Origin of the sequence: Nocardia sp. NPDC050412 (genome assembly GCF_044458825.1) — a bacterium.
Taxonomy (GTDB): domain Bacteria; phylum Actinomycetota; class Actinomycetes; order Mycobacteriales; family Mycobacteriaceae; genus Nocardia.
In genome coordinates this window covers 796,826-854,496 of the sequence record NZ_JBITIJ010000001.1, presented here as the reverse complement: position 1 = coordinate 854,496, position 57,671 = coordinate 796,826, and the positions used below count along the sequence as shown (strand labels likewise).

The following is a 57,671-nucleotide window of genomic DNA, read 5'->3' as shown; positions in this document are numbered from 1 at the left end:
CTCACCGAGCGGGCAGCGCTGTCCGATGAACTCACCTTCACCGGCCCCAACGGCAGCTTCTTCCTGCGCGAGAGCGAGCGCCCGGTGCTGTTGCTCGCCGGGGGCACTGGGCTCGCCCCGATCCTCGCGATCCTGCGCACCATGGAAGCCTCCGGGTCGACCCGGCCCGTGCATCTGATCTATGGCGTCTCCACCGACGACGATCTCGTCGAAATGGACACCATCGCCGAATTGAGTTCTCGAATACCGGGATTCACGTGGGGCTACTGTGTCGCCGACCCGGCCAGTACGGCTCCGGACAAGGGGTACGTCACCAGTCTGATCCGGGACGAGCACCTGTATGGCGGCGATGCCGTGGTCTATCTGTGTGGTCCTCCCGCGATGGTCGAATCGGTGCGGAAGGACTTCACCGCTCGCGGTATCGATCCGGCCGGATTCTATTTCGAGAAGTTCGCCCTGTCGGGCGCGGCGAGCCCGGCCGAGGTAACCGAACCGGCCACGGTCGCTCAGGTAGCACCCGCTGCGGCGACGGTTGTGCCACAGCCAATCCCGGTCACCGAGCCCGCGAGCGTGGTGACAGAGCCGACCGCCGTGGGGAGCGACGGTCGGGCGATCGCGGGTCAACGGATCTTCGAGGCCGGACTCCACGAGTCGCTCGGCGCGGATGTACGTTCGCCGGAGGACTCGACCGCCATCCGTGCGATCGCGGGTCAGATGATGTGGTCGGCGGGAAATGCCATGCGTGACATGGATTCCGGCGAGCCGTTGCTGCCGACCGGGTCCGCCCGCGAGATCGCGGGACAGCCGATCTGGCCGACCTTGGACTCCCGCATGCCGCGGGTGCGACGGCCGCGATTCCTCAGTCCTGGTCGATTCGACGGCAAGGTCGTCCTGGTGACCGGCGCCGCGCAGGGCATCGGTGAGCACACCGCGCGAAGGATCAGCGCCGAAGGCGGCACGGTGGTCCTGGTCGATCGATCGGACATGGTGCACCAGGTGGCCGACGACCTCACCCGGGACGGCCAGGAGGCGGTCGCGGTCATCGCCGACCTCGAGACGTGGGAAGGCGCGCAGCACATGGTGTCTCACGCGGTCGAGCGATACGGCCGCGTCGACGCACTCGTCAACAATGTCGGTGGCGCTATCTGGTTCAAACCGTTCACCGAATTCTCCGCGACCCAGATTCAGGCCGAGATCACCCGGTCGCTCATGACAACACTGTTCTCGTGCCGCGCGACGCTGCCCGCCATGGCAGCCCGTGGCAGTGGCGTCATCGTCAATGTCTCCTCCGCCGCCACGCGTGGCGTGCACCGCATCCCGTATTCGGCGGCGAAGGGCGGCATCAACGCGCTGACCGCATCGCTCGCCCTCGAGTACGCCGACACCGGTATTCGCGTGGTCGCGACCGCCCCGGGCGGGACCGAGGCGCCGCCGCGACGGATTTCGCGGGGCGGGTCGCCGCTGGAGACGGACCAGGAACGGACCTGGTTCCAGGCGCATATCGACCAGACCCTCGACTCCAGCCTGATGAAGCGCTACGGCACCCTCGACGAGCAAGCCGCCGCGATTACCTTCCTGGCCTCGGACGAGGCGTCCTACATCACCGGTACCGTCCTCCCGGTCGCCGGTGGGGACCTGGGCTGATTCGGCCCACCCGGACGTACCGCGCTCGCATGGCGCGGTACCGTCCGGTCGGTCGTGGCGGTGCGCGGGATGCGCGCCGAAGCCGCGCGCGAGGATTACGGTGACGGAGTGACTGGAACGGGCCCGTCGGTGGTGTACCAGGTCGCCCTGGCGACCCTGGTGGATCGCGTACGCCAGGTCGACTCCTTGGGTTCGGGCATCGTGCTGGTTACCGGACGGTCCGGGACCGGGAAGACCGTGCTGCTGCGGACGCTGGCCGATACACACGAGGGCCCGGTGCTGTGGTCGACCGCCGCGTCGTGGGAACGGGACTACTCCTATGGGGTGCTGCGGCAACTGATCCCGGGATCGGTGCCCGCAGGAGATCCGGTCGAGGTAGCCGCTGACATCGCGCGACAACTGGCCGCCACATCGAAGGACACCACCCTGGCGATCATCGATGACGCGCACTGGGCCGATGCGTCGACCCTCCAGGCGCTGTCCTCGGTCATCCGACACCATGCCGACGCACGCGTGCTCGTCGTCGCGGGGACGGTCGCCGGGGACCCGAGTGTTCCACCCTCCACTTTCGATCTCCTGCAACGGGTTGCGGCGAGCGTTGTCCCACTGAAGCCACTCACCGCGGCGGAGGTGATTCGTCTCGCCGCGCGGCGCGGCATCGCCCTGCATCCGTCGATGGCGGAGCGCTTGTGCCGCCATACCGGTGGGGTCACCCGCGAGATCGACCAGTTGCTGTCCGAGGTGCCGCCGAAGGTGTGGTCGGACTTCGATCCCGATCTCCCGGCCCCGGCCGCGATGGCCGCCCGGGTCCGCGAATCGCTCGGTCGTTGTTCGTCGACAACCCGCCGAATCGTCGAATCGACGGCCGTTCTCGGACCCCAGACGCCCTTGCGGGATGTCGCGGCGCTTGCCGTGGTCGACGACGGCCTGCTCGACGCGGTCGACGAAGCGGTCTCCGCGGACCTGGTGGAGCTCGGATCCCATGGCCTGACAGCGATCGGCCCGGTGAATCCTATGGTCAGGGCAGCCGTCCTCGCCGATATGGGCCCGGCCGCGACGGCGGCCCTGCGGCGTCGCGCGGCCGACTTGACCGAGGATCCGGTGCGGCGGCTTCGCCTACTGGTGGCCGCCGCGCCGATCCCGGACTCCGGACTCGCCGACCGCCTCGACGCCTTGGCGGCCTCGGCCGCGTCCGAAGGCGCGTGGGGAACCGCCGCGTCACTGTTGCGGGACGCGGGCCGACTCACCGACGACCGGCTGCTCCGCGAAACACGCCTCACCCGAGCCGTCGACGCGCTGGTCGGCGCGGGCGATGTCTTCGATGCCACCGCGCTGATTCCCGAGGTGGAGAGTCTGCGCGAAACTCCACTTCGCAATGCCGTTCTGGGGTACCTGGCGATTGTCCGAGGGCGTCCCGCGGAGGCGGAGATACGGCTCGCCCGCGCCTGGGAGCTGGTCAACGCCGAACGCGACCCGGACGCCGCGGCATCGATCTGTCAGAGGTACGTCCTGCACGCGCTGTGCCGCTGTCGACCGAGCGAACTCGTGGCGTGGGCGGACAGAACGGCGGGGTTGGTCGCGGCGGGCAGCCCAGCAGCCCTCGAGGCGGCGGCGATCCGGGGACTCGGCCTGGCATACGGCCACACCGAGGAGGCGCGGCGGTCCTATGCCGAACTGTCCGAACGGGTTCGGACGGGCGCGCAGGCGCAGCGCATCGTCATGGGGCGCGGCTGGCACCATCTGCTTGCCGACGAGTTCGACGATGCCCGGTCCGATCTCGAAAGTTCGGTTCCGACAACCTTTCTCGGCGGATCGACACGAATATCGCTGTGGGCCGGTGCCTGGCTGGCCCGAGTCCAGTTCCTCACCGGCGATTGGGACGACGCGCTGCGCACCGTCCACGAGACCGTACAACTGGTCGATCGCACCGGAATCGTCTTACCGGACCCGCTCCTGCACTGGACCACCGCGGCCATACATTGCTCGCGCGGCGACTGGGCCGAAGCCCGAACCGCCCTGCGGCGCGCAGATTCCGGCCCACAAGACTACGAAATCATGCGTGTAGCTTCCTATCTCGCACACGCGCACTGGGCAGAGGCCAGCGTGGACCCCGCGGGTGTCTTGCGCGCACTGCGGCCGATGACCCAGGCATGGGCAGCGGGAGAGGTCGACGACCCAGGCCAGTGGCCGTGGGCCGATATGTATTCGAACGCGCTTGTCGCGGTCGGCAGATACGACGACGCCGACAACTTCCTGACCCGGCACGAACGCCGCGCCGCCGATCTCGGACGCCGCGCGGCGCAAGCCCGATTGGGCGCAGCACGAGGCTATCTCCTTGGTATCCGAGGCGAACTCGATCGCGCCCGTCACGCCTTCAACGGTGCCCTCGACCAGCTCGAGGGGCTGCCCCTTCGCTACGACCGAGCCCGGGTGAGCTTCACCTACGGCCAAATTCTGCGTCGCGCAGGAAAGCGCCGAGAAGCCGATGCGGAACTCTCGGTCGCCCGCGATCTCTTCGCCGCCCTGGACGCACGCACCTACGTAACCCGTTGCGACCGTGAAATGAAAGCGGGCGGTGTCAATATCCGCCGTGCCGACCGAATGGACAGCCAACTGACCCCACAGGAGAAGGCCGTCGCCCAATTGGTGGCCCGAGGCCTGCCCAACCGGGAAGTCGCGGCCGAACTCTTCATCTCCGCCAAGACCGTGCAGTACCACCTGACCAATATCTACGCAAAGCTGGGCATCCGCTCACGGGGAGAGCTGGCGGCAGTGCACGGCGACGCCTGACCGCGGGCGCGGATATGAGTCTTCCCCTGGCGATATCTCGCATCACTACCTGCACAGCTACGACACTTCCCAGGCGAGGGGGAAGACTGCGAGGGGGAAGGCTTCAGGCCCTGGACCGTTCGGCGGGGCTGAGCCGCAATAATGCCTCGGGCAACGCGTCAGGTAGGCGTGCGGAGCCTGCCGCTTGCTCTTTGGTGAGTCGATTGGCCGGCACCTGCTGGATGGCGGTCTGCGCATCCCTCCTCGATATCGCCGGAATCCAGTGCCGGAGCAGCAGCGGGCGAGCTGACCGCGCGTTCGATTGGGTGCTGGGTCGAATCGATATCCTGGCGGGTGATCGGGCACGGTCTCGAGATCGATGCCGGGTGCACCGGTGATCTTGCGGGCCAGGGGCGAGTCGTCGCTGCCACCTGTTCAGCCACGACGTATCGTATCGTGCACATATGACGGCGGAGCTCGAAACAGCACCTGGTGGCGGCGGTCGCGACGCGCGCCTTGCGCAGCAGATCATCACGATCTTCGGCCTGTGCGCGAGGGAGGAAGGCAACTGGCTGTCGGTCGCGTCGGTAGTCGCGCTCATGGCGGATCTCGGAGCTGACGGACAGGCCGTGCGCTCCTCCATTTCCCGGCTGAAACGACGCGGGGTACTGCTCAGCGCGCGCCATGCCGGCGCGGCGGGGTACAGTCTCGCTCCTGCCACCCTGGAGGTACTGGCCGAGGGAGATGTGCGGATCTTTCATCGTTCCCGGGCTACCGAAGAAGACGGCTGGGTCGTGGTCGTGTTCTCGGTCCCGGAATCCGAGCGCGACAAGCGGCACGCGCTGCGATCGAGCCTCACCCGCCTCGGTTTCGGCACCGCCGCTCCGGGAGTATGGGTGGCACCGGGAAATCTGGATCGCGAGACACGCTCGACCCTCGAGCGGCGCGAGCTGTCCACCTACGTGGACATATTCACCGGACGCCATGTCGGCTTCGGCGACCTCCGCACGAAGATCCGAACCTGGTGGGACCTCGACGAACTCACCACGCTGTACGCGGAATTCCTGAAGAGCTACCGACCGGCGCTGTACCAGGCGACGCACGCAGAGGTCACCCCGCTGGAAGCATTCCAGACCTACGCTCCCATGCTCACTCAGTGGCGGCGACTCCCCTACCGCGATCCAGGAATCCCACTCTCGCTCCTGCCTCCGGCCTGGAACGGCGAGGCGGCCGGCGCACTGTTCGATCAATTGAACGGATTGTTGAATCCATTGGCTCAGAAGCACGCTCTGGCGGTGATCCACGGCAGGCGACAGAGTTAGCGGTCGCTTTCGGACTGGCATTACGCTTCCGACAGACCGGAGTCACGTGAGTAGAGGCCAAAACTACCGAGGCCCTCAACAAACCAGACATCTCGACATGGAACAGATCGGTACCGCAACTACGTGACGATCGCCACTTCGACGATATGCGCTGGAGGATATCGTTGGAATTCAACCGGCGCCCCCTGACCCGCCGCATGGCCTCAGCGCTGACCGGCGAACCGCGCGGCCAGGCGTTGCTCGAGGAGATGGCACGCCGGGATCTCTTCCTCCACCGCATCGATGAGAACGGCGGTTGGTACCTCTACCACCATATGTTCGCCGAGTTCCTGCGCCAACGCCTCGAGCGCGTCATCCGGAGCGGGTCGCCGAGCTGCATCACCTCGCATCGGACTGGCTCGGCCGCCACCAAATGCTCAGCGAGGCAGTCGATCACGCCATGGCCGCCGGAGATCCTGGGCGCGCGGTCGAACTCGTCGAGGAGAACGCACGAGACCTGGTACGTGGTATTTGCCCAGGCGTTTCACCACCTACCGCCGGCCACCGCAGTGCGCGCCATCGCCGAAGCCACCCGGGTCGGCAACCGGTTCCTCGTCATCGACCTCGAACGCCAGCCTCCGATGCGTCTGCTCGTCATGTCATTGCTGATGGCGCCTGTGGCCGTGGCGATGCTGGCAGTACGGTCGTCGTTCAGGCATATGGCCCACGATGGGTTCATCAGCGCGCTACGGTCCTGTAGCCGATCGGGGTTCACAGCGCTCGGTAAGGCCGCCCACCCGGCAATGCGCATCGAATTCCTTTCGACGACAACGTCGTCCGGGTACGGCCCCAAATCGGTCGCCATCGTGTTCTCCCGACCCGCCGCTACCGCCGAACCGACCAACGCCACCGAGCACGAAACCCGTCAGAGCGGCGATCGAGGGCTCTTCGAAGTTGGGCGGGGTTGAGGCATCCGCGTCCTCGTCGAGTGGTCGCACAGCGAGTGCGGAGCCGTTGGTTGACCGGGTTGTGGAAGCCGTATGCGTGCAGGCGTCGAGCTTGACGACCCGGTTGATGCCCTCGCTGGCGGCGTTGGTGATCCCGGTATGGATGAACGCCTGGATCTGTGGCCACCAGGTCTGCCAACTCGGCGACCATCGCACGGACCCTGTCCCCGTCACGGTTCTCCACATTGGCGTCGAGCTTGTTACGCAGTTCCCGTTCCCGATCCCCAGCCCGACCGCGGCGGCATCGCACCTCGGCGGTGCGCCGATACCGCACCTCGTCGATGACGCCCTCGACCTGCCCCAGTGGGCGCGACGTACGCCCGATAGGACGGGCCGCCCGTGGGCCAGCGCACGACCGCGGTCTCGAGCCGTGCGTAGAAGCGACACCCTCAGGGTCATCCGTCCTACTGGCGGGCCCGGTCGAGCGCCATGTGCGACGAGTCCACCCTGAACTAGAAAGTTGCTCTAGAAAACATCTCCAATTAGGCTCTGCTGCATGCAAACGGCTGTGGTGACGGGCGGCAATCGGGGTATCGGCTACGCGGTCTGCGAAGCATTGGCGGCCAAGGATTATCGTGTCGTTGCGGTGTCCCGTGACCCGGCGGCGTCGGCGCCGCCGGATGTCGAGGTGGTCCAAGGCGATCTCGCCTCGCGGCGAACAGTGAACGCGCTGGCTGTGGCTCTGTCGGAGAGGTGCCCCACGATCGACGTGCTCGTGCACAACGCGGCCGTGTGGCCGACCCAATTGCGGCACAACGAAGACGGCATCGAGGAATCGTTCGCGGTCAATCACCTGGCGCCGTTCCAGCTGAACTTGGCGCTGGAACCGCGACTGCGGCGCGTGGTCCAGGTCAGTGCCGGCCTGTACGCGAGGGGCCGCATCGATCCGGAGCGGACGCCGTGGGGCAAGGACTTCGACCCGATGCGCACCTACTGCGACACGAAACGGGCGAACCTGCTGATGGTGCCAATGTTCGCGCGACGTTGGCAGGATGCCGGGACGACCATCGACGCGGTGCATCCCGGCGTGATCCGTACCAACCTGGGTGATCGGGGTGGCGTGCAGGGCACGCTCCTGCGCCTGTTCAAACGGCTGTGGCCTGCGGCCGCGACCGGCGCGGCACCGGTGGTGCGCCTGGCCGCGGAGAAGCAGACGCAGACCGGCACGGGCCGGTACTTCAACATCGACAAGGAACAACCGCTTCCGCAGGAGCCTGAGCTGGTGCGCCGAGTGTGGGACCAGGCATGGGAACTGACCGGTGCCCGTTAGGCAACGCCGAGGCGAGCAGACCAGGCAGCGCCTGCTGGACGCCGCGCTGACCACCCATGAGGCGGGTCAGTTCACGGTGCAGGCGGTACTTGCCGAAAGCGGGGTGAGCCTGGGCAGCCTGTACCACCACTTCGGCAGCTTCGACGGCCTGGCCGCGGCCCTGCACGCCCAGTGCTTGACGGAACTGCTCGACGGCGTCGTGGCCACGCTGGAGCGCGCGAGAACTGCCCGCATCGGAGTGACCGCGATCGTGACGGCCTACCTGTCGTTCGTCATGCACCAGCCGGCCAAGGCCCGGTTTCTCTACTCGTCGGCGCCCATCGCCTACCTGCCTGCCTACGCTGACGTGATCGCGGAGGCGAAACTTCCGCGCATGGCCCGCATCGAGGAATGGCTGGCACCCCACATCGCGGCCGGGGCGATCATGGACCTGACGGACTCGCTGACCGAGATGCTGCTGATCGGCCCGGTGTCGGAACTGTCCCGGAGATGGCTCAGCGGCGCGGACATCGACCTCGCAAGAGCAGCCAAGGTCCTTCCGCCGCGGATCTGGGCCGCCCTTCGTGGCAGTGACTAGATTGAGAGTTTCAGGTGGTTTCGAGCTTGACCGGGGTCTACGGACCGCCAGACACACCTGATAGGGCGCGGAGGAGGAGCCCGTGGCCCTCGGTGATCATTCCTGTTGTCTACGCAGGATGATCACAACAGAAGAGCCACGAGCACGCTCAACGATGAGACCCGGCTGCTGGGCCTGGTCGTCACCGCGGTCGACAACGACAACGACAACCGACCGGTCGTGCACCTGGCCCGGGTCACCCTCCGGCTGCGCCGTGCGGCCGGGGCCGCGGTGCGCGGTCGGGACCCTGCTGACCGAAATCATCGGGACGGGTGTGCGCGAGGGGACCTTCACCGCCGCCGATCCAACGGAGAGAGACGGCACTGCACTGCTGGGCATGTGCCAGTCCATCGCACGCTGGTACCAGCCCGCTGGACCGCTCGCACCGCAGGAGCTGGCAGCACGCTATATCGATATTGCGCTCGCCATCGTGTGTGCCCAGCGCCCAGCTCGCGGCCGTACCACACGAAAGCCCGGTGAAGGCCGCCGCCATATGAACGACGACATTTGTTCCACGATTTCGGCCGCGCCGATATGTCCGAGAAATCCGACTCGCTGGCTGATTGCGGCTGCCGAAAACTCACTGGCGCGTCACCGTGCGACATGGCTAAAGCCATCAATCGATGCACCGAGTTGCGGTCTTCGTACGGGAGACGGCGACCGTGCCGATGCCGAATTCGTACGCGGCGCGAATGGCGATCGTGCCGCGGTTGGCGACCATACTTTGGAGAACAAGTAAGTGCTGTGATTCCTCGCGAAGTGGATGGCGAAATACCTTCCGGGTGCTACCGCGCGGTGGGTGCGTCGACCCGCAGTAGTCGTGTCCGGAGAATCTCCGCGATCCGCGCCGGCTCTTCGACAGCCGAGAAATGTCCGCAGCCTTCGATGGTGATCAACTCCGCGTCAGGAATCGCCTCCGCGAGTTCGACACTGTGCTCGAGCGGCGTCACGCCATCGGCCGTACCGCAGACCACCACCGTCGGAGTATCGATCCACGACAGCTCTGGCCGACGGTCGTGCCGGTCCAGAGCAGCGCGCTGTTGGTCGCGGAACGCAGCGGCCCCGAGATCACCAGCCATGGCGGCGGCGAGCGCGACCACATCGTCTCGCCCCGGCGGCGCCACAGCGCCCGCCAATCGTTCGATCGCGATGTCGTAACGACCGGCCTCCGCCAACTCGATCATGTCCTCCCCGCTGGCCCGCCGTTCGGGCGAGGCCGCGCGTGCCGAGGTGTTGACCAGCGCCAGCCCCGCGAGCCGACCGGTCCGCCGCAGCGCGATGTCGACGGCGACATAGCCGCCCATGGACAGTCCCGCCAGATAGAACCGATCCGGTGCCTGCGCGAGCACATTGTCGGCGATCGACTCGACGGAGTCTCCGGCATGCGCCACCACGGTCGACTCGACAATATCCCCGAGCCGCTCGACGACCGGTTCCCACAACCGGGAATCCGCGCCGAGCGCGGGCAGCAGGACCAACGGGTACGGGAGCATTCTTAAATCCCTTCTCGCGACGTCGCTCGCCTCGCGGCGGCAACTGGTGAAATCAGGACGCGGCGCCGTCGACGCTCAGCACGGAACCCGAAGTGAACCCGGCATCCTCGGAAACCAAATACCCGACAGCTGCGGCGATTTCGTCCGTCGTGCCGGTGCGCCCGACCGGAATCGCCGCCTCGGTAGCGGCTCGGGCCTCGGCGGGCAACGCGTCGAACGTCGCCCGGACCCGGCCCTCCTCCGGCAGGATCAGCCCCGGGGAAATCGCGTTCACGGTGATGCCGCTACCGCCGAGGTCTTTGGCGAGCTGCTTGGTGAAGCCATTGACGGCGGCCTTCGAGGCGGCGTACGGCAGGAGCGCACCCACCGTCCCCGATGGACCCGCGAGGCCATTCGCCACGGCCGAGGAGAAGTTGACGATGCGGCCGAAGCCCTTGCGCCGCATGATTGGAACGGCGTACTTAGCGCACAGGAACGCGCTCGTCAGATTATTGCCGATGACGGTGTTCCAGACATCCGGCGGCAAGTCCTCGATCTCGCGCACCGCGACGGTTCCGCTGCCTCCCGCAGTATTCACCAGCACATCGATCCTGCCGAACTCGGAGTCGATCTCCTGGAACACTCGCTCGACGTCCTCCGGCCGGGACAGATCGACGGCGGCGGCGAAAACGTGGGCGTCACGGAACCGGGTCTCGATACTCTTCTTCGCGCGCTGTAGGGCATCCTCCTGCATGTCCAGAAGCGCGACCGCGAACCGGTCCCGGGCGAGGTGCGATGCGATGGCTGCGCCCAAACCCTGGGCTCCCCCGGTGACGACCGCGGTTCTTTCGTTCACAATACTGTCGGTCATCCCAGTGGCCCCCAGAAGGTTTCGCCCGAATAGGTATCGGGCAACGCGGGCAGGGTCTCGGGCCAGACACCGGGCTCAACCCGGCGGCGCTGGTCCGCCGGCCGGGGCTTGCCGTCCCAGCCGATCTGCTCCATGTAGTAGTACAGCTGCATCACATGTCCCTCGGGGTCGACGGCGTGAATGACGTAATCGATACCGGGGTGGATCTCGGGCGGCAGGTCCAGCAGCGTGACGCCGCGCTCGAGCAGGTGGGTCCGAGCCGCGCGCAACTGCTCGTAGGAGCCGACCTGCACACCGAAGGAGAGCAGCGTGGTGTTTTCGCTGAGCCCAAGGGCCGCACGAAGTTCCAGCGGGAACAGGCCGATGCTGTGATGTTCGGTGTTCGCCCGCAAGAAGACGACGCGATGTCCGAGGACGGTGACCTCCTCGCTCGGCGCGAGGCCGAGTGTTTCGATGTAGTAGCGCTCGCTCGAAGCGACGTCCTCGACGAAGATGCTGACAGGTCCGATCCGAACGGCCTTGAACGGCCGCGACAGCAGCACCCCTCCCACATCATGAGTTTTCGGCAATTCGTCGACCCACCGGTGACCGGAGTTCAAGTCGATGCCCTTGACCGCGGCCACTGCCATTTCGGTGCTCTCGGAACTGGTCGGCAGCGGTGGGTGCCCAATCCCCCAGGGCCACATCGCTTCCGGTTTGCTCAACCCGTCCCAGCCCACCTGCTCGATGCCGTACTCGAGTTCGTTGATGTGCCCGGTGGGCTCGGGAAAGTAGGTGTGCCAATTGGATCCGGGATCGCGGCCGTACCGGCTGATCTTGGTTCCGGTCGACTCGAGCCACACCCGGGCTTCGACGACCTCCCGCAGACTGCCGACCTGCCAGGTGATCTGGTTGATGGTGATATCGGAACGCGGCGCGGAGGCGGTCTGGTCGATCCACGGACGCGGCATCAACACGAAGGTGTGATGGTCGCTGTTGTGGCGCAGGAAATAGATGTGTGTGTCCGGAACACCGTCCATCCACTCCCCTGGCTCGACGATCTTCAGATCGATCTTGTCGGAGACGGAGAATCCGAGCACATCTCGATAGAAGGCGAGCGCGCGGCCGGTGTCATCCACGCTGATGCCGAAATGATTGAGTCGGCGGATCTTGAACGGGCGATCGTAGAGAACCCCGCCGACCGGGAATTGCCCTGTTGCCATGACTTCCTTCATTCGGTGGGCGCGACGATCTTGTTGCGGATGGATCCGATGAGGCTGGAGGAGATCTCCACAACGTCACCCGGCTTCACGAAGAGCGTGTCCGGGAGCGTTCCATCGGGCAGTTGCTTGCTGGAATCGACGGCCGTGCCCTTCGGAGTACCGCTACTGATCAGATCGCCGGGCCACAAAGTCGTGTCGGCGGACAGGTATTCGCCCAATGCGGCGAAGCTGTGCACCATGGAGCTGGTGTTGCCGTACTGTCTGACCTCGCCGTTGACACGGCATTCGAGCGGGATGTGCTGCGGGTCGATGTCCTCGTCCACGACGATCCAGGGCCCGACGGTCGCCGAGGTGTCGAAGTTCTTCGAATACAGGAAGTCCGGGCCGAAGGAGACGTTGTCGCGCACGGACCAGTCGTTGTGCAAGGTGTAACCCCAGATGTATGAACGGAATTCACCGCCGGGGATGTCACGGCCACGTTTGCCGATCACGGCCGCTACTTCGGCCTCGTAGTCCAGCCGCTGGGTTCGCCTCGGATAGCGTAGGGGCTGCCCGTCGGCGGACACCGCCCGCGAGTCCTTCAGGAAGAACTTCGGACCGCCCGACGTGAGCCGCTGGAGCGTCTCAGCCTGATCCTCGGAGCTGGAATTCTGTGCGGCGCTGTCCATGTGGTCGGCGAAGTTGGCCAGCGCGGCGAAGATCCGCGACCTGCCCTCCACTGGTGCGTGCAGGATGACTTCATCCGTCTCGTAGCGAAGTCGCTCTCCCGCCACCCCGCGATCGTCGTACGCCTTGGAGAACAGATGCTCCAGAGCGTTTCTCGCGCCGTCGAGAGCCCGGTCGCCTTCCTCGATGAAGTCGTTCAGCGAAGCCGGGACCTCCGCCGCGGCACGGGCATGTGGCCGCGCGGTATCGGACGACTCGGCCAAATACTTTGCGTACGCACCGTTGATATCGACGATGGATCCTTCATGGACGACACCGATCCTGCGAGCAGGTCCAAAGACTGCAATCTTCATTATTCTCCTCACGAATTCTCTTCAGCAGCGTCGAAGAACTTCGGGTTTACCGGATTGAGGCTGTAGATCGCGAGGCGATGAATTTTTCCCTCGCGAACCGTGAAGAAGTCCCCGAGCTTCATAAGCTTCCCGTCGGCGTTCAGATCGATCTCGACGGCGACCCGTTCGCCGTCGACCACCAGGGGTCCGGGGCTGGGCTTCATGGCGCCCGGCCGGAGACCGCCCTCGTACATACTCGTAATCGCTTCCGCGCCCCGAAGCGTGCCCGCCGCATTGTGCAATTCCGCGTCCGGCGCGAAAAGCGCTCCGACGGCACTCGGGTCACCGGCCGCGACGGCGTCGAAATAGGCACGCACCACGGCAACGGGATCACTCATATTCATATCCTTTCCGGCATTCACACTGATCAGGCCGACAGGTATTTCTTCGATGCGTATACAGCCTTGTATTCGAGGTACGCGTCGATTCCCTCCGGCCCGAGCTCACGGCCGACGCCCGAGGACTTCATGCCGCCGAACGGCGCGCCCAGGTCGAGCTCGTAATAGTTGAGGCCGATCGTGCCGGTGCGCACCCGCCCGGCGATTTCGAGCGCGCGATCCTCGTCCGCGCTCCACACCGAACCCGCGAGCCCATAGTCGCTGTCGTTGGCGACCCGCACCGCCTCCTCATCGGTGTCGAACGGCAGCAGTGCGATCACAGGACCGAAAACCTCTTCACGAGCGAGTAAATCGTTGTTGTCCACATCGGCGAATACGGTCGGCTCGACGAACCAGCCCCGATCGAGACCGGTCGGACGGCCACCCCCTGTGACCAGCCGGGCATCCGATTTCTTCGCGATGTCGATGTAGCCCAGAACCCGGTCCAACTGTGCGCTGGTCGCCATCGGCCCCAAGGTCACAGCCGGATCGAGCGGATTTCCGATATTCATGGCGGACACATAACCGGCCACCGCGTCGATGACCTCGTCGTACCTCGAACGGGCCACGAGAATCCGCGACTGCGACGTGCACGTCTGGCTGTTGTTGAGGAACGAAGCGCCACCAAGACCCGCGAGCAAGGTGTCGATGTCCCCATCGTCGAGGAAGATCGCCGCGGACTTCCCGCCCAGTTCCAGGGTGTGGCGCCGGAGCAACCGCCCGCACTCGGCACCGATGATCCTTCCGGCCGCGGTGGAGCCCGTGAACGCGATCTTGTCGACCAGAGGATGGGAGACGAGCGCCGCTCCCGAATCACGGTCACCAGCAACGATATTCAGCACCCCCGCGGGCAGCCCGGCCTCGAGCCCCGCTTCCGCCAGTACATACGCATCCAGCGCCGTCTCCGGCGACGGCTTCAACACCACCGTGCACCCCGCGGCAAGCGCGGGCGCCACCTTGAACATCGCCAACGCCTGCGGAAAATTCCACGGCGTAATCGCCCCCACCACACCAACCGGCTCCCGCCGCAGGATCGTCGACCCCTTCGGACTCGGCCGCACCTCCTCCAGTGGAAGCTTCTCGACCACCTCCGCATAGATCCGCAGCAGCACGGCCGGCAGGCCACCGTTCACCTGCTGCGAGAACTGAATGGGCATACCGTTCTCACGCGTCACCAAGGTGGAGGTGTGATCGGCGCGTCGCTCCAGCGCAGCGGCGAACCGCCGCATCGCCGTCGCACGCTCGGCCGCCGACGTGCGGCCCCAGGGCCCGTGATCGAGAGCGGTGCGAGCAGCCCGGACCGCGGCGTCGATATCGTCCTCGCCACCCAGCGCGGCGATACCGAGCCCCTCCCCGGTCGCCGCCTCGACCACGCGGTAGGTGCGGCTGCTCCGAGGCTCGGCCCACTCCCCGTCGATGAAGAACCGCGTGCGGTCGAGGTCGGTGTGTCGCTCGGCAATGAGGGACATGTGGTCCTCCTGGATTTGTCATCAGAGGCGATGTGGTGAATTTGCGTGGCGCGGCAAATTCCGTCGTAGCAAGCATGCGTATCGCATCAATGACACGTAAAGGCCAGGAATTTCAGTCAGACCATGCATCGCATGCATGATCTGCCATTTCATGACGACAGCCGAGGCCGAGTGCGCAAGCGCGGCGGGATAAAGGAATTCACGCACCGAGCACGCTTCTTATGCGGTCAGCGCATCGTCGACCTGAACTTCTTGACCTTTACACACCCCATGGCGAATCCGCATTCTGACTTTCGCCCACTGCGTGATTTCGATCACGGCATCGTGGGTCGGCAACACCCAAACGCGCGGACCTGGATGTGACCTCATGATCTACGAGCACACCGAACTCCGTGTCCGGTCCGGCGACGGGCCACGGCTCACAACGGATTTCGCCAGAGTCCGGCACCTGCTGCTGCAGTCGCCGGGATGCGTTTTCGCCGAACCGATCCGCAATGTCGATCACCTCGATACGTACCTGCTTCAGGTCGGCCGGGAGCGACTCGAGGACCCACCGAGACCTTCCCCGCCACACCCCCGATCGGACGTGATCGCGAACGCGATTGCAGCCCACTACATCGCACCGCCTCGGATCGTTCACTACGCGAGCCCGGACCAAAAATCGACAGGAGAAACTCAATGAGTCGGATTGTTATCAGCGGAGCCTCGGGCGACCTGGGGCGGCGGGTCACCGCTCTGCTCTCGAACGCGAACCCACGCCACGAGTTGACGCTCGTGACCCGCACCCCGGACAAGCTCGCACAGCGCGAGACGGAAGGGATCCACGTCCGACGCGGCGACTACCAGGAACCTGATTTACTGGACGCCGCCTACCGCGGCGGAGACGTCCTGTTCTTGATCAGTGGGCTCAACCTCGGACGGCGAGTTCCCGAACATCTCAATGCCATCAACGCGGCACAGCGGGCGGGCATCCGCCACATTGTGTACACCTCAGTGGGCGGCGTGCACCCCACCAATCCGGCGCTGTCGGCGAAGGACCACTGTCAAACCGAGATCGACCTCCGCGACTCCGGCATCGCGCACACAATTTTGCGCAGTTCCCTCTACTCCGAAATTGTCAGCCAAATACTGGTCGCGCCCGCCGCGCAAGCCGGAGTGATGGCCCAGGCCACCGGGGATGGATACCTGGCGCCGGTGGCGAAAAGCGATCTGGCCAACTGCGCTGCCGCATGCCTAGTGGAACCCGGGCGGCATGCGGGAGCCGTGTATGAAATCACCGGACCGGAGTTGTTCAATTTCGAGAATATCGCGCGACTCGGCTCGGAGGTCTTCGGCGTTCCGATCAAGTACGAGCGAGTGACGTCCGACGAGCGTCTGGCGTTCTTCGACTCCGTCGGCATTCCCCGCACCTATGACCCGAGCATGCCGCCCAGCCCCGACGGGCATATGTGGGCCAGCGATGAACTGGTTTCCGCCGAAGTCGCGGTGGCCGAGGGATACCAGGCGTTGCTGTCGCACCACGTGAAGCTGATCACCGGCCGTGAGCCCGAATCGCTGCGCACCGTGATGGAGCGCGTGAAGACCCGGCGCTACGACGAGATCGGCGCGGTCTCGTAGCGAGCACGCGCGTTCCCGCAAACCGAGCTTGTCGGCCGACCAGGAGAGTTCCATTGCACAAGATCATCTTTCACCACGTCGGAGGCGATACCGACATCGTCGAGACCCATGCCGGCGTCAGCGTGATGCACGCGGCCGTACACAACGGCGTCACCGGCATAGTCGGTGAGTGTGGCGGGCAGGCGATGTGCGCGACCTGCCATGTCCTCGTGCGCGAGCCCTACGTGGACAGACTGCCGCCCATCGGCGAGGACGAGGAGGAGATGCTCCAGTGCACCGCCAGCCCGCGTGACGGTCAGCGCAGCCGTCTGGGGTGCCAACTGCTGATCGGCACCGATCTCGAGGAGGTGGAGGTCGATGTCCCGGAATCCCAGGTCTGATCCTGCCGTTCAGCGTGTGGTCGTCATCGGCGCCGGACACGCCGGAGTCGAGGTCGCCGACGCGCTGCGAGCGCGTGGCCACGCCGGGCCTTTGACGGTTGTAGGCGACGAGCCTGGACACCCCTACCATCGCCCACCGCTGTCGAAGGAATTCCTCTCTCCCTCGGAGGAACCAACGGCGATGCCGTTGCGGACGCCGAAATACTTCGCCGACCGCCGGATCGATGTGCGCACCGGTGTCACCGCTACCGAACTGGACCGCCTATCGCGGACCGTGCGGCTCTCTGATGGCGGTGAATTACCTTACGACACAGTTATTCTCGCCACAGGGGCAGCCAATCGCACGATCACCGTCCCCGGAGCGGACCTAGCCGGTATTCGCGCGCTGCGTACGCTCGCCGAAGCCGAGATACTGCACTCCGCACTGAGCCGGAGCCGGTCGATCCTGATCGTCGGCGCCGGATTCATCGGCCTAGAGGTCGCGGCGGCAGCCCGCGAACACGGGCTCGCGGTCACCGTCCTCGAATCCGGGGACCGCCCGATGCGACGAGCGTTGTCCCCGGCAATGGCGAACCACCTCACTGCCGCACACCGCGAGGCCGGCGTCGATATCCGGCTCGGCGAGGCGGTCGCGCGATTCATCGGCACCGACGATCACGTGGTCGGCGCGGTCGGTACCACAGGTGAGCGGTACCGCGCCGATATCGTCCTGGTCGGCATCGGAGTCGTGCCCCGGGACGAACTCGCGGCCGACGCCGGCCTTCCCGTGTCTGACGGGATCGTGGTCGACGAGAACCTGCGCACCCCCGATTCCGCGATTTACGCCGTCGGGGACTGCGCCAACCATCCGAATGTCTACGCCGGTGTCCGAATGCGGGTGGAGTCAATCCAGAACGCCACCGATCAAGCCCGCCACGTGGCCTCGGCGATACTCGGCGACACCGATGGCTACACCGAGCTGCCCTGGTTCTGGAGCCACCAGGGTGGGCTGAAGTTGCAGATCGCCGGGGTGCGCCGGCCCGACGACGCACACATCGTCATCGGCGATCCCAGCACCGACCGGTTCTCGGTCTGCTGCTATCGGCAAGGCCGTCTCGCCGCGGTCGAATCACTCAATCGCCCCGCCGACCACGTCGCGGCGCGCCGCTTGCTCGCGGCCGGCCGCTCACCGGCTATCCGCCAGCTGAGCGATCCAGCGTTCAGTCTCAAGGCCTTCGCGCAGGCCTCCGTGGCACCCCATCGAGAATCCGCCCTTTCCTCGAGGAGCTCTTCATGACAACGAAGTCGACTTCCGCGGTCCCCACCGCCGACTGGGTCGATCCCGCCGCGATGCTGACCGACCCCTACCCCACCTACCGGCGTCTGCTCGACGAATCGCCCGTGGCTTGGGTCCCCGCGCTGAACCAGTACCTGGTGACCTCCCACGAGGCGTGCCGCGCCGTCGAAGCGAACCAAGAGACCTTCAGCGCGAATGTCACCACCGGAGCCACCGCGCAGATGGCCAGGGCAGTGGGCTCGCAGCCGATGGTGAACAAGGACGATCCCGACCATGCGCGCGAACGGCAACCCGTCAATCCGACCTTGCGGCCGGGAATCATGCGTGCGCACTGGGCCCCCATCTTCGAACGCAATGCCCGGACTCATCTCGCCCTCATGCGCGAGCAGGGTCCCGACCGTGCCGACCTCAATCGCGACTATGCCGCGCCGGTCGCCGCGCAGAACCTGATCGACCTGCTCGGTTTCCATGACGTCGAGGTCGAGGTGATGCGCCGCTGGTCGAACACCTTCGTCGAGGGAATCGGCAATATCTTCGACGAACCGGAAACCTGGCGGCGCTGCGACGATGCCCGCGCGGAGGTCGACGCCAGGCTCGAGGAGCTCGTCCCCTACTACCGGGCGCACCCGGACCGCAGCATCATCTCCGCGTTCGCCAATGCGGGTATGCCGATGACGCAGATCGCCGCCAATGTCGACCTCGTCATCTCCGGCGGCATGAATGAACCGCAGCACGCGATCACGAGCACGGTGTGGGCGCTGGACCGCCATCCCGAGCAGCGCGACCACGTGCTGGCCGATCCGGCCTTGTGGCCCGCCGTGTTCGACGAGACGGTCCGGTGGTTGTCACCGATCGGCTACTACCCACGGGAGACGACACGCGAGACCGTGCTCGAGGACGTACGGTTGCCTGCGCGCACGATGGTTGGCATTCTCGTCGCCGCAGCCAATCGCGACACCACGGTTTTCGAGAGTGCCGACGAGTTCGACATCACCCGCCCGCGGCATCCGCACCTGGCCTTCGGCGGAGGTGTGCACCTGTGCGCCGGTCACTGGGCCGCGCGCATCGGCATCGGGGAGATCGCGGTACCGATACTGTACGCGGAACTCCCTGGGCTGCACGTGGATTCGCGTCGTGACGAGGCATGGTTCGGCTGGGTGTTCCGCGGGCTCACCGCGCTGCCGGTGGCCTGGAACTGACATGCCGCGGCCCGCTGGTTCGCCCGACCGGAGAAATCCATGACGACCGGTTTGTCGCTGGAGCACAATGGCCGGGATGAGCAAGCAAGTATCTCGTGCTCGCGCACTGGCGCCACCACCAGCCGAATTGTTCGGGCGCCAGCGCGAGCTGGCGAGCGCACGTGAATTGTTTTCCGCTACCCGCCTCGTGACACTCACTGGCCCCGGTGGCGTGGGCAAGACCACGTTGTCCGCGGCGTTGTCCGCCACACTCGACCGGGCATTCCGGGACGGCACCTGGTTCGTCGAGCTCGGCGCGCAACGCAGTTCGGACACCGTCGCCGAGGCCGTGGTGACCCAGCTCGGGCTGAGCGCCCTGGCCACCGTGGATGCCGAAGAACAGCTCTGCCGGCACGTAGCCGAACGCTCGATGCTGTTGATACTGGACAATTGCGAGCATGTCCTGCCCGGATGCCGGCGACTGCTGTCCGCGCTCCTCGCCGCGTCCGCCGAGCTACGGGTTTTGACAACCAGCAGAGAGCCATTGGGAATCAGGGGCGAACGTGTGATCGTCGTCCGCCCGCTGGCGATCCCCCCGAGCCATCGCGACGTTACCGCGGACGAACTACGCGAATATCCGGCCGCGGCCATGCTGGAAGCCCGAGCGAGGGCCGTCAACGATCAATTCGAGATCACCGCGCACACCACGGCGGCGGTCGCGAGGCTGTGCGCCACTCTGGACGGAATGCCGCTGGCCATCGAACTCGCCGCCGTGCGGCTGCGGTCGCTGTCGGTGCAGGAGCTGCTGGCCCACATCGACGACCGATTCGCGCTGCTGACCTCCGGCGATCCCACCGCCGCACCGCACCACCGGTCCCTGGACGCGCTGGTGCGGTGGAGCTATGACCTGTGCTCCCCGACCGAACAGCTGCTCTGGGAGAGAATGGCCGTGTTCAGCGGCAGCGCCGATCTCCCCGCGATCCAGGCGGTGTGCGGACTCCCGCCACTGGAAGGAACCAAACTTCTCGACGCGCTCGACGGCTTAGTGTCCAAGTCGATCGTCCTCACCGAGACGGCACAGGGTGATATGCGCTACCGGTTCCTGGAAACGCTGCGCGAGTTCGCTCGAGAGCAAGCTCGGGACAGCGAAGACTGCGGCCGCGCCCGCCGTGCCCACACGGAGTACTACCGAACCTGGGCGGCCCGAGCCGCCGAGAACTTCTTCGGCCCGGGCCAACCCGACATCGTCCGGCGGTGGGAGTCCGATATCACCAACCTCGAGCTGGCTTTCGATGATCTCCTGCGGGCGGCCCCTGGCTCCCATGGCGCGCTGGAGCTCGCCGCGGACCTCCGCTTCTCGTGGATGAGCGGCCATCTCCGCGCAGGTCGACGTTGGTTGGAGCGAGCTCTCGCCGGCGACACGACCGCCTGCGCCGAGCGCGGCAACGCGCTGTGGGCAGCGGGGTGGTTCGAGGCACTGCACGGCGAAACGCACACTGCCCGAGACTTTCTCGACGAAGCCGACGGGATAGCCCAGAGGTTCGGCGATTCGCGCATGGCCGCGCGCGCCGCCACGTGGACGGGCCTGACCGCCATGGTCGCCGGGGATTTCGAGGGCTGCCGCTCATCTCTCGAAGCGGCCTACTCCAGGCACCGCGAGCACGCGGATGTCGAGGGTCTGCTGATGACCCTGTTCCTACTCGGATTGATCAGGAGCTTGTCCGGAGATCATCAGGGAGCCGCGGCAGCCGGCCGGGAAGCTGTCGAGCGAAGCGAGCGGCTGGGCGATACGTGGGGCCGGTCCTATTCGCTGTGGATGCTGGGATTCGACGCGTGGACGCGCCAAGACCTCGCTGTCGCCGAGGAGTACGCCGAACAGAGTCTCACACTGCGATGGGACTACCACGACGATTTCGGCAGTGCGGTCGTCCTCAATCTGATGGCCGGAATCGCGCTGGACACCGGCGATCCCAAGAAGGCGGCAAAGCTGTTGGGTGTCGTCGCGGAACTGCTGTCCATTGTCGATACTGAGGTCCCGGGCCTGCTGGGCTCGCGCTATCGAGAGATCAAATCCGCCACCCAGGAACGTCTCGGGCAGGACCTGTTCACCCGCCATCACGAGATCGGGCGCCGACTCGACCGAGGGCAACGGATGCGCCTGGCGTTGGGGTCGGCCGCCATCGTCGCAGCGGATCAGGCGGAAGGGGTGGCCTTGGCCGGGCTGCTGACGCCCCGAGAAAGGGAGGTGGCGTCGTTGCTGGCGGAGGGTCTCAGCAACCGCGCTATCGCCGGCAAGCTGGTGCTCTCCCCGCGCACGGTGGAGGCTCACGTCGAGCACATTCTGACCAAGCTCAGCGTCGGCTCCCGCACCGAAGCCGGTGTGTGGGCGGCCACCGCCTTCGGCAAGAAGCCGTGACGCACATCCCCGATACGGTGTCCCACGTCACAGGCTACGTAGATCCCCAATTGCGTAGCGCTTAGGTGTTCGCCCGCATGTCACGGACATGCTCCCGGGGGGAAGGTGGAGTTCCCATCCCGAGGCTCAGGTCGAGAGATGGTCCCACGATGATCGGGTCTCCAGCGCTGGACAACCGGTAGGTATCCGCCAGTGACGGCGTCCCTTCCCGAGGTAGGTTGACCATGCAACTGCGCGAACTCCAGTGGTTCACAACGCTGGCGGACACCGAGCACATCACGGAGGCCTCGGTCCGGCTGAACATCAGCCAGCCGACCCTGTCCCGAGCGTTGGCCCGACTCGAACGCAAGCTAGGCGTACAGCTTTTCGACCGACACCAGAACCGGCTCCGACTGAACAAATACGGCGAGCTCTTCCAAGCCCACGCGTTGCGAGCACTGAACGAGATCGACCGTGGGGAACAGCGGATCGCCGCTTTGGTCGATCCGGATCGAGGCTCGGTGTCGCTCGGGTTCGCGCATTCCTTCGGCGGCTGGCTGATACCAGACCTGCTCAATCGGTACCGCGGGGTCGCGTCCAGCACATCCTTCGAATTGCACGGCGGCGCTTGCGATTCCGTAGTAGATAGCGTGCGGCAGGGGCGAATCGACATCGGCTTCGTGGCTCCCGAGCCGACCGCGGACGATCTCGAGTGGGTACCGCTCGGACGTGAGGCGCTGTGTCTGGGGGTTCCCGCGGGCCATGTGTTCGAAGGCCGCGATCACGTCGCAATGGCCGACGTGGCGGACGAGCCGATGATCGCGCTGAAGGCCGGGTACGGCCTGCGGCAGGTCACCGACCGGCTGTGCCGGGAGGCCGGGTTCAGCCCCCGGATCGAAATCGAGGTCACCGAACTCTCCACACTGCACGCCCTGGTCGCGGCCGGAATGGGCGTCGCCGTCGTGCCTGCCGCCCACTCGGGACACGCGGCCGCGATCGGTACCGTCGCGCTCAGCGACCCGACCGCCTTCCGATGTTATGGAGCGGTCGTCCGCCGGAATGGTCCGAGCGGCCAGGCCGCACGGCGCTTCCTGAAATTCGTCGCCGGTGTCTCGCCGTTGCCGGCCCGATCCAATCGCTCGCCGTCCGAAGGCGATCCGAAACATGTGCTGCGGACCGCGGTACCTGCCGCCTGGCCGGTGTCGGCGTAGTACCGACGAACAGCACGATCACACCGTACGGGCCGCAATCCGATGCGCTACGCGCATCGCTTATCCGAAATTCCTGTTCTTTACACAAAAGCGGATACCTCACATTCTTGATTCAGCGGCCGACCTATGACTTGATTCACGCGCTATGGAGGAATCAATGATTGATTCGCAAGACATTCCGGAGACTCAGCTCGACGAGGAAATCGGCCGACTGAGTTCGCACACCACGACCCCGAAGCGCTCCCTCGAACTCTTCGACGCGGCTCGCAGCCGGTGCCCGGTCGCGCACAGCGAAGAACACGGCGGATTTCACATTCTGCTGGAATACGATGTCGTCAAACGCGGTACCAGCGATCACAAGCTCTTCTCGTCCGAACCGCAGGTGCTACGGCCGATATTGCCGCGCAACTCGTTTGCGGCACTCGAAATGGATGAACCGCAGCACAAGGAGTGGCGCAGGCTTTTCGACCAGGCGGTGACACCGCATACCGTCAGTGTGCTGGAGCCTTTGGTCAGGGCCGATATCAACAAGCGCATCGATGGCTTCATCGAGCGTGGCACGGCGGATCTGGTCGAGGAGTTGGCCGAGCCGATTCCCGCCGAAGCGATCTGCCGGCTCGTCGGCATCGAGGACGAACTCGTCGCGGAAGTGCGAAATCGAGCGGCGGCTATGTTCGGCGCGCAGGGCGACCCCGCCGAATTCCGCCGTCGCCAGACCGAATTCGCCGAGATCGCCCTTGCCCAGGTACACGACAGGAAGACCACACCACGCGACGACTACCTCACATATCTCTCCAATATCGAGGTGGAGGGCAGGTCGCTGGAAGACGACGACTACGTGGCGCTGTTCACCGGATTCCTGGGTGCCGGACACCACACCACCACCTCGGCGATGAGTAGTCTCATCCATGATGTATTCAGCGACAACGATATTTCCGCGCGAATCGCGGCGGATCCGAAGCGATTGATTCCGATCGCCGTCGAGGAGTCGCTCCGGCTGCGGCCCCCGTTCTTCGGCTTCTTCCGCCGGGCGACCGCGGATACGCAGCTCGCCGGCATCGATATTCCCCAGGGCAGTGATGTCTATCTGGGCTGGGCCTCCGCCAACCGGGATCCGGCGGTCTTCGCCGATCCCTGTGAATTCCGTCTGGATCGAGGTCGCAACCGTCACTTGACCTTCGGCTCCGGCGTGCACACCTGCCCGGGCGCAGCACTGGCGCGCATGGAACTTCGCGTCGCGTTGGAAGAGCTACTGCGGCGGCTGCCCGACCTGTCGGTGGAGATCGCTGAGCCCGAGTACGAGTTCAGCGGCGGTGACTATGTGCACATGGGTCGGCTACCCGTTCGATTCACGCCCGGTGTGGTGGAGGGAAATTGACTGCGATGAATGTGGGATTGCCCAGCTGGATGGTGGCGCCGACACCGCCCTCGGCAGCTGGGGAGTCGTTCCCATTTCGGTTGGCGAAGAAACGTCCGCTGGCACAGGGTGTCGTCGAATTGGTTTTCGAGCCCGACAGCGGCCGTGCACCGGAATGGGAACCCGGCGCACATGTGGATATTCACCTCCCGAACGGCCTCGTGCGTCAGTATTCGCTGTGTGGAGATCCGGAAGATCGAGGGTCCATCCGCATCGCCGTTTTGCGCGAGGAGGGCGGTCGCGGTGGTTCACAATACATTCACGATTCCGCCGAACCCGGCGATATTGTTGAGGTATCGGTGCCCCGCAATCACTTTCGGCTCGTCGACGCCGAACGCTATCTCTTCATCGCCGGAGGAATCGGTATCACCCCGGTGCTCCCGATGCTGAATCGGGTCCGCGCGGGTGGGGCCGACTGGAGATTCGTCTATTGTGGACGCTCACGGTCGGCGATGGCGTACGTCGACGCACTTCCCGACGACCCACGCGTCTCGGTAGTGTCGGGCGACCGCGACCAGCGGTTGAATCTCGATGACCTCCTCCACGAGCCGCGTACCGACACCGCGATCTTCTGCTGCGGCCCGGAGCGACTGCTCGAAGCGGTCGAAGAAGCCGGCCTGCACTGGCCGCCCGGAGCGCTGCACACGGAACGATTCAAGGCACCTGTCGTGGATGAGCCTGCCCGCGAATTCGACGTGGTCCTGCAAAGGTCGGGTATGGAGTTACACGTGCCGGCCGAGGCAAGCCTGCTCGACATCGTCGAAATGGCCGGCATCCCGGTACCGTCCTCGTGCCGGACCGGCACCTGCGGCACGTGTGAAACACCAGTTCTGGACGGACAGCCGGAACATCGCGACGTGGTGCTGTCCCCCGAAGAGCAGGCTGTCGGAGACTGCATGATGGTGTGCGTTTCGCGCGCCCGCACCGATCGGCTCGTGCTGGACCTGTAAAGGGCCCGCAAGCGGCCAGGGCGAAAACTCAGTGGATGCCCTTCCAGGCATTGTGGAGGAGTTCGATCAATTCCTCCCGCGTGAACGATCGGGGGTTCGAGTACGGGTTACTCACGACCTCGTCAGCGACGCGAGTCAGGTCACTCTCGTTCACACCCAGCTCGAGGAGAGTTCGCGGTGCTCCGAGGTCGGCGGTCAATGCCAGGAGGCCGGTAACCGCATTGTCGGTGCGTAGTGCGCGGGCGAGGGCAGCGGCGGCCGTGCGAGCCGACGGGAGGTTGAATGCCGTGACGTACGGGAGCATTACCGCATGGGTTTCGGCGTGCGGAAGATCCAGCAATCCGCCGAGGACATGGCACAGCTTGTGGTGCAGGCCCATGGTCGTCGCCCCGAGGCAGGCTCCGGACAGCCACGCGCCCTGCAATGCTGTCGCCCGTGCCCGCGCGTCGTTCGGGGCAGCCGATAACGCCGGTAGCGCGTCGGCGAGGTCGCGGATGCCCTGTTCGGCCATGGCGGCGATCACCGGCGAGCCGTCGGGGGCGTAGAGCGCCTCGACCGCGTGCGCCATCGCGTTGATTCCGCTCGTGCAGGACACCGGAACGGGCAGTGTCATCGTCAGATCGGGGTCGTAGATGACGCTGCTCGGAAGGACTTTGCGGTCGCGGCCGGTTGTCTTCTTGTCGCCCTTCGTGATTCCCCAGATGGGGGTCATCTCCGAGCCCGCGTAGGTCGTGGGTACCGCCACGATGCCGAGGTCGCTGCCGAGCGCGAGCGCCTTGGCCAAACCGATCGTCGATCCGCCTCCGACCGCGACACAGCCGTCGATCGCGAGTTCGGACGCCACCGACTCCGCCGCCTCGACCGTCTCGACCGGGACGTGCATCCGTGCCGAATCGAACACTCCCACAGCGGATTTCCCGATCAGGCTGGCGGCTCTGTCGGCGAGGTCGCGCTGCTGCGGGGTCGACAGGACGAGCACGCGCCGCAACCCCCATCGGTCCGTTTCGGCCGCGAGCTGCTCGATGCTCCCGGACCCGAATACCACCCGCATGGGCAGCGCGTCATACGTGAAGGTGCCTGTCATTGCGGTCCGCCCTCTCGGCCAAGTCGAATATCGAAGTGCGCATGGCGGAAAGGTCCGGTCATGCCGTAGTGCTCGAACCCCGCGGGATCGTCGATTTCGGTGAAATCGACAATGAGGCTCTTCTTCACCGCGAACACCGCATCACTGTCGATATACGCGCTGTCCGCGACGAACAGGTGTGTCGTCACCGGCCGGTACCCCGCCGCTTCGGCGATCACGTGAATGTGCGCGGGACGGAACGGATGGCGTCCGGACGCACCGAGCAGATCGCCCACCGGGCCGTCCGTGGGAATCGGATAATGACTGGGCACTACCGTTCGGAACCAGAAGCGCCCCTGCTCATCGGTCGTGAACAGACCGCGCCCGTTGCCCGGCGGCTGCTTCTCGGGCTCTTGCACGTCGTAGAAGCCGTCCACGCTGCATTGCCAGATGTCGATGGTGGCGCCCGCCAATGGCCGGCCGGCGTCGTCCACTACCGCCCCAGTAACCAAGCAGGGCGTCGAACCGCCCATCAAGTCGATCGACCCGCCGAGCTCGCGACGTGGCGACTCGGTCATGTGAAAAGGACCGAGAACGGTGCCCTCGGTGCCGTGCTCGTCACCATTGATCGTCTCGACCAACATCGATACGCCGAACACATCGGAGAGGAGAACGAATTCCTGCCTGGTGTCATCGCAGGTGTGACCGACAGCCGTGAGAAAGTCGATGGCCTGCTGCCACTCGGTCTGCGTCGGCCGCAACTCACGAACCAGGGCATGGAGGTGACGCGTCGTCACCTGCAATATCTCTTTCAGTCTCGGGTCGGACGTACCCTCGAAGCTTGCAACGACGGCATCCAACGCGGCGGTCTCATTGAAATCCACAGCGGTTTTCCTTTCGCGGTCGCCTCTTCAACGCACATCTCGCAAGATCGCCCGCGCCCACGCGACGACAGGCGCGTCGACCATCTGCCCCTCAATTCGGACCGCCTTGCCTTCGGCCTTGGACTCGACCACCCGCCGAGCCCAGCGGACTGCCGCCGCGTCGGGCCGAAACGCCGCGTGGGTGCCCACCACCTGACGGGGATGCACCAGCAGCTTTCCCGTCATGCCGAGCTCCTTCGCACACCTGAGATCCTCGTCCAGGGCCGCGGCATCGTCCAGAGCGGCGGTCACACCGTCGATCGGTCCTGGAAGCCGCGCGGCCCGCGATGCGAGCACGAGCGCGGACCGGGCCTGGAGCATGGCCGTCCGGCCGGTGTCGCACCCCAGGTCGAGCGCATAGTCCAAGTGCCCGAACGCAATTCGCGAAACCCCAGGGGCGGTGGCTAGAGACTGTGCTCGGACCATCCCCAGCGCCGACTCGACCAACGCGATCACGGGTACCCCGACCCGCTCGGCGACGACCGACAGTTCATCGGGGCTTTCGGCTTTGGGGACCATCACGGCGATCAGCCCGGGCAGGCCCTTCAGTGCCGCCACGTCGTCCCAAAAGTGTTGACCCGCTGGGGAAGCCACTCGCACACATGCCGGTCCACCGCGGGACAGCCAGTCGACTACCTCCCTTCGGGCGCTGTCCTTGTGCTCGTCCGCAACAGCGTCCTCCAGATCGAGCACGACGACGTCGGTCCCGGACCGGATCGCCTTGTCGAAACGCTCCGGACGATCACCGGGTACGAAGAGAAACGATCTGGCGACCCGAATGGTTTCCTCCCGATTCATGGGTTCTCCGCCTTTCTCGGTTCGGTGGCCGGTGCTCAGTTCGGTAATTCGGCTGCCGCTGAGGCGATTCCGAACTCGGCGAGTACGGCTTCGGTGTGCTCACCGACCCCTGGCACGGGGCCCATCACCGGCTTCGTTCCGACAAATGTCGCCGGTGGAACGAGTGCCCGCAGCGAACCGACGGGTGACTCGTAGTCGAACCACCGTCCCCTCGCCTCGAGTTGCGGGTGCTCCGCCAGGTCGTGCATGTCCCGCAGGATCGCGTTCGCGATGCCCGCCGCCTCGAGCCGCTTCGCGACCGTTTCGGCGCCCCACGCCGAGAATGCGCGCTCGATCTCCTCTTGCAACTCTCGACTGTGGCTCACCCGCAACGAGTTTCGAAGGAACCGGGGATCCGCCGCTATGGCGGGGTCGTCCAGGATCTCCGCGCAGAACGTCGCCCATTCGCGCTCGTTCTGCAGTCCGAGGAACACCTGATTTCCGTCTCCGCACCGGAACGGGCCGTACGGCGCGATCGACGCGTGCCGCGCACCCGTCCGCTGCGGCGCCGTGCCGCCATACATCGCGTAGTTCAGCGGGTAGCCCATCCACTCCGACAGCGCCTCGAGCATCGAGATCTCGATGGTGGCGCCCTCACCCGTGCGATCACGCTGGATCAGCGCCGTGAGAACGCCGGAGTAGGCGAACATTCCGGAGGCGATGTCGGCGATGGATATCCCGACCTTCGCCGGCTCGTCCGGGGTACCGGTGATGGAGACCAGGCCCGCCTCGCACTGCACGAGCAGGTCGTAGGCCTTCTTCGCCGAGTACGGTCCACCGGGACCGTAACCGGAGATGGAGACATGAATGAGTTCCGGCTTGACTCTTCGTAATTCGTCGCTGCCGAGCCCGAGTCGTTCCGCGGCGCCGGGAGCGAGGTTCTGGACGAACACGTCCGCGTTGCGGACCAGGGTCTGGATGCTGTCCTTGCCGTGCTCGGACTTCAGATCGAGGCAAACCGATTCCTTCGAGCGGTTGAGCCAGACGAAATGGCTGGCCATTCCGCGCACCGTCTCGTCGTATCCGCGGGCGAAGTCGCCGACGTCGGGACGCTCGACCTTGATCACCCGCGCGCCGAGATCCGCCAGCTGGCGGGTGGCGAACGGGGCGGCCACGGCCTGCTCGAGCGATACGACGGTGAGTCCGTCGAGGGGGTTCATAGGAATTCCTTCGTTCGATACGAAACCAGCCACACTCAGTGCGCGATCAGGGAGGGTGTTTCCAGGGTTTTCGTGAAGTAGAGGCGTTCCGCAGCAAACTCTCGGTCGCGGGACATCTTCCGGAACACGTCCAGGTCACGATCGAGTTGGGCCGGATCGGTGGAATGGAACAGCAGCCGCTTGTTGGCGCTGGCTCGTGGACTCGCGACATCGACGAACGCGTGGCGGCGTTCGTCGGAGTAGACGTTGAGGATGCCGTCGTCGGCGCGGCCGGAGACGACCGCGCCCAGGGCTTCGTTCAACAGGTACGCGTCGAACAGGCCCATGGTCAGCCCGAGCCCGCCGGTGGGATTCGTCGCATGTGCCGCGTCACCGGCGAGCAGTACCCTGCCCGCGCGGTAGGACCTCGCGCTGCGCTGATGCATCCGGTAGGGCGAGATGGCCTCGAGTTCGGCTGCGGCAGCGGTCTTTTCACCGAACACGGTGGTGAGGAACTCGGGCAGGCGCTCGGCCGCCGATTCGGCGGGCAGGGCGTCGTCTTCCATATACGTGTACCGCCACATGCCGTGCGCACCGGAATCGTCGATCCTGGCGATGATCGCGCCGAAGACGTCGTCGACATAGAATGTCGACTGCGCCCAGCCCGAAAGTTCCTCGGCGAAGCGGACATTCGTGGCGACGAACCGCTCCGGCCAGGTCATCCCCTCGAAGCCGAGATCCAGCTCGCTCCGAATCCTGGAGCTCGCGCCGTCGGCGCCGATGAGCCAGGACGCGCGAAGTTCTCTTTCGCCGGTCCCGGATCGGACGCCGACTCGGACTCCGTCGTCATCCTGGGTGATCGCGGTGACCTCGTGGTTCCAGAGCACGCGCGCGTTGTCGTAGGTTTCCAGGCGGTGCAGGATCAGGCGAGCCAGGGCACCCTGCCCCAGGTGCAGGTTGTACGGACGTTCCACCTTTCCCTCGAGCGCCTGCAATCCGTACTCGATGATTTCGCCGGTCTTGTGCACTCGATAGGCGTAGTCCTGCTTCAGAAATCCGGCCCCTACGGCGTCGTCGAGGAGATCCAAGCGGGCCAGGCCATCCAGCGCTGCCCAGTGATAGACGATCGCCCGCGGCGCGTCCGAGAGAGTCGACGCTCGCTCGAGCACAGTGACGACGACACCTTGCTGCGCCAAACCCAGCGCATTCAAGAGTCCCACGGGACCTGCGCCTACGACTATCACTTGCTGTTCTTCTCGCACTAATCCTCCACGGTGACGATCCCGAATGCCCGTCCGTTACCGGCCGGAGCCCGGGAAAACTCAGCCGATGCGCACTTCTTCGTGATCCGGCGCATCGGGAACGACTTGGCGCAGTGAGGGATTCTCTCGCCTCAGTGCCGCACGAATTTTGACGAACTCGGACCGCCGCTCGAAGGCCAGCACGCCGGTCACCGCCTGGCCGCGCCGGTACAGGAAGAGCGAGCCGTCGGAATTGCGGTTCTCCAGCAATTCCTCGTCGCCCGTCAGATATCCGGCGAATTGAATGCGAATGCCATGCTGGTCCGACCAGAAATACGGCACGTTCGCGCAGACCGCGCCATCGAGTTCCCGAATATGGTTCACGGCGTTCATGGCGGCGATACGCCCTTGCTCCGCCGCATTGGTCCAGTGCTCGACCCGCATGATCGCGTCGAATCGCGGATTAGGCCACCGAACGGCATCGCCGGCGGCGAAAACACCCTCCGATACCCGCAGCTGGGAATCGCACAGAATCCCGTTGTCGAGGGTCAGACCCGAGCCCTCCAGCCATCGTGTGGAGGGACGCACCCCGGCCCCGACGAGAATGACGTCCGCGCGAACTCGGGTGCCGTCGTCGAGAACCAATTCCCGGCCCTCCGCGATGTGGGCGACATCGGTGACCGCCCTGCCGAGGAACAGCTCGACACCGGCGTCTCGATGCAACGCCGCGTAGGTGTCGGCTACCGGAGCGCCGAACCTGCCGAGGGGCTTCGGGGCCATATCGACGAGCGAGACCGCACGACCCTCCTTGACGAGCGTCGACGCGAATTCACCACCGATGAACCCGGCGCCCACAATCGCCACCGACTTCGAGGTATCGGCGACCGCCGCACGCAGGGCGCGGGCATCCTCGAAACTACGCAGCGGATAAACCTCCGGAAGCCCGGCGAACACAGGCGGTATCACCGGCTCGCAGCCGGTCGCGATGACGAGCGCTAGATACCCCAGTTCGCCCTCGGCGAGGCGGACCCGTCGCGCGGCGAGATCGAGACCCAGGGCCGGGGTTTCGAGCATGAAGTCGACTCCGTGCCGACCGAGCTCGCCGACCGACCGATAGACCAGGTCGTCCAGTTCGAGCGGATCGCGCAACGCAACTTTGGACAGGGGCGGGCGCTCGTAGGGCAGGTGAGCCTCATCGCTTACGACCGTCACGCTCAGCTCGGGCGCAAGTCGGACGACAGTTTCCGCCGCCCGCAACCCGGCGATGGAACCACCCACGATGACCACATCGGATACCGCTGTCATGCTCTCAGAGCTCCGCTAGCGTGCTCACAGCGCAGACGGCGCCGGCGGCACTGCGAGCCTCGGCCCCGTGGATCAACCCTTCGGGGCCGGGTACGACGGTGAAGGTCTGCGGTTTCGTCATGGGTGAGATGAAGCGGTATCCGAATGTCTTGCTGCGCAGGTCGATTCCCTCGCGCCGCATATGCTCACCCATCATGAGCGCGAGCAAGGGCCCGTGGATGAGCAGCCCGTCGTAACCCTCTTGCGCTGTCCACCCGAGGTCGTAGTGAATCCGGTGCGCGTTGTATGTCAATGCGGAGAACCGGAACAGCGTTCGCTCGTCCACGGCCAGCTCGAGCGTCGGCCCGCTCGGCGGCGCGGGAGCAGCCGGCGCGGGCGGCAGCGTGCCGGATCCGGGCGCGCGGTAGACGATGTCCTGCTCCTCGCGAATCACCAGCTCGCCGCCCTGGAAGATCTCCTGGAGGACCGTGACCAAGGTCAACGGGCCGGTTCGGCCGTCCTTGTCGAGCGAGCTCTTGACCGAGGTCACTTTGGTAGCGGGCTCGCCGATCACCAAGTGACCGAAGGTCGTCACGCGTCCACCCCCGAACATCCGTCGGCGGTCGGGCCCGGGAGGGGCCGGTATCCCGGTGACCGGATGACCGTCCGGACCGAGCTCACGTTGTGGACCGCGCTCCAGCAGATACGCCCAATGCCACAGCGGCGGCACCGGATCATCAGCGGCACAAGGCATCTCGATGTCGAGCATGGCGGCGAGCGACTCGGTCGGCTCGGCCGCGATCATTTCCGTTCGCTCGATCGTCTCTGACTTCTGATCAGTCACCAAGGCAGTTGTCTCGTCTTTCTGCTCGGAGTGCACTCAGCAGTTCTGAAAGATCGGTAGCGTCTTCCAGGTTCTCGACCGCGTGCACGAGTCGGCGGGGAATTTCGGGGTCGATCGGCGCCAGCAGTGCTTCTGCCTTCGCGACGACCTCCTCGTGGGACATCGGGTTCAGCGCCGAGCCCTTGGCGGTAGTCGGGTTTCCGGCGAACAGGGTGATCGTTTCGCCACTGGTGAACTCCACGTCCAGACGTGGTCCGTCCTCCAGTTCGATGCCGGAGTCGACGTGCATCGAGATCTTCGCGAAGGTCTCCGCCACCAGCGGGTCGTTCATGCGGGGCGGCTCGAACTGGTCCAGTCCGACACTGCCGTTGCACAGTGCGACACTCATCGCGTAGGCGAGGCTGAACTGGGCATCGAAGACGGTCTCTATCGGGTCGACCGACAGCATGTTCACCGCGGTCTCCGAGGCTTTGATCGAAATGTGGTGTATATCAGTAGGTTTCACGTCGCGCGTGCGAATCATCGCCAGAACCGTGTCGATCGTGGAGTGACACCCCCGGCAGCAGGCGTAGGGCTTGATGTACGCGGTGGCCACGTTGTAATCCACGCCCAGGTCGGCGAGCGCCTGCTCGGGGAACCCCTGTCCGTTGTTGTAGGTGGCATACAGGCCACCCCATTCGGCTTCGAAAACCCTACGGGGACCCGTAATTCCGGCCTGGGCGAGCAGCGCCGCGTCCACGCCGGTCTCCCCCGCTTTGCCGGGATGGATGCGTTTGGTCATGGCGCCGTCGTCTTTGAACGCCCACACACCACCGGTGAACGAGCCGGCGATTCCGAGCGCGTCGGCGAACCGTTCCGTATCCAGGCCAAGGGTTTTCGCCGCGGCCGCGGCCGCGGCGAAACTGCCCATGGTGCCGCTCGAGTGCCAGCCTCGGCCGGTATGCGCGGCGAAACCGCCGATCGCCTGCAACGCTCGGTAGCCGATGTCGTATCCGGCGATCGTCGCCGCGATGAGTGTCCGCCCGTCGCCGCCCGCCGCCTCCGTCACGGCCAGCGCCGCGGGCAGCACCGTCGACCCGGCGTGGCCCGGCCCACCCCCGTCGTCGAAGTCGCGCGCATGGGCCGCGGTGCCGTTCGCGAGCGCGGCATGAGCCGGCGAAACCCGAAAGGGAGTGCCCCACACCAGGCTTCCGGACTCGGCGCGCACGCCCGTGAGCGCGGTCCGCACCCGCCGGGCCTCATCGGTGTGAGCACCGGCCATCGCCACGGCCAGGGTGTCCAGAATATTCTTCTTGACACCAGCGACGACTTCACTCGGAATATCGTCGAATTGAATTTTCGCCCAATTGGATGCCAGGCGCTCCGTCAAAGACTCGGCATTCATCACCATATTCCCCTTACACCGGATTCAAGTTCACGGTGAGCGCCTTGACGAGCCAGCGGCCGCCACTCTGTCCGATTTCGGTGCCGTCGTCGACCACCAGCGCATCGGGGTGCCGGTCGGCCAGATACCTGACCACTTCTTCCATTTCGACCCTGGCCAAGCTTTGACCGAGGCAGCCGTGACTGCCGGTACTGAATGTCAGCGGGGAATTGGATTCCCGGTCGAGGCGGAATTCGGTGGGACGTTCGAAGCGCGCCTGATCGCGGTTCGCGGACCAGACCGCCACATGCACATCGGAGCCTTCCGGAATGATCGTTCCGTTCAGCTCGATATCTTCGGTCGCCACCTTGCTCACGATTCCGGGCCGCGGATACAACCTGATGGCCTCGACCACGGCGGCAGGAATCAGTTCGGGATCCTCGACGAGTCGCCGCCAGGTCTCTCGATCACGCAGCAGTGTCCACACGACGAGGCCGGTTTGATGCGAGGTATTGACCGAGCTCGCCTCGAGCATGGCGGCGGCCTCGTTGAGCAGTTCATCCTCCGACAGCTTGCCCGCTTCCTGCTGGCCGATGAGGAAGGACAGCATGTCCTCGCCGAGGGCCTGTTCTCGCTTTCGCGCGATGAGAGCACGCAGATAGGTGAAGAGTTCGGCGTAGGCGTTCACGATCACGGGGGTGAGGGAGCGGTCCCGTTGCAGCAGTGAGAGCGTCCGCTCCGACAGGCTGGCAACCAAGGGCTCGTCCGCCGCGGGTGCGCCGGCGAGATAGCAATAGATCCGCGCGGGAATGCGCTGGTCGATCCCGGTGTGGAAATCGATGGGAGCGCTCGTATCGAGATCTGCGACAATGCTCTCGACGATCTCGCGAACAATTCCGCGGATTTCCTGCACAGTGTGCGGACCCATGAACCGCGCCATCGGCGCGCGCAGTCGGAAATGACGCGCACCCTCCGCCATGATGACGCTATTGGCACGGAATTCGTGAGCCAGTCCGTCGGTGATTCCGAACTGTTCCATTAGTTCGAGCGCGGCGTTCTTGAAGCGCGTATTGCGCAGGACCGTGGTCGCGAGATCGTAGGTCAGCACTGTGTAACCGGATGGACCGAGCGCCAGTGGGCCGTCCGGCAAGGCTCCGCCCTCGTGTGCCTGGGCCTGGGCCTGCGGAGCGAACGGATCGAAGCGGGGCAGTAGTGTCTCCGTCATCGAGAGATCGCTCCCATCGGGCAGCACAGCACGACCTCGTCGAACTCCTCCTGCCGATCGTCCTCGATCCGCGTCTTCAATTGTGCGAGCGAGCCGTCCGCGCCGATCTCGAAGACATCGGGCATCAGTGCGGCGCAGGTGCCGTTGGCATCGCAACGGCCGAAATCTACTTTGACATTGATCATCTCGGGGTCCTTCATCTGAGATGCGGCGTAATGCCGAATAATTCGGCTAGCTCCGCTGGGATTTGTCCGAGCCGTCGCTCAAGTCGACGAACCCACCGCGCAGGAAGATCAGCGGTGGTTCGCTGGCACGCAGTTCCAGCGTCTCGACCCGGCCGACTACTTGGTAATGGTCACCGATCAGGTCCACCTTGAATCGCGTGCACTCCAGGGCGACGATCGCCTCGTCGAGCAATGGCACGCCGTTGACGGACTCACTCCAGCCCACGTCGTGGAAGCGGTCGTCACTCGGTCGCGAGAACGTCCGGCACACCTCGCTCTGGTTGTGCCCGAGGATATTGACGCCGAAGCGACTCGCACCGTACAGGCGCGGCCAGCTCCTGGAGGAGCGGTCGATGAAGAAGGCGATCAGCGGCGGATCCAGCGAGACCGAGGTGAACGAGCCGATCGTCATACCGACCGGCCCGGACCTGGTGGCCGCGGTGACCACGGCCACGCTCGTCGGGACATGGCCGAGAACGCGCCGGTAGTCGATGGGAGCTGCGGCCGGTTCGGTGTCGACGGCTTTCACTGTGGTATCCATGGCCGTCCTTACAGAACCGTCGTGGGCTCTTCGTTGCCCAGCAGCACCCGACCGTAGGCTTCCCTGCCGATGTCGGCGCTGACGTAGGCGTGCCGGGCCGCGATCGAGGAGTCCCGCCAAATTCGGCTCAGCACATTGACCTCGGCGAACGAACCCGAGCCATTGGCGTTCATCAGCTCGTCGATCGCTCGCGTGGCCAGCTCGGCGACCACGCCGGTGTCATTCCGGATGCGCGCCCGGGTTTCCAGGTCGAGTCGCCGGCGTTCGGCGGCCGCCTGGTCGATGTCGAGGCAAATCCGATTCAAGGTCATTTCCGCGAGGTGCAAATTCGTGGCTGCCTTAGCCACGGCGATCTGATGGGTGGCCGACAGCTTCGCATGCGGGAAATTCGTGTAGGCCACGGGCTTTTCCGGCAATTTGGCTCGGGTGATTTCCAGCGCGTGCCGAACCATACCGATCTGTGCCGCTACGAGAATGGCCGAGGCGACAGCGGTGAAGCCGATCGATGCCATGTGCTCGTCTTTGTGCGGAGTGAGGTATCGGCCTTCGGCCATTTCTTGGAAGCGCTGTACCCGATGCTCCGGCACGAAATGGTCCTCCACCACAATGGTATCGCTACCCGAGCCCCGCATTCCGGTGACGAACCAGGTCGGTTCGATGGTGAAGGCCTCGGCGGGAATCAACGCCAGTCCCACCTCCTTGCCACCGTCGAGGGGAATACCCACGGTCGCCCAGTCGGCCGCGAAGGAACCGGATGCGTACGGCCAGCGGCCATTGATGTGATAACCGCCCTCGACCGGCTCCGCCTTACCCGGTGAGAAAATGCCACACGACGTCGCCTGCGGATTCGACCCGAACATGTCCTCCCGGGCCTTTTCGGAGAAGGTCGACGCGAATCCGGTGGCGGAGGCGAGCAATGCGGCAATCCACGCGGTGGAACCGTCGCCTCGTGCGACCTCGGCGACCGCCTCAACGGTCGTCCGCATGCTGGCCCCGTGCCCGCCGAGTCGCCGATCCACGAGCAGATGGAACAGGCCGGCCTCGGTCATCGCCTTGACCACCTCCGGGGCGATTCGGCGAGCCTCGGAGCCCTGCGCGGCGTATTCGCGGATCAATGGGACCAGATTGGTTGCGCGGCCAACCAACTCCGCGTCCGGAGCGCCGATGTCGGACCTGACGGCGGTCAACGACGACTGTGTCATGGTGCCTCTTTCCTGGTGATCATGCGAGAAACTGTCGTGATCGACATCACGGGCCAGCCATTTCAGAATGCGGAATCGGCCGGATGGAGTACAAGACCAGGAACTTCGCACACACTATGCGTCCGGCGCATAGTCACATTCGGGCAGCAACCGACCCAAAAAATCGACTCTCGGCCGCAACGTTTTTCGACGTATCATCCCCGGCATGCAATTGCGTGAGCTCGAATGGTTCATCACTTTGACAGAAACCGGAAATATGACAACTACGGCCGACCAACTGAACATCAGTCAGCCGACGCTCTCACGGGCTTTGGCCCGGCTCGAACGCAAACTCGGCGTGAAACTCTTCGACCGTAGCCAGAATCGGCTGCGGCTCAATAAGTACGGCGAGATTTTTCGCGCGCACGCGGTCCGCGCTATCGATGAGATCAACCAGGGAGAAGAGAGAATCGCCACCCTCGTGGACCCGGACCGCGGAGTGGTCTCACTCGGGTTCCTGCATTCATTCGGCGGATGGTTGATACCGCGGCTTCTGGATCGCTATCGTGCCCTCGCGCCACGCACATCCTTCGAGCTCTGCGGCGGTGCATCCGACGCCGTGGTCGATGATGTCCGCCATGGGCGAATCGATATCGGCTTCGTCGCTCCCCAACCCACCGCGGACGATCTGCATTGGCTGCCGCTGGGCCACGAGGAACTGGGCCTCGGCGTCCCGCCGGGCCACGCGTTCGAGGGTCGCGGCGATATCGCGGTCGCCGACCTGATGGACGAGCCCATGGTAGCGCTCAAAGTCGGGTACGGCCTGCGTCAGGTGACCGACCGCCTCTGCCGCGAGGCGGGATTCAGCCCCAGAATCGAAACCGAGGTGACCGAGCTGTCCACCCTCCGGGCACTCGTGGCGGCAGGAATGGGCGTAGCCATCATCCCGGCCGCACAGCCGGGGCACCCGCCCACGACTCCTACCATCCCGTTTCGCGACCACGCTGTCTTCCGGCAGTACGGTGCGGTGACTCGCACACATGGTCCGAGTGGGCGCGCGGCCCGGCGGTTCCTGGAGTTTGTCGCGGAGCAAACCGAACGTCACCAGCACCCCACAAGTCGATGAATCACCGCAACCGCTCGGACGAGGTGGGGACACCAGCGCCTTCGTGGCGGGTCTGCCGGGCCGTCAGAGCTCAACAACTTCTCAGACGTGGTGGGCATTAACGGCACCCCGAGATCGAGTTCCCTACGCTGTTGCCAACTGCGCGCCACCTCGGCCCGGGCCGCCGCCACGGCTTAGAACTGAACTGAACAGGTATCTGCGTCCAGCCCCGCGTCGGGCCTTGGAAGGAAGGCATCTCGTGCACCCTGTAGTAGCGCAGCTGAGTGCGGTCATGCCTCCCTCGCCGCTGGGTCCGGTGATCGCCCCGCCCTGGGCACGAATCGAGGAGGCGATGGGGGTCGGGCTGCCGCGCGACTATCGAGACTTCACCGATCTGTACGGCCACGGGGCGATCAACGACGAACTCGGCGTTAACTACCCCGGCTATCAGCAGAGCGACGGATCTCTGAAGACGTTGGCGGATGTGGCCGAAGAAAACAACCGCTACCGCGTGTACGAAGCCTTGGAGGCACCCTTTGCCGGCTATCCGGCACCGGGCGGCCTGCTGCAATGGGGCAGCAACTACAACGGCGACATGCTCTGCTGGCTGATCGAGGGCGAACATCCAAACGACTGGCCGGTAGTGGTGGTCTTCCGTCACATCCGGGAGCCGTCGTGGCGGCGGTTCGACGGCGGTTTGGCCGCATTCCTGCTCGCCGTGGTCACCGGCACATTCGACTTCGCCACTACGTTGATCGGCGATGCACCGGGTGAGGCGCGCTGGACTCTGGCGCGAGATTGGGGCCGCAACTACGGGTTCGCGCCGTCGGCGCGCTACGTCCATGCCGGGGAAATGTTGCGGCCGGGTGGGCAGGGCCTGACACTTGCCGCGGGCGTACTGGTGGGACCTGTCCCTGCATGTCAAGGGCACCCTGGCCACCGACCCCCAGACGTGCCCCACCTCGTGACCGCCAATCCCGGAAACCCGACTTGCCCGGGGTAGGGGCGCTTCTGCCAGAAATCCGGCGGCGGCGCTGCGAGCGAGTGGTGTCGAATTTCGCGACCAGAACTGTCATGCGTGCAGTCGTTTTCGGTGCCGGAATTCGCGACCAGATGGTGGTCGAATTCGTGGGGAGCCACCGGCCATTCCGACGTGAGTCTGCCGCTGGCTGCGGCTTCTTCCCCGCATTCCCGACACCAGCGGACCCTCTCAGGCCTGTTGGCCTTCGTCACTTCAGGCTGGCGGTTTCGTCACCGGCTAGTGCAGTTCTCCGATGGGGTGGTCGGGCACTGTAACCCCCGCGCTGTTGAACGCACTGTTGAAACAGAACCAATACCATTCGCCGCTGAGGTGATGGGATGCGGGCCGGTGGCCAGAAAGATTGGCAAAGCCACTTCCCATCGAGCAATAGGCCGCCATAGGGCCAGTCCTGAAGTAGATGCCGTCGTCGAGGCGTTCCACACCGCGAATGCGATAAAGGCCGAGGCGGTCACCTTCGAACGTCCGTGGATCGACACCGGCACTCACCTGCTGTGCCGCATCGTCGAAGGCGTGCGCCGAGAGGTGCCAGCGCACAGCCATTGGCAGGTCTGCGCTCCATAAAATGGGCGTGAGCGCGATTATCAGTGCGGGAGCAGCCAGGGGGCCGAGCTCAGGTACCCGAAGCCGCCGGGATCGGACTGCCAGGATCGGGTAGACGATGACCATGCACCACACCACAACCACCACGAATGTCCCCCGAGGATCAACAACGGCGACGGCGACAACGACTTCAGCTTGGTGCTGGCCGGCTCGCTCGCCGAGACGAGTATCCCAAGGCAGGCCACGATGGTGCAGACGAGCAGAAGATGTCTGCTAAGCAGTGACCGGTATCGTCGGTTCCCCGGTCGGCTTTTCTCGGTTTGGGCCGTGCTCATGCCAGGAGCCTAGACTTTAGCTGGGATCGTGGGTGTCGGTGTGTCGCCGCCGGTGAAAGGCTGGCACCGCGCCGTCAATACCGAGCGAACCTTCCCTCGGCGTTGACACACACCTGTCGAATTTGTCTGTAATACAACCAAATTCGCCGTGGTCGTCGCGCACAGCCTCGCGGATGATCGATGGCAGGCCGGTTCGGAGGACCCTGACAAGCTTTGCGGTCAGCCAGCTGGCCTGCAAACTGTCCAGGGCTTAAGAGATAACCCCTGAGTTTCCTGTGGTCTCGGCTCGAGTGTCTGGCATGGGAGCTGGGGGTTTCGGGTGTCCTGAGCCGGTTTTCGGATTTTGATCAGATCTCGGGATTTCTGAAGTAGATTCGGCCGGTCCGAGGTTCTGCGGTCCGAGCTGAAGGTGAGGGTGTCAGGTTGAGCCTGGCGGCGGTGCAGGATCTGCGTGAACGTCGGGAGCTGGCGAGCCCAGAGGAGCTGGCAGCGTTCGAAACCGATGTGCTGGCGGGGTTCGTGCTAGCGCGAACCTCTCGTGGGACCACCAACAGCAGCGCACAAGCGAAACAGGTTATCGCTTTGCCGGTCGGCGAACGCAACGTTCCCGAACGACCGATATGCGGCTACTAGAGTGCATTCGGTCAGCCTCCGTGTGGCCGCTCTGAACAGCGCGACCAGCGCATGGAGATACGTTGTGCGTCCAGGTCTGGACGTGGGCTGACCGCGCCTCCACGTTGGGCCGCTACCTCCGTCGGCATATACGTCTAGTTGTCGAGGTCCTCGATGAGATCCAGGGCTGGGTACAGGACGGGACGAAGTGGACGGAGTCTCGACAGCGCCACGACGCGTTCGACGAGTGGGGCGATCCGGCGGACCAGCAGTCGGGTGCGTTCCTGGTCGGGGCTGCGATCGTGGACCCAGAACAGGACGATGCCCATGTGGGCCAGCCACAGCAGATTCGGCAGCTCGGCCATCAGCCGCTTGTCACCCTTGACGTCGTTGCCGATGACCAGGTTGCGCATGATGGCGGTGGATGCCTCTCGGGCAGGCCGGCTTTCGTCGCTGAACGGACTGAGCGGACTGGTGGGCTCGGCGGCGCTGGCGAAGAACTTACCGCCGAACTCGTGGTAGGGGGCGGCTACGTCGACGAAGGCCAGTTCCATCGTCTGCCACCGGGCGGCGAGAGAGTCGCCGCGGGCAGTCTGCTCGACCCGCTGTTCGTGCAGGGTCTGGATCTGTTGGTAGAAGCCCTGAACCAGGTGTTCCTTGGAAGTGAAATAGTAGTAGGCGTTGCCGACGCTGACGCCGGCTTCGCCCGCGATCGCGCGCATGGTGGTCTTCGTATAGCCGTTCTGCTCGAACAGACGCAGGGCGGCGTCGATGATCTGCTGGCGAGTTTCCTCTCCGCGCGCGGTCGCGGGCTCGGGGCGGGTCATGCGGCTCAGGCTAGCGTGGCTGCGGCGACCGGAACGGGAGGGACGGTGACCTGCTTCTCCTGGTGCCTGCTGCGGCGGATCTTGTTCAGGGCGATCAGGTTTGCGAAGTGCATACCGCCGAGCACCAGCAGAACCATGCCGAGTTTCGTGGCGAGTTCCTCGACTGCGGCGCGCGCATCGATGACTGGGCCGCTGATGCGCAACGCCAGCGCCACGAAGCCCGCATTGACGAGCCAGAACCCGATGACCAGCAGATGATTCACGACTTCGGCGAGATCGCTGTCTCCATTCATGACATCCACCAGAAACCGTGCGCCGGTGCTGTGCAGGGTGCGTGCCACCCAGAACGTGAGCACCAAGCTGATGGTCGCGTAGGCCGCGTATGTGGCGACGACGAGGTTCATTGTCCCAGCTCCTTACTTATTTGAACGTGTTCAACTACGAGGCTAGGCTGTTTGTTGAACACGTTCAAGTGTGAGTGCCGCGACACCGTGCCGGGAAAGCTGGCCTGTCCGGTTCGGGAGCGCATGCTTGGGCAAACGGGCCGGACATCAAACCGGCACCGCGCCCCATGCCAATGTTCATCACTCCGCTTCCGGAGCCATGATCGGTCCGAATAAACGTATCTGGAACATGTTCTCTCAGTGGATCACCTGCTGTCGGTGGTCCCACGACTGGCAACGTGGTGGCACAACGGTGCCAAACGACAGTCAGAACGGGGGCTCGTGACTGTCGTCGTCGGGCGACCACGCTCCGATAGGCCGGTTGGCCACTTCGACGGAGAGTGCACGCGCATCGAGTCGATGGATGTCGTCGGTGGCGCTGATTACGAAGCAGTCTCCGTTGTTGCCCTGTTTGACACGCAGGGCCGGAGCAGGCAGGCCTCCGACCATGGGCAGATGGCGCATGTCGCCTTGCCAGCCAGGGGCGTCAGCGGCGTCGGCGAGAGCGAGAACGGCTTGCAGCGCCCAGGCTGCCCGGCCGGGGTCGCCGACGAGCCAGTCGTCCATCGGGATGAGTCCGCCGAAGGAGTCGATCGGTTCGGTCAATCGGTAAACGAACACTCGGGTGCTCTTTCTGTTGGAGGGCAACGATTTTCGTTGTTGTCGTTATCGTTCGCCGCGATCAGGTGATCATCGGTTCGGCGGGGGTTGTTGTCGGGTTGATCGTTGCGTGACGTGTCTTGCCGGCGGGAGCGGCAAGGGGTGAAAGTCGCCTCGGTCTGCCAAAGTGGTTCGCAGCCTTGTGATTTCGTCGTGCTGCGCCGCGAGGCGTGAGATGGCTGTCTTCTTGAAGTCGGACAGCACACCCTGCCTGCGGCAACGCTGGGACCAGGGGTCACGAATGCGCTACGCCTACTTGAGGAGCTGCGGGAACGCGCCTACACCGGCAGCCATCGGTCGGTGCGGCGGCTGGTAGAGACCTGGCGCGACGTCACACCATCAGCAGCTGTGAACACCCTGGCGGCACCTCGTGACGTCGCCGGCTGGATGATGCGACCGGCCACCGCTCCGACATCCGGTCAGTCTGCGAATTGCTCACGCAGAGCGGTTTGACAAACGCGGCAACCTGCTCGCCCGGATCAGGCAAGGCGTGCGAGGCCGCTGCTGGGGGGCGGGAGTGTTGAGTCGTGGTCAACGTCGGACTCCTCGGTGGCGCTTCGGGATGAGATGCCAACCTACAAACGGCCGGTGTCGGTCAACAAGAACCTCCCAGGCCTGCGCGGTGTGCTGCGAGCACATCCAGTGCGCTTAAGCTCCTAGGGGATGAATCGGGCAACACTGAGGCCCCCAGCACGTCGCACACAAGTAAAGCGGCGTGCAGTTCGGCGACTTTGATCGTTGCGGGCCGACCCCGGCACTCTCCGGCACGACGCACCCTTTTGCGGGACCGTGCTTTCGTGGATCCCAAGGTGCGTGCTGCGGTCGTCAGACTCCTTTGCGCATCGAGAACAGCAGCAGCGCAGCCCGCTCTTTAGCGCCGTCCCACGCGAGATCGCCAAGCTCGCCTGCAATGGTTTCGTTGATGGGTCGCTACCGGCTGCTTGGTAGCGGGAGTGCTGCCCGCATCCGCAGCCATCCTCACGCTGATCTACCTGCCAGCAAATCCGGAGACCGCTACCGGCGGTCGAGCTGTGTGACACGTCCTCACCAACAACTGTTTTGGTGGATGCCGCCCACCTGCGAATTCAGCTGACCACCATGACCGACGTCACCGATCTGCTCTGGAGCATGAGCCACGCCGAACGCGCCGCGCGAAGACATGTCGTCGAGCCGGCTACGGACTTGTGCACCTGTTGGGGGTCGGAATGACGGTGGACCAGAGTGCCCAGGCGATGAGGGCGAGCTGAAACAGCAGGCGGATGAACCGGCGACGGTCGGTGTTGAGGACGAATGCATGCCGGCTTGTTGCGGTATTGGGCGATGTTTCCCGGGAAAACTGCGATGAAGAATGCGGCGATGATCCGTCCGATTTGCACCCGGTCGGGTCAGGACCGCCAGGCCCGCACCGGGCATGATCTCCACCCCGGCGGAGGCCATGAGGACGCCGTCAGGGTCTAGGGGTATCGATCTGGGCACTTGTGCCTGGAAGTCCTCACGGGCCCCGAAGAGGTGGCTCAGTCCGGCGAGGACGAGCACACCAGAGAGGGCCAGTCGGGCGACCGTGCGCAGCGCGGTGGTGGGGGGCTCGCTCAGTTCATTGGATGTCATCGGTTCTCGGTACCCGTAATCGGCGCCGAGGTCTCAGCGGCCTGGGATCCATTGCAGGGCTTTGACGAAGGGCGGCAGGATCTTCGCCCACAGCTTCTGCGGCACGCCGCGTGGGCCGCCGAGGTTCAGGACGCGGGTCGTGGCGATGGTCTGCGGTTCGGTGTATTTGGTCAGGCCTTCAGGGCCGTGGCGGCGCCCGACGCCCGAGGTTCCCATGCCGCCCATCGGCGCGCCGGTGCTACCCCAGGTGGGGCCGTAGCCTTCGTCGACATTGACGGTGCCGGCGTGGATCCGGGCCGCGATCGCCTCACCCTCGTTCTTGGTGGCCGCCCACACGCTGGCATTCAGGCCATACTCGGTGTCGTTGGCCCGCTCGACGGCCTCGTCGACGCCTGCGACCGGGTAGACCGAGACGAGCGGTCCGAAGGTCTCGTCGCGGTAGCATTCGGCGTCGGCGGGAACGTTGGTGAGCACGGTCGGCTCGTAGAACAACGGGCCGAGGTCGGGGCGGACCTTGCCGCCGGCGATCACGGTGGCACCCTTGGCCACGGCGTCGTCGACGTGACGAGCCACGGCTTTGACCTGCTCCTCCGATATGAGGCTACCCATCTCGATGCCGAATTCGTAGTCAGCACCCAGCGTCATCGCGGCGACCCGTTCCCCGAAGATCCGGGTGAACTCGGGCGCGATGGACTGTTCAACGTAGATACGTTCGATGGAGACGCACAGCTGGCCGGAGTTGGAGTAGCAGGCGCGCACGGCGGCGTCGGTCACCTCGCGCAGATCGGCCCCGGCCATCACGATCATCGGGTTCTTGCCACCCAGTTCGGCGGAGAAGCCGATGAGACGAGCGCCGGCCTGTTCGGCAAGCAGCCGACCGGTGGCGGTGGACCCGGTGAACATCACAAAGTCGGAGTTCTCGACCAGTGCAGTGCCCACCACCGAACCGGGCCCAGGGACCACCGCGAACAGATCCTGCGGGAGGCCTGCCTGGTAGAGCAGCTCGACGCACGCCAGCGCGCAGTACGGGGTCTGGCTGTCGGGTTTGAGGACCACGGCGTTGCCGGCGAGAAGTGCCGCGATGGCGTCCGATACCGCGAGCGTCATCGGGTAGTTCCACGGCGAGATCACCCCGACGACGCCCTTGGGCTGGTACCGCACCACCGTCTTGGTCAGGCCGGGCAGCATTCCGGCTACGCGCTTCGGCCGCAACAGCTTTGGCGCGACGCGTGCATAGTGCCGGGCAGTCAAGGCAATGTCGAGGACCTCTTCCAGGGCGGCGGCGCGCGACTTCCCGGTCTCGGCCTGCGCCATGTCCATCAGGTCACCGCGATTTTGCAGCACCAGGTCGCGGTAGCGGTGGAATATGGCGGACCGCTCCACAACCGGACGGTCGGCCCAGTTCTTCTGTGCGACCCGGGCGCGGGTGATTGCGTCCTTGGCGTCCTGCGTGGTTCCGACCGGCACGGTGGCCAATTGCTTTCCGGTGAACGCTTCGATCACCGGCCGGGTCGGACAAGTGACTGCGTCCGGGATGGCGATCAGGTCGGCGAGCCGCATGAACGTGGCGGTGGACGGAGCAGGCATACGTACCCCCTACGGGCTGGTGGGTTGTGTGTATGCCGAGCGGCTAGGGAATGCGGTGAAGGCGCCGGTCGGGACCAATTGGTTCGCACGGTTCCGGTCATTCCTCGGACGTCTGCCATAACCTTCGGCTGGGTGCGCGTCGCCGCGAGACGCGGGCTCAGCCATGGTGGGGTCCTTGGTTCATCTCGTAGGCGCCGGACAGCGCGGCGACACGCTGCCAGATGAGGTCGAACCGCTCCGCGTCAACGACGGGTCTGCCGATTGCTGCCAGAATGAGCTGCTGCTGGGCCTCGGTTGTGGAGGGTTTGTCGTGCAATCCGACTGCCGCAGCGTTGAAGTCGCGGACCAGTACGTCGAAAATCTGGTCCACCAGGTCGGCGTCGACGCCGACGATCTCGGCTTGTTCCAGGATCAGCTGCCCGTACACGACCAGCGTGAACAGTTCGGTCAGGGCGAGCCCGAAGTCGAGATCGCCCTGCTGGGCGGCATTCGGGGCGGCCTCGCTGAGCAAAGTGACCAGGTGTTCGGCCTGTGCAGTGAAGCGGGCCACGTTCGGGATAGCGGCCGATGCGGCGTATACCGCGCGCCAGTCGTGGAACCGGACCGTCGCCAGTCCGCGAGCGGGTCCCTGGCGAAACAGGAACTCGTCGTCGGCGGCATCGAGCCGGGTGGGCACTGGCGGGTAGGGCTGTGGGTCGAACAGGTAGGCGGGCATGAACTTCGCGATCAGCGCCAGGTTCACCGCGACGGTTCCCTCGAGCTTGGGCAGCCCGTCAACGTCTATCTTCGCGAGCAGCAGATACTGGTCCTTCTCGAAACCCTTGGCGGCCACGATCTCTGATAGCAGCGCGACCACCTTCTGCGCCTCGCTGGTCACCTTCATCTTCGTGATCGGGTTGAACAGCAGGTACCGGCGATCGTCGGGGTTCGCGGTGCGGAAGTAGTCCACCGCGCGGTCGGCGAACAGCCGCATCCCGATGAGTCGGGCGTAGGCGTCGACGAACTGGCGGCGTACGTGCGGGAAGTCGGTGACGGGGTGCCCGTACAGAATCCGGTTGTGCGCGTGGGTGATCGTCTCGTACAGCGCGTGGGTCGCCGTGCCGATACCGCCGAAGCACAGGTTGAACTTGCCGATGTTAACGGTGTTCAGCGCCGCGTTGAACGCATCCTGGCCGGTGTGCAGGATGTCCTGCGCGGTGACCGGGTAGTCGTGCAGGGTGAACTCGGCGACGAACATCTGCGCCGAGACGATGTTCTTGTCCACGTGGAAGTTCGGGTGCCCGGAGTCGGCGTAGAAGAACACGTATTGATCGGGGCCCTCGATTCCGGCCAGGCGCCCGAACACCGACACGATGCTGGCGCAGTTACCGTTGCCGATGTAGTACTTCGACCCGCTTGCGCGGTACCCCCCGGCACCGTCGGGGGTCAAGACCATGTCTGTGGAGTAGATGTCGGCGCCATGTTCCTTCTCGGAGAGGCCGAACGCGGCGACACCGCCATCGGCAAGGGCGCGCGCCGCCCGGGCGCGGGCCGCGTCGTTGCCGCTCTGCCACACCGGGCCCAACCCGAGCACGGTGACCTGCCACGGATACCAGTAGTTGAAACCGTAGAAGCCCAGGATCTCCGAGAGGGCCGCTACCCGCGCGGTGTCCCACCGCTTGTCCGGATCGCCGGCGCCGTCCCGCGCGGGGGTCAGGAACGTCGCGAACAGGCTCTCCTTGTCGACGAACTCCAGAAAATCGGCAAAGAAGACCTTGTCGTGATAATCCTGGGTCAGCCGCTGCTTGCCGCGGTGTTCGAACCAGTCGATCGTCGCGCGCAGCAGCCGCCGCGTCTCTGGATCGAAATGCTCCGGGGCGTACTTCACCGGATTGAGCAACAACTCGTCGCATGCTGACATCATCAGTGTGTCCTTTCTGTCGAGTCCTGGATTGTCCGCACATCGCGTGCGGTCACGGTGGGTCGGGCGGGTAGGCCGGTGATCATCGGAGCCAGGGCGCGGCGCAGGCAGTCGCTGGTCGATTCGTCGGTGTTCAGGTCGATGGCGTAGCGCGGGGAGGAGTACGCATGCGGCGAACAGGCGTACTACGCTCTCGCGGCCCGGTCGGGATCTGTGGCGCGCGGTGCAGTCGGCCTTCGCCTTGCACACCGTCGGCGACCAGCGTGCTGCCCAGCCGCAGCAGTGCCGCGTCGTCGGCCAGACCTGCGGCGATCAACTCGCCAGACTCCAGCAGAGTGCGGGAGAGGACGGTTCGTGCGATGCGGATCGCACTGGCGAACGCCTCGACGATCTGCTCGGTGGGGGGCTGGGCACTGGCCATGGACTCCGTGACACGCGCGCTAATGCGGCGGCCTTCGCGCGCCATCTTCGCGGTCACCAGAGCGTGGCGGTCCCAGAAGCGGCGGTAGCCCGTGACCCGGCTGACTTTCGCCCGGCGGGCCACCCGCTCAGTGGTCAACGTCGAACTCCTCGGTCGCGCTTCGGGATGAGATGCCAACCTACAAACGGCCAGTGTCGGTCAACAAGGCCTTCCCAGCCCTGCGCGATGTGCTGCGAGCACATCCAGTGCGCTTGGGCTACTGTCAGTGAGGCGATGAATCGGGCAACACCGAGGGCCCAGCATGTCGCACACAAGTAGAGCGGCGTGCAGTCCGACTTTGATCGTTGCGGGCCTGCCCGGCACGACGCACCCTTTGACCTGCACCGCCGATCACGGCGACGCCGTGCGGATACCGCGCCGCTCGACTCGCCGCCGCGGGGAGCGAGGTCAGCTTCCTGGCTCGCGGTCGGCGGGAACCTTGCCGAAAGGTGCTGTCGCATTCGGGAGTTGCTCCTCGGACCCAAGCGCTTCAACGAACTCGGTGCGAAGCTGCAGGCCGCCGGACGAACCGCCTGACGAGTCGCTCCGTCGGCTCCAGGGGGTCGGCATCGTGGCGAAGACGGCCAGCGGTGCCTACATGTTGACAGAGTTCGGTGAGGGGCTGCGGGCGCCCGTCATCGGCTTCGGTCTGTGGGGACTCGGTCTGATGTCAGAGGGAATCGAGCTGGAAACTGCCCGACCCGACATGGTCGCGCTCTGCATGACGGGAGCGGTCTCCCCGAATCTGCTGTCGGGCCTGAACCTCGAGTGCGTTGTACACACTCCCGAGGTCTCCACGATGAGCGTTCGCGAGTCTGCGCTGTCGGTGGCGTCCGGGGAATCACAGTCGGAGTCGCCGATCAGGCTCCACTGTTCGTCCGCGACCTTCATCGCGTTGACCATGGGCACGCTCACCTCGGCGCAAGCTGGCTGGGCCGGTGACGCCCGCGTGCTGGGCAAGGGCACAGGCCTTCCCAAGTTGTTCACGGCATTCGCGGCCACCACCTGGGAGTTCAAAGCAGCTCTCTGAGCCTGATCTTGCATGCGAGTCCTCGGTGGTTTTGCCACAATGGTTGGCACACCGGACTTTTCCCACGCTCTGGCCGACGAACAGCTCGCCGATGCGGTACTCGAACAAGGCATCCGGAACACCCTCGCCCTGCTCGTGCCCGCACTTCGAGGCTGACACGTCGACGAAGCATCCGCAGCCGCCTCAACGAGCTCGAGTAAAGACATACCTTCGCAACCAGATTCGACCGAGACCCGGAACCGCAGCCCCAGTCAGAGACTTGTGCTCGCCGCACGAATCGCGGCCCGGCTTTCATTCTGTCGCAACGTTGTCCGAGACATTTCGACGCCTTTAGGGTGAGCCGCATCAACGCGGATATCCCTCGTTCAAGGAGCGTCTTCATGCACTTCGCGACCCGCACGGACATCTGTCGTCTGATGATTGCAACGACACCCCGGTCAGTGTCCATCGCCTCGGCGAGATTCTCTGCACGGCCGCAGGTCTGATCCAGCCACTCGACACTTTCTGCACCTCCGGCGCTGAAGGCGCAGCCACGGACGTTTCCGGCACACGCCGAGAAGCGCGATCTCCCCTGTCCCGGCGGCTGTCATGCCGCCGGTACCGAAAGACACACGGAGTGACCGACTTGACTTCAACTCAGCCCCGGCACGCCGCCGAATCCGGCACGGCCGACTTCAACGCTTCTGACCTCCTTCGCGGCGCGGCCCGCGCGATCGGAGGCGCACTCGCACACCGCGCCAGAAGGGGCGTTGGCCCCGGCGAACGACTTCCGCTCAACGGTCGCGTCGTCTTCATCACGGGCGCAGCTCATGGTCTGGGTGCTGAATTCGCACGGGAGTGCTACTCGCGGGGTGCGTCCGTCAGTCTCGTCGGCCGCCGACTCGCCCCCGTCCAGGAGTTGGCCGAACAACTCGGAGACCGCGCTGCGGCGCTCGAGGCCGACGTGAGTGATTTCGAGGCCTTGCATCAGTCCGCCAAGGCAACTGCTGAACGATTCGGCGGCATCGATGTCGTGATCGCCGACGCCGGGATCGCGCCGCCCTCGGATTCCATCTTGACCGTCGACCCGGCGGAATTCGAGCGGACGGCGGATATCGATCTGCTCGGCCAGTGGCGCACCGTGGGCGCAACACTCCCCTATGTCATCGAACGACGTGGCCACATCGTGGTCATCGCGTCGGTGTATTCATTCATCAACGGATTTCTCGACGCGTCGTATGCCGCGAGCAACGCAGGTGTAGAACAACTCGTCCATGCACTTCGGGTCGAACTCGCGCCCCATCAGACCACCGCGGGTGTCGCGTATCTCGGCTTCGTTGACACGAACCTTGCCCGGGATGTATCGGCAAAGGACCCGATCGACGATATTCGCGTAGCCCTGCCCGCATTCGTCACCAATCCGATCAGTGCCGGACAAGCCGCGCACGCGGTCGTCAATGGCATCGCCGCACGCTCCAGCCGGGTCGGTGCTCCCGGCTGGGTGCTGCCCGCAGCGCGTGTGCGTAGCCTGCTGTCGTCGCTCGACGCGGTGCTCACCCACCTGATAGCGACGGTCCGTCGCGCCGAAGCGTCTGTCCACGAACGGAATCGGTGAGCGCGATGCCCAAACGCAAGCCACTCGGCGTCCTGGACGCGGCCTTCCTGACCCTGGACTCACGCGAGATCTCCGCCCACGTAGGCATATTGGTCACTTTGTCCCGACCGGAGAACGCGGGCCCTGAATTCATCCGCGACTTGGTTGCCCAGCTCCGGGAGGCCACAACGTTCACGGCACCATTCAATTACCGACTCGCGCGTTCACCGCTGCGAAAGATCCGTCCCGCATGGGACGTTCTACCCGACGACGAGGTCGACCTCGACTACCACTTCCAGCATTCGGCCCTGCCAAGCCCCGGTGGCCAACGCGAACTCGGTGTGCTTGTATCCCGATTGCATTCCCTGCCACTGGACCGCAGCAGACCACTCTGGGAATGCCACCTCATCGAAGGCCTGTCCGAGGGCCGGTTCGCCCTCTACGTCAAGGTCCACCACGCAGTGACGGACGGTGTCAACGGAACTCGGCGCATTGCCAAGATGTTCGATGTCGACCCGGAAAGTAGTCGGCTGCACGCGGTGTGGCAGACCGAACAGGAGAAGACTGAGCGGATCCGAGCGACGACAGGGCTGCCGTCGCGCGTTCGGGGGTGGTTCCATCTGGCTGGCGGACTCGCAGTCGCGGTCGGCAGGCTCGTCGAGGATGCTGTCCGCCCCAGCGATCCGGCTGTCGCGGTGCCGTTTTGCGCACCGACAATGGAGGTCCTCAACGGACGCATCTGCCGAGAGCGACGATTTGCCACCCAGTCCTACCCGCTCGAGCGGGTCAAGCGGGTGGCGACAGCCCTTGGGGTAACGGTCAACGATGTGTTCATCGGAATCTGCGCCGGCGCTCTGCGTCGTTATCTCAGCGAATTCCATGAGATGCCGCAGGAGAGCCTCGTGGCCGGAACGCCGGTCTCGGTTCGTCGCGCGGGGGACGGTCGCGGTAACGCGGTCGCTATGGTCATTGCGAAACTGTTCACCGATATTGCCGACCCGATCGACCGGATCAAACTGGTCAGCCGGTCGACCACGCTCGCCAAGCAGAAGTTCTATGATCTGCCGCAGGTGGTCGGCGATTACTACGGAGTGTTGACGAACGGCCCCTTCATCCTGCAGAACATCATCGGAATTGCGGGCCGCTCCCGGCCCCCCTTCAATCTGGTGATGTCCAATGTCCCAGGTCCGCTGGAACCGCTGTATCTGTGCGGTGCACGGGTGCAGGAGACCTATCCGATTTCGTTGCTGGCGCACGGACAGGCGCTCAACATCACCGTGCTCTCCAGTGCCGGGCGGTTCAACGTCGGGTTCGTCGGCTGCCGAGATCGGCTACCGCACATGCAAAGACTCGCGGTCTACACAGGCGAGGCGTTGGATGAAATTGAGGCCATGCTCGGACTCGTCGTGCCGGAACTCCAGGAAGCGAAGTAGTCCGTTGAGACGGGACGCTGCCCGGCCACAGATCGGGCAGCGTCCTCTACTGGGAGGGCCTATTGCCCGAGGAATTTCAGGGCCACGGTGACCAACACTTCGCGATTCTGGAGGATGGCGCCATGTCCGGCGTCGGCGTACAGCTCGGTTGGGCGCACGAACTCTGCTCCGCGATTTATGCACCCGCCTGCACCTCTCGGCTGTCAAGCAAGTTCGGTCAGGACGGATCTGCCGAGCCAGTGGCAGGCCCGCAGTGCGATTTCGATGTCCAGCCGGTGTAATTCGATACGGCGGCAGATTTCCTCCTCGGCTCGGCGAACCCGGTAGAGCACCGAATTGCGGTGGAGGGCGAGTTGCTGGGCCGTGGCGGTATAGCTGCTTCCGCTCAGGAGGAATGCGCGCAACGTTTCCCGAAGACGGGCGTGCGATGGGTCATCGAGCGCGAGCCGGCCCAGCGTCTCTGCAACCCACGCCTTTGTGGCTGGGAGATCGTCGCAGAGCGGAGCGATGGCGCCGATCTCGGAGAAGGTTGCCACCATGGGCGCGTCGTCCGCCGCGGCGAGCATGACCTTGTATGCCTGACGCGCCTGCTGATGGCTCCGGCGGAATGCGGAGATACCAATGCCTGCTTCTCCCGCCGCGACTGAGATTCCCGCCGCGAGCTTTTGCACCGCTTCCATCAGATTCCCACGGGTCGGGGTGTGTGCGAGAGGTAGCCAGGCCCAGCCGGTTCCTTGATCACGTGGCAGGAACAAAGGGCGCTGGGCGCAGCCGAGCTCGTCGGCGAGGTCGTTGGTGAATCGGGCGAGGTTGGCGACATACGTGCCTGCCTGCTCGGCGAGTGGGGACCAGACAATCAGGGATAGGTGTCTGCGGTGTGACAAGCGGTAGCGGAGTGTGGTTTCGACGCCGGCGAGGTCATCGGGCTCGGAGTCGAGCAATTGGAGGATGAGCGCCTCGCGCGTCGCGTTGCGGTCCTGCAGCCACCGATCGCGTTCCTCTTCATAGGCTTCGAGAACCTGTTCGGTCACGCTGTCGATGTAGGCGAAGTTCGCCGTGGCGAGCCGGCGGGCGACGGCGGCAACCAGTTGCGGGTCACTGACCTTGGTCTCGACGATTGCCAAGGCATGCTGCAGAGCCGTGTCCTGGGCAAGCCGGTACGCACGGACGAGCGCCCGAACCGGAATGCCGTGCTGGGCAAGACGACGGGCGTACTCGGTGGCTGCGGGCGGGGCCTCCGCCGCGCCGATGTCGGCACCGTACTGAAGAAAAGGCAGCACGGTTTCGACGTTGCCCTCGATGCTCGCGATCAACAGTTTGTCGAGACCCGCATCGCCGCGCAATTCCATGATCTCGCGCGAAAGCCGTTGGTAGAGCTTGCGAACCAAGGTTCCACGGCCGTGGCTGAGCTCCTCGCCGACCGCTGCCACGCAAGTTGCGGTCAGTGCCTCTAGGTCCAGCGATCCGTTTTGCATCAACTGATCAGCGCTCGGCCGACTGGTAGGCGATGACGACGGCCGGCGGCATATCTTTCCTTTCAGAGGGTGATTTCGCGCTTGAGGATTTTCCCGGTCGGACCCTTCGGAAGTGTGTCTACGATGTGGACCTGGCGCGGGTATTTGTATGCGGCAACGCGCTCCTTGACGAAGTCGCGCAATTCTTCAGCGGTAACAGTGGCACCGGGTTTGAGGGCGACGGCCGCACCGACTTCCTCGCCGAGTTCGCCATGGACCACACCGAGCACCGCCGCCTCGGCGATATCGGGGTGCTCGTAGAGCACCTCTTCGATTTCACGTGGATACACGTTGTAGCCGCCGCGAATGATCATGTCCTTCTTGCGGTCGACGATGAAGTAGTTGCCGTTCTCGTCTACTCGACCGAGATCGCCGGTGTGGAACCAGCCGTCGATGATGGTCTCGGCTGTCTCCTCGGGCTTGTTCCAATAACCCTTCATGATGTTGTCGCCACGGATCACGATCTCACCGATGGCACCGTCTGCTACGGCGCGGCCATCGTTGTCGACCACCTTCAACTCGACACCTCGGACCGGAGTTCCGATGGAACCGGGGACACGGGTCCTGTCGGGGTGAGCGAAACAAGCGGCGGGCGAAGTCTCCGACAGCCCGTATCCTTCGAGCAGAACACAACCGAACTGCTTCTCGAATGCGTGCAAAACCTCAACCGGCAGTGCGGATCCGCCGCTGACACAGACGCGCAGCGCGCCGAGATCGGCCTCGGCCGCGCCCGGTTGGTTCAGCAACGCCGAGTACATCGTCGGCACTCCCCCGAAGATCGTCACCCCATCCCGGACCAGAATTTCCAGAACTTTGGCCGGGTCGAACCTCGGCAGCAGTGTCAGCGTCGCGCCCACCCGCACAGCGACGTTCAACCCACATGTCTGCCCGAACACGTGGAACAGCGGTAGCCCACCGAAAATCACGTCCTCGGAACGCGCGTGAATCAGTGTCTCGGCGCACACGTCTACATTGCCCGCGAGATTGGAGTGAGTCAGCTCCGCTCCCTTCGGCTGACCGGTGGTGCCCGAGGTGTACAGGATTACCGCGGTGTCATCGGGTTGGCGATCGACCATGATGTCGCGCGGCTCGGTGGCCATCACCCGATCGAGAAACGCAATCGGATCAACCGTGATCACGCTAGCGCCCGTCCACTCGGCACCTGCGGAGGCTTCGGCGTCGAAGCCCTGCCAGACAAAAATGAACTTGGCACCGGAATCGCGCAAGTAATAGGCGACTTCACGCTCTTTGAGCAATGGGTTCATCGGCACGACGATTGCCCCGGAGCGCAGGATGCCGTAGTAGAGAGCGGCGAACTGCGGGACGTTCGGGAGCATGATCGCGACCCGATCCCCCACCGCGACATCGTATTCGGCCAGTATCCCGGAGACCCGCTGACTGAGCGCTTCCAGTTGCGTGTACGAGATGGCTACTTCATCGAGTCGAATCGCGATTTGAGCCGAGTGGTTGCGCGCGGTGATCACGAGATTTTCAGCAAGGTTCATCAGCTATTTCCTTCTTCGGATATCAGACGGGCGTGATGTCGGAGATCAGCCATTGGCCGTCGACCTTGGTCATGCCGACTCGAATTCGGCTGCCATCCAGGCGAGGTCCTTGGTATTTGGTGCTCGAGGTCTCTTGGTTGAGAAATAGCAGCACTGTGACTTTGTCGGCGGCCGCAGTGACGATCGACGATTCGACAACCTTCGCCGTGGTGATGATCGAATCTCGGTGGGCGATGGGGATGATCACCTTCGAACTGAGTTCGGCGAAATCACTCCGGAACTTGCCGGTCAGATTGTCTGTGCCCCTAGGGAATTCGGTGTCGATCGTATTGAAGTTGTACGACAGCACGGTGGAGATCTTCGATCGCGCCGATTCCTGAGCGGACTGCGCGGCGGCCGTTGTCGCTTTGTGCTGCGAAACGCTGCGTCCGAAGACAACCGTCGTGGTGGTCGCCGCGCCCAGCAGCAGCACCAGTACGACAAAGGTGGTGATCGTCGTCCGCTTGTTCATCGTCGACAGGCGCCGGAACCAGCGTTGTGGGAGGCGCTGTCGCGACCCGCCCGCCTGTGCCGAGGACTCGGCATTGTCGAGTTCTTCCAGGTCGAGTTCTTCTACATCGACATCGACCGCGTTGTCGGTGGCGCCGGCGGTCATGCGACGAACTCCACGTTCGAGACGAGCCATCGGCCGCCGGTGTGGTCGAGAGTCATCTTCATGCGGTAGACCCGCTGCTGTCCCTCGGGGGCTTCGGTGTTCTTAACCGTGGAAGTAACCGCTGTCAGCGCGGTGGCCTGGCTGTCATTGATCGCGACGATCCCGGCTTCCTTGACCTCCCCGGTGGATTCGACGTTGCCGTTGCGCAGCACCGTGACGAAATTGCCGGAGATCTTGTCCCATTGGTCACGGAACGATCCGGTCGAATCGGCGGCGATCGCCCCGAGATTCTTTTCTGCCGAGGCATGATCGAGCGTGATCAACTGGACGGCAATGCGGCGGGCAGTGTCGAGTACGGCATGGTCGCGGCTGTCGTCCTGTTGGTTGTGCCGGACATCGAGCCACAGCTGCATGCTGACACCGCCCAACGCCACCACGGCCGCGGCGAGAACGGCGATAGCCCATACCCGCCATGACGGACCCGGACGTGACCGCGGTTCCCCCACTCCGGAGTCGGACGCGACCTCGGCCACGTCTACTTGATCAGCAGTGATTGCCATCCCTGGTACTCCTTTGCTTGGGTGACCGATTGGGCCGATTGCCCAAGGACATAGGTGATCCCGTCCGGTCCACGGAAAGTCCCGTCGTATTCCGCATACGGGGTGGTGATCGCCGCCGGGGTGGAAGGGGGTGGCATCGGGGCGGGAACGGCCGGCGCGGCTTTGCCGGGATCGGAGAGTTGCGGAGCCGCGCCCGGTGCGGGATCACCGGGATGGGCGAGCATCCCCGGCCAGGTCGAGGGCAGTCCGCCTGGGCAATTCGCCACCTCGGCGGTACGGACCGTGGGATCGCTGGCGCATGGAAGGTTTCGGGCGCCGCGGACCACCTTCGGGTTATCGGGGGAAATGCGGCAATAGTTGTTGGCGGACACCTCGGCGGGACCTGTATCCGAGGGGTCGCGGCGGACGGTGCCCTGGTAGCCCTCCGTGCACGGTGGCGAGTTCTCGGTGTTTCCCAGTTTGACGTCCAGTGGGATCTGCGCGCCCATGGTGTCGCCGTTCGTCTGGAACCCACCGCCGACGAAGCTGGAGTTCAACGCGGTTGCCAGTGCCGGATATACGACGAGGATCTGCCGAACACCCGCGATATCGACCCGCAGCACCTGTCCCAAGGTTTGCAGGTCGGCCAGCAGCACCGGGAGCGGCGTCGTGAGGTCGGCGAGCGTACCGGAGATGGTATCGGCGGTGGCGGGGCCTTGCTCCAGTACCTCCCGCACTTGCTCGTCGCTCTGCGCCAACTGCTCGGTGAACCCGGCCAAATCCCGAGTCACGGAATGGATTTCGGTCCGGACCGAGGTTCCGGTGCGCAGCAGCGGCTCGGCGTCGGACAGCAGGGTGAGGGTGGGATCGATATCGGCTTGCGCGAGGGCGAGCAGATCGGCGGAAGAGTCGATCAGTGTCGCCAGGGCGGGGCCGGTGCCGTTGACGGCCTGGAAGG

51 protein-coding genes and 2 pseudogenes (2 of these 53 running past the window's edge) are annotated in these 57,671 nt (G+C 64.9%); 21 read left to right on the top strand and 32 right to left on the bottom strand.

Features of this window, described 5'->3' with window-relative positions; translation table 11 throughout:
- From benC to ACIBI6_RS03915, 6 genes are all read left to right on the top strand, one after another.
- On the top strand, positions 1-1,644 hold the 3' portion of the coding sequence (benC, locus tag ACIBI6_RS03940) for a benzoate 1,2-dioxygenase electron transfer component BenC (RefSeq protein ID WP_396955220.1). It extends 540 nt beyond the left edge of the window; the window shows 1,644 of its 2,184 coding nt (coding positions 541-2,184); its start codon lies beyond the left edge, outside the window; its stop codon occupies positions 1,642-1,644.
- A 108-nt stretch (positions 1,645-1,752) separates the two neighbouring features.
- On the top strand, positions 1,753-4,434 hold the full coding sequence (locus ACIBI6_RS03935) for a LuxR C-terminal-related transcriptional regulator (RefSeq protein WP_396955219.1): 2,682 nt from the start codon (positions 1,753-1,755) through the stop codon (positions 4,432-4,434).
- A 443-nt stretch (positions 4,435-4,877) separates the two neighbouring features.
- The gene (locus ACIBI6_RS03930; RefSeq protein ID WP_396955218.1) at positions 4,878-5,735 is read left to right on the top strand and encodes a PaaX family transcriptional regulator C-terminal domain-containing protein; all 858 of its coding nucleotides are present in this window, start codon (positions 4,878-4,880) and stop codon (positions 5,733-5,735) included.
- A gap of 164 nt (positions 5,736-5,899) precedes the next feature.
- Positions 5,900-6,682 carry a hypothetical protein gene (locus ACIBI6_RS03925; protein ID WP_396955217.1) on the top strand — a complete coding sequence of 261 codons (783 nt, stop codon included), beginning with the start codon at positions 5,900-5,902 and terminating at the stop codon, positions 6,680-6,682.
- A 535-nt stretch (positions 6,683-7,217) separates the two neighbouring features.
- Entirely contained in the window at positions 7,218-7,991 is a 774-nt protein-coding gene (locus ACIBI6_RS03920; RefSeq protein ID WP_396955216.1) for an SDR family NAD(P)-dependent oxidoreductase, read from the top strand.
- Positions 7,981-8,568, top strand: coding sequence for a TetR/AcrR family transcriptional regulator (locus ACIBI6_RS03915; protein ID WP_364357646.1), 588 nt, complete (start codon positions 7,981-7,983; stop codon positions 8,566-8,568). Before ACIBI6_RS03920 ends, ACIBI6_RS03915 begins: the two co-directional genes overlap by 11 nt.
- A gap of 96 nt (positions 8,569-8,664) precedes the next feature.
- Here ACIBI6_RS03915 and ACIBI6_RS03910 read toward each other — a convergent pair whose 3' ends face one another.
- Positions 8,665-8,946 carry a hypothetical protein gene (locus ACIBI6_RS03910; protein WP_396955271.1) on the bottom strand — a complete coding sequence of 94 codons (282 nt, stop codon included), beginning with the start codon at positions 8,944-8,946 and terminating at the stop codon, positions 8,665-8,667.
- Here ACIBI6_RS03910 and ACIBI6_RS03905 point away from each other — a divergent pair.
- Entirely contained in the window at positions 8,882-9,346 is a 465-nt protein-coding gene (locus ACIBI6_RS03905) for a hypothetical protein (protein WP_396955215.1), read from the top strand. The two genes, ACIBI6_RS03910 and ACIBI6_RS03905, sit on opposite strands and share 65 nt — an antisense overlap.
- Before the next feature lie 46 nt (positions 9,347-9,392).
- Here ACIBI6_RS03905 and ACIBI6_RS03900 read toward each other — a convergent pair whose 3' ends face one another.
- The 6 genes from ACIBI6_RS03900 to ACIBI6_RS03875 are packed head-to-tail and all read right to left on the bottom strand — an operon-like array spanning position 9,393 to position 15,056.
- Positions 9,393-10,100: an alpha/beta hydrolase gene (locus tag ACIBI6_RS03900; RefSeq protein ID WP_364357649.1), complete on the bottom strand. Its 708-nt coding sequence runs from the start codon at positions 10,098-10,100 to the stop codon at positions 9,393-9,395.
- Positions 10,101-10,152: 52 nt separating this feature from the next.
- The gene (locus ACIBI6_RS03895) at positions 10,153-10,935 is read right to left on the bottom strand and encodes an SDR family NAD(P)-dependent oxidoreductase (RefSeq protein ID WP_396955214.1); all 783 of its coding nucleotides are present in this window, start codon (positions 10,933-10,935) and stop codon (positions 10,153-10,155) included.
- Positions 10,936-10,946: 11 nt separating this feature from the next.
- Positions 10,947-12,152: a VOC family protein gene (locus ACIBI6_RS03890; RefSeq protein ID WP_396955213.1), complete on the bottom strand. Its 1,206-nt coding sequence runs from the start codon at positions 12,150-12,152 to the stop codon at positions 10,947-10,949.
- Positions 12,153-12,160: 8 nt separating this feature from the next.
- Complete coding sequence (locus ACIBI6_RS03885) at positions 12,161-13,171, bottom strand: fumarylacetoacetate hydrolase family protein (protein WP_364357658.1); 1,011 nt, start codon at positions 13,169-13,171, stop codon at positions 12,161-12,163.
- 8 nt (positions 13,172-13,179) lie between these two features.
- Positions 13,180-13,548: a nuclear transport factor 2 family protein gene (locus tag ACIBI6_RS03880; protein ID WP_396955212.1), complete on the bottom strand. Its 369-nt coding sequence runs from the start codon at positions 13,546-13,548 to the stop codon at positions 13,180-13,182.
- Positions 13,549-13,577: 29 nt separating this feature from the next.
- Complete coding sequence (locus tag ACIBI6_RS03875) at positions 13,578-15,056, bottom strand: aldehyde dehydrogenase (RefSeq protein WP_364357664.1); 1,479 nt, start codon at positions 15,054-15,056, stop codon at positions 13,578-13,580.
- Between the two features lie 678 nt (positions 15,057-15,734).
- Between ACIBI6_RS03875 and ACIBI6_RS03870 the strand changes: the two genes are divergently transcribed.
- The 9 genes and pseudogenes from ACIBI6_RS03870 to ACIBI6_RS03830 all read left to right on the top strand — a co-directional run bounded on the left by ACIBI6_RS03870 (position 15,735) and on the right by ACIBI6_RS03830 (position 25,480).
- A complete protein-coding gene (locus ACIBI6_RS03870; protein ID WP_396955211.1) occupies positions 15,735-16,673 on the top strand; it encodes an SDR family oxidoreductase in 939 nt (312 codons plus the stop codon).
- Positions 16,674-16,726: 53 nt separating this feature from the next.
- Positions 16,727-17,053, top strand: a complete 327-nt coding sequence (locus ACIBI6_RS03865) for a 2Fe-2S iron-sulfur cluster-binding protein (protein ID WP_364357670.1) — start codon at positions 16,727-16,729, stop codon at positions 17,051-17,053.
- A complete protein-coding gene (locus ACIBI6_RS03860) occupies positions 17,031-18,329 on the top strand; it encodes an NAD(P)/FAD-dependent oxidoreductase (RefSeq protein WP_396955210.1) in 1,299 nt (432 codons plus the stop codon). The genes ACIBI6_RS03865 and ACIBI6_RS03860 overlap by 23 nt, the downstream gene beginning before the upstream one ends.
- Positions 18,326-19,528 (top strand): cytochrome P450, encoded by a 1,203-nt coding sequence (locus ACIBI6_RS03855; protein WP_396955209.1) that lies wholly within the window; start codon positions 18,326-18,328, stop codon positions 19,526-19,528. Before ACIBI6_RS03860 ends, ACIBI6_RS03855 begins: the two co-directional genes overlap by 4 nt.
- Before the next feature lie 76 nt (positions 19,529-19,604).
- Positions 19,605-21,923, top strand: coding sequence for an ATP-binding protein (locus ACIBI6_RS03850; protein WP_396955208.1), 2,319 nt, complete (start codon positions 19,605-19,607; stop codon positions 21,921-21,923).
- A 224-nt stretch (positions 21,924-22,147) separates the two neighbouring features.
- Positions 22,148-23,113 (top strand): LysR family transcriptional regulator, encoded by a 966-nt coding sequence (locus ACIBI6_RS03845; protein WP_364357682.1) that lies wholly within the window; start codon positions 22,148-22,150, stop codon positions 23,111-23,113.
- Positions 23,114-23,270: 157 nt separating this feature from the next.
- On the top strand, positions 23,271-24,491 hold the full coding sequence (locus tag ACIBI6_RS03840; RefSeq protein WP_396955207.1) for a cytochrome P450: 1,221 nt from the start codon (positions 23,271-23,273) through the stop codon (positions 24,489-24,491).
- 5 nt (positions 24,492-24,496) lie between these two features.
- Positions 24,497-24,835: pseudogene (locus ACIBI6_RS03835) on the top strand (FAD-binding oxidoreductase); the annotation flags it as partial.
- Positions 24,836-24,982: 147 nt separating this feature from the next.
- Positions 24,983-25,480 (top strand): flavin reductase family protein, encoded by a 498-nt coding sequence (locus tag ACIBI6_RS03830; protein WP_396955268.1) that lies wholly within the window; start codon positions 24,983-24,985, stop codon positions 25,478-25,480.
- Positions 25,481-25,508: 28 nt separating this feature from the next.
- On the opposite strand, the gene ACIBI6_RS03825 is transcribed toward ACIBI6_RS03830, so the two are convergent.
- From ACIBI6_RS03825 to ACIBI6_RS03770, 12 genes are all read right to left on the bottom strand, one after another.
- Entirely contained in the window at positions 25,509-26,564 is a 1,056-nt protein-coding gene (locus ACIBI6_RS03825) for a maleylacetate reductase (RefSeq protein WP_396955206.1), read from the bottom strand.
- Positions 26,561-27,427 (bottom strand): dioxygenase, encoded by an 867-nt coding sequence (locus tag ACIBI6_RS03820; protein ID WP_396955205.1) that lies wholly within the window; start codon positions 27,425-27,427, stop codon positions 26,561-26,563. Before ACIBI6_RS03820 ends, ACIBI6_RS03825 begins: the two co-directional genes overlap by 4 nt.
- A gap of 27 nt (positions 27,428-27,454) precedes the next feature.
- Positions 27,455-28,264, bottom strand: a complete 810-nt coding sequence (locus tag ACIBI6_RS03815; protein WP_396955204.1) for an HpcH/HpaI aldolase/citrate lyase family protein — start codon at positions 28,262-28,264, stop codon at positions 27,455-27,457.
- A gap of 35 nt (positions 28,265-28,299) precedes the next feature.
- On the bottom strand, positions 28,300-29,463 hold the full coding sequence (locus ACIBI6_RS03810; RefSeq protein WP_396955203.1) for a CaiB/BaiF CoA transferase family protein: 1,164 nt from the start codon (positions 29,461-29,463) through the stop codon (positions 28,300-28,302).
- Between the two features lie 35 nt (positions 29,464-29,498).
- The gene (locus ACIBI6_RS03805) at positions 29,499-30,686 is read right to left on the bottom strand and encodes an FAD-dependent monooxygenase (RefSeq protein WP_396955267.1); all 1,188 of its coding nucleotides are present in this window, start codon (positions 30,684-30,686) and stop codon (positions 29,499-29,501) included.
- Positions 30,687-30,764: 78 nt separating this feature from the next.
- Positions 30,765-31,988, bottom strand: a complete 1,224-nt coding sequence (locus ACIBI6_RS03800; RefSeq protein WP_396955202.1) for an NAD(P)/FAD-dependent oxidoreductase — start codon at positions 31,986-31,988, stop codon at positions 30,765-30,767.
- A 4-nt stretch (positions 31,989-31,992) separates the two neighbouring features.
- Positions 31,993-32,811 (bottom strand): mesaconyl-C4 CoA hydratase, encoded by an 819-nt coding sequence (locus ACIBI6_RS03795; protein WP_396955201.1) that lies wholly within the window; start codon positions 32,809-32,811, stop codon positions 31,993-31,995.
- Entirely contained in the window at positions 32,804-34,195 is a 1,392-nt protein-coding gene (locus tag ACIBI6_RS03790) for an MmgE/PrpD family protein (protein WP_396955200.1), read from the bottom strand. The genes ACIBI6_RS03795 and ACIBI6_RS03790 overlap by 8 nt, the downstream gene beginning before the upstream one ends.
- Before the next feature lie 13 nt (positions 34,196-34,208).
- Positions 34,209-35,399: a cytochrome P450 gene (locus ACIBI6_RS03785; RefSeq protein WP_396955199.1), complete on the bottom strand. Its 1,191-nt coding sequence runs from the start codon at positions 35,397-35,399 to the stop codon at positions 34,209-34,211.
- Positions 35,396-35,584, bottom strand: coding sequence for a ferredoxin (locus ACIBI6_RS03780; RefSeq protein ID WP_364357716.1), 189 nt, complete (start codon positions 35,582-35,584; stop codon positions 35,396-35,398). Before ACIBI6_RS03780 ends, ACIBI6_RS03785 begins: the two co-directional genes overlap by 4 nt.
- 46 nt (positions 35,585-35,630) lie before the next feature.
- Positions 35,631-36,164, bottom strand: coding sequence for a flavin reductase family protein (locus tag ACIBI6_RS03775; RefSeq protein ID WP_396955198.1), 534 nt, complete (start codon positions 36,162-36,164; stop codon positions 35,631-35,633).
- 8 nt (positions 36,165-36,172) lie between these two features.
- The gene (locus ACIBI6_RS03770) at positions 36,173-37,366 is read right to left on the bottom strand and encodes an acyl-CoA dehydrogenase family protein (protein ID WP_364357722.1); all 1,194 of its coding nucleotides are present in this window, start codon (positions 37,364-37,366) and stop codon (positions 36,173-36,175) included.
- Positions 37,367-37,571: 205 nt separating this feature from the next.
- On the opposite strand from ACIBI6_RS03770, the gene ACIBI6_RS03765 reads away from it, so the two are divergent.
- Positions 37,572-38,471 carry a LysR family transcriptional regulator gene (locus tag ACIBI6_RS03765; RefSeq protein ID WP_396955197.1) on the top strand — a complete coding sequence of 300 codons (900 nt, stop codon included), beginning with the start codon at positions 37,572-37,574 and terminating at the stop codon, positions 38,469-38,471.
- 238 nt (positions 38,472-38,709) lie between these two features.
- On the top strand, positions 38,710-39,453 hold the full coding sequence (locus ACIBI6_RS03760; RefSeq protein WP_396955196.1) for an SMI1/KNR4 family protein: 744 nt from the start codon (positions 38,710-38,712) through the stop codon (positions 39,451-39,453).
- A gap of 255 nt (positions 39,454-39,708) precedes the next feature.
- Here the strand turns inward: ACIBI6_RS03760 and ACIBI6_RS03755 are convergent, their stop codons facing one another.
- The 8 genes and pseudogenes from ACIBI6_RS03755 to ACIBI6_RS03720 form a co-directional block, all read right to left on the bottom strand.
- On the bottom strand, positions 39,709-40,158 hold the full coding sequence (locus ACIBI6_RS03755; protein WP_396955195.1) for a hypothetical protein: 450 nt from the start codon (positions 40,156-40,158) through the stop codon (positions 39,709-39,711).
- 976 nt (positions 40,159-41,134) lie between these two features.
- Positions 41,135-41,806 (bottom strand): TetR family transcriptional regulator, encoded by a 672-nt coding sequence (locus tag ACIBI6_RS03750; RefSeq protein ID WP_364357731.1) that lies wholly within the window; start codon positions 41,804-41,806, stop codon positions 41,135-41,137.
- Positions 41,807-41,811: 5 nt separating this feature from the next.
- Positions 41,812-42,210, bottom strand: coding sequence for a hypothetical protein (locus tag ACIBI6_RS03745; RefSeq protein ID WP_364357734.1), 399 nt, complete (start codon positions 42,208-42,210; stop codon positions 41,812-41,814).
- A 306-nt stretch (positions 42,211-42,516) separates the two neighbouring features.
- Positions 42,517-42,855, bottom strand: coding sequence for a hypothetical protein (locus tag ACIBI6_RS03740; RefSeq protein WP_396955193.1), 339 nt, complete (start codon positions 42,853-42,855; stop codon positions 42,517-42,519).
- 1,228 nt (positions 42,856-44,083) lie between these two features.
- A pseudogene (locus tag ACIBI6_RS03735) lies at positions 44,084-44,517 on the bottom strand (hypothetical protein).
- Between the two features lie 33 nt (positions 44,518-44,550).
- Entirely contained in the window at positions 44,551-46,104 is a 1,554-nt protein-coding gene (locus tag ACIBI6_RS03730) for a succinic semialdehyde dehydrogenase (RefSeq protein WP_396955192.1), read from the bottom strand.
- 157 nt (positions 46,105-46,261) lie between these two features.
- The gene (locus tag ACIBI6_RS03725; protein WP_396955266.1) at positions 46,262-48,004 is read right to left on the bottom strand and encodes an acyl-CoA dehydrogenase; all 1,743 of its coding nucleotides are present in this window, start codon (positions 48,002-48,004) and stop codon (positions 46,262-46,264) included.
- Positions 48,005-48,137: 133 nt separating this feature from the next.
- Positions 48,138-48,563, bottom strand: coding sequence for a hypothetical protein (locus tag ACIBI6_RS03720; protein ID WP_396955191.1), 426 nt, complete (start codon positions 48,561-48,563; stop codon positions 48,138-48,140).
- Between the two features lie 499 nt (positions 48,564-49,062).
- Here ACIBI6_RS03720 and ACIBI6_RS03715 point away from each other — a divergent pair, with 499 nt between their 5' ends.
- From ACIBI6_RS03715 to ACIBI6_RS03705, 3 genes are all read left to right on the top strand, one after another.
- Complete coding sequence (locus ACIBI6_RS03715; RefSeq protein ID WP_396955190.1) at positions 49,063-49,494, top strand: hypothetical protein; 432 nt, start codon at positions 49,063-49,065, stop codon at positions 49,492-49,494.
- Between the two features lie 625 nt (positions 49,495-50,119).
- Complete coding sequence (locus ACIBI6_RS03710; RefSeq protein ID WP_396955189.1) at positions 50,120-51,088, top strand: short-chain dehydrogenase/reductase; 969 nt, start codon at positions 50,120-50,122, stop codon at positions 51,086-51,088.
- A 5-nt stretch (positions 51,089-51,093) separates the two neighbouring features.
- A complete protein-coding gene (locus ACIBI6_RS03705; RefSeq protein WP_396955188.1) occupies positions 51,094-52,500 on the top strand; it encodes a wax ester/triacylglycerol synthase family O-acyltransferase in 1,407 nt (468 codons plus the stop codon).
- Positions 52,501-52,703: 203 nt separating this feature from the next.
- Here ACIBI6_RS03705 and ACIBI6_RS03700 read toward each other — a convergent pair whose 3' ends face one another.
- The 5 genes from ACIBI6_RS03700 to ACIBI6_RS03680 all read right to left on the bottom strand — a co-directional run.
- Complete coding sequence (locus ACIBI6_RS03700) at positions 52,704-53,930, bottom strand: PucR family transcriptional regulator (RefSeq protein ID WP_396955187.1); 1,227 nt, start codon at positions 53,928-53,930, stop codon at positions 52,704-52,706.
- A gap of 107 nt (positions 53,931-54,037) precedes the next feature.
- Positions 54,038-55,522 carry a long-chain fatty acid--CoA ligase gene (locus ACIBI6_RS03695; RefSeq protein WP_396955265.1) on the bottom strand — a complete coding sequence of 495 codons (1,485 nt, stop codon included), beginning with the start codon at positions 55,520-55,522 and terminating at the stop codon, positions 54,038-54,040.
- 19 nt (positions 55,523-55,541) lie between these two features.
- Positions 55,542-56,174, bottom strand: a complete 633-nt coding sequence (locus tag ACIBI6_RS03690; protein ID WP_364359520.1) for a hypothetical protein — start codon at positions 56,172-56,174, stop codon at positions 55,542-55,544.
- Positions 56,171-56,734 carry a hypothetical protein gene (locus ACIBI6_RS03685; RefSeq protein ID WP_396955186.1) on the bottom strand — a complete coding sequence of 188 codons (564 nt, stop codon included), beginning with the start codon at positions 56,732-56,734 and terminating at the stop codon, positions 56,171-56,173. Before ACIBI6_RS03685 ends, ACIBI6_RS03690 begins: the two co-directional genes overlap by 4 nt.
- Positions 56,710-57,671, bottom strand: the 3' portion of a protein-coding gene (locus ACIBI6_RS03680; protein WP_396955185.1) for an MCE family protein. Its footprint extends 490 nt past the window's final position; 962 of the gene's 1,452 nt are visible here — the last part of the coding sequence; its start codon lies off the right edge, out of view; its stop codon occupies positions 56,710-56,712. The genes ACIBI6_RS03685 and ACIBI6_RS03680 overlap by 25 nt, the downstream gene beginning before the upstream one ends.

Bases quoted from the DNA above. Each gene is read 5' to 3' on its own strand.
- ACIBI6_RS03875 (WP_364357664.1), bottom strand. From the start codon at position 15,056: ATGTCCCTCATTGCCGAGCGACACACCGACCTCGACCGCACGCGGTTC.
- ACIBI6_RS03730 (WP_396955192.1), bottom strand. From the start codon at position 46,104: ATGCCTGCTCCGTCCACCGCCACGTTCATGCGGCTCGCCGACCTGATC.
- ACIBI6_RS03725 (WP_396955266.1), bottom strand. From the start codon at position 48,004: ATGTCAGCATGCGACGAGTTGTTGCTCAATCCGGTGAAGTACGCCCCG.
- ACIBI6_RS03750 (WP_364357731.1), bottom strand. From the start codon at position 41,806: ATGACCCGCCCCGAGCCCGCGACCGCGCGCGGAGAGGAAACTCGCCAG.
- ACIBI6_RS03815 (WP_396955204.1), bottom strand. From the start codon at position 28,264: ATGAATCGGGAGGAAACCATTCGGGTCGCCAGATCGTTTCTCTTCGTA.
- ACIBI6_RS03775 (WP_396955198.1), bottom strand. From the start codon at position 36,164: ATGGATACCACAGTGAAAGCCGTCGACACCGAACCGGCCGCAGCTCCC.
- ACIBI6_RS03840 (WP_396955207.1), top strand. From the start codon at position 23,271: ATGATTGATTCGCAAGACATTCCGGAGACTCAGCTCGACGAGGAAATC.
- ACIBI6_RS03890 (WP_396955213.1), bottom strand. From the start codon at position 12,152: ATGGCAACAGGGCAATTCCCGGTCGGCGGGGTTCTCTACGATCGCCCG.
- ACIBI6_RS03920 (WP_396955216.1), top strand. From the start codon at position 7,218: ATGCAAACGGCTGTGGTGACGGGCGGCAATCGGGGTATCGGCTACGCG.
- ACIBI6_RS03690 (WP_364359520.1), bottom strand. From the start codon at position 56,174: ATGACCGCCGGCGCCACCGACAACGCGGTCGATGTCGATGTAGAAGAA.
- ACIBI6_RS03870 (WP_396955211.1), top strand. From the start codon at position 15,735: ATGAGTCGGATTGTTATCAGCGGAGCCTCGGGCGACCTGGGGCGGCGG.
- ACIBI6_RS03845 (WP_364357682.1), top strand. From the start codon at position 22,148: ATGCAACTGCGCGAACTCCAGTGGTTCACAACGCTGGCGGACACCGAG.
- ACIBI6_RS03885 (WP_364357658.1), bottom strand. From the start codon at position 13,171: ATGAAGATTGCAGTCTTTGGACCTGCTCGCAGGATCGGTGTCGTCCAT.
- ACIBI6_RS03785 (WP_396955199.1), bottom strand. From the start codon at position 35,399: ATGACGGAGACACTACTGCCCCGCTTCGATCCGTTCGCTCCGCAGGCC.
- ACIBI6_RS03780 (WP_364357716.1), bottom strand. From the start codon at position 35,584: ATGATCAATGTCAAAGTAGATTTCGGCCGTTGCGATGCCAACGGCACC.
- ACIBI6_RS03825 (WP_396955206.1), bottom strand. From the start codon at position 26,564: ATGACAGGCACCTTCACGTATGACGCGCTGCCCATGCGGGTGGTATTC.
- ACIBI6_RS03770 (WP_364357722.1), bottom strand. From the start codon at position 37,366: ATGACACAGTCGTCGTTGACCGCCGTCAGGTCCGACATCGGCGCTCCG.
- ACIBI6_RS03790 (WP_396955200.1), bottom strand. From the start codon at position 34,195: ATGAATGCCGAGTCTTTGACGGAGCGCCTGGCATCCAATTGGGCGAAA.
- ACIBI6_RS03685 (WP_396955186.1), bottom strand. From the start codon at position 56,734: ATGGCAATCACTGCTGATCAAGTAGACGTGGCCGAGGTCGCGTCCGAC.
- ACIBI6_RS03765 (WP_396955197.1), top strand. From the start codon at position 37,572: ATGCAATTGCGTGAGCTCGAATGGTTCATCACTTTGACAGAAACCGGA.
- ACIBI6_RS03705 (WP_396955188.1), top strand. From the start codon at position 51,094: ATGCCCAAACGCAAGCCACTCGGCGTCCTGGACGCGGCCTTCCTGACC.
- ACIBI6_RS03900 (WP_364357649.1), bottom strand. From the start codon at position 10,100: ATGCTCCCGTACCCGTTGGTCCTGCTGCCCGCGCTCGGCGCGGATTCC.
- ACIBI6_RS03850 (WP_396955208.1), top strand. From the start codon at position 19,605: ATGAGCAAGCAAGTATCTCGTGCTCGCGCACTGGCGCCACCACCAGCC.
- ACIBI6_RS03715 (WP_396955190.1), top strand. From the start codon at position 49,063: ATGTTGACAGAGTTCGGTGAGGGGCTGCGGGCGCCCGTCATCGGCTTC.
- ACIBI6_RS03830 (WP_396955268.1), top strand. From the start codon at position 24,983: ATGGCGTACGTCGACGCACTTCCCGACGACCCACGCGTCTCGGTAGTG.
- ACIBI6_RS03910 (WP_396955271.1), bottom strand. From the start codon at position 8,946: ATGCCCAGCAGTGCAGTGCCGTCTCTCTCCGTTGGATCGGCGGCGGTG.
- ACIBI6_RS03930 (WP_396955218.1), top strand. From the start codon at position 4,878: ATGACGGCGGAGCTCGAAACAGCACCTGGTGGCGGCGGTCGCGACGCG.
- ACIBI6_RS03855 (WP_396955209.1), top strand. From the start codon at position 18,326: ATGACAACGAAGTCGACTTCCGCGGTCCCCACCGCCGACTGGGTCGAT.
- ACIBI6_RS03880 (WP_396955212.1), bottom strand. From the start codon at position 13,548: ATGAGTGATCCCGTTGCCGTGGTGCGTGCCTATTTCGACGCCGTCGCG.
- ACIBI6_RS03755 (WP_396955195.1), bottom strand. From the start codon at position 40,158: ATGGTCATCGTCTACCCGATCCTGGCAGTCCGATCCCGGCGGCTTCGG.
- ACIBI6_RS03810 (WP_396955203.1), bottom strand. From the start codon at position 29,463: ATGAACCCCCTCGACGGACTCACCGTCGTATCGCTCGAGCAGGCCGTG.
- ACIBI6_RS03800 (WP_396955202.1), bottom strand. From the start codon at position 31,988: ATGACAGCGGTATCCGATGTGGTCATCGTGGGTGGTTCCATCGCCGGG.
- ACIBI6_RS03745 (WP_364357734.1), bottom strand. From the start codon at position 42,210: ATGAACCTCGTCGTCGCCACATACGCGGCCTACGCGACCATCAGCTTG.
- ACIBI6_RS03860 (WP_396955210.1), top strand. From the start codon at position 17,031: ATGTCCCGGAATCCCAGGTCTGATCCTGCCGTTCAGCGTGTGGTCGTC.